43 protein-coding genes and 2 riboswitches (1 of these 45 cut by a window edge) are annotated in these 57,671 nt (G+C 31.8%); of the genes, 7 read left to right on the top strand and 36 right to left on the bottom strand.

What is annotated here, in order from left to right; genetic code table 11:
* The first annotated feature begins 137 nt into the window (after window positions 1-137).
* Window positions 138-1,346 carry a diaminopimelate decarboxylase gene (lysA, locus tag ABNT14_RS05165; protein WP_101902034.1) on the top strand — a complete coding sequence of 403 codons (1,209 nt, stop codon included), beginning with the start codon at window positions 138-140 and terminating at the stop codon, window positions 1,344-1,346.
* Between the two features lie 475 nt (window positions 1,347-1,821).
* Here the strand turns inward: lysA and rplI are convergent, their stop codons facing one another.
* From rplI to ABNT14_RS05145, 4 genes are all read right to left on the bottom strand, one after another.
* Entirely contained in the window at window positions 1,822-2,271 is a 450-nt protein-coding gene (rplI, locus tag ABNT14_RS05160) for a 50S ribosomal protein L9 (protein ID WP_101902033.1), read from the bottom strand.
* A gap of 15 nt (window positions 2,272-2,286) precedes the next feature.
* Complete coding sequence (gene rpsR / locus ABNT14_RS05155) at window positions 2,287-2,589, bottom strand: 30S ribosomal protein S18 (protein ID WP_058884950.1); 303 nt, start codon at window positions 2,587-2,589, stop codon at window positions 2,287-2,289.
* A gap of 3 nt (window positions 2,590-2,592) precedes the next feature.
* Window positions 2,593-2,934, bottom strand: coding sequence for a 30S ribosomal protein S6 (gene rpsF, locus ABNT14_RS05150; protein ID WP_101902032.1), 342 nt, complete (start codon window positions 2,932-2,934; stop codon window positions 2,593-2,595).
* 79 nt (window positions 2,935-3,013) lie between these two features.
* Window positions 3,014-4,432 carry a hypothetical protein gene (locus tag ABNT14_RS05145; RefSeq protein WP_101902031.1) on the bottom strand — a complete coding sequence of 473 codons (1,419 nt, stop codon included), beginning with the start codon at window positions 4,430-4,432 and terminating at the stop codon, window positions 3,014-3,016.
* Between the two features lie 146 nt (window positions 4,433-4,578).
* Between ABNT14_RS05145 and ABNT14_RS05140 the strand changes: the two genes are divergently transcribed.
* The 3 genes from ABNT14_RS05140 (at window position 4,579) to ABNT14_RS05130 (ending at window position 8,620) form a co-directional block, all read left to right on the top strand.
* Window positions 4,579-6,795, top strand: coding sequence for a RelA/SpoT family protein (locus ABNT14_RS05140; protein WP_101902030.1), 2,217 nt, complete (start codon window positions 4,579-4,581; stop codon window positions 6,793-6,795).
* Window positions 6,796-6,869: 74 nt separating this feature from the next.
* Entirely contained in the window at window positions 6,870-7,319 is a 450-nt protein-coding gene (locus ABNT14_RS05135; protein ID WP_058884947.1) for a Fur family transcriptional regulator, read from the top strand.
* 29 nt (window positions 7,320-7,348) lie between these two features.
* Window positions 7,349-8,620: an adenylosuccinate synthase gene (locus ABNT14_RS05130; RefSeq protein ID WP_101902029.1), complete on the top strand. Its 1,272-nt coding sequence runs from the start codon at window positions 7,349-7,351 to the stop codon at window positions 8,618-8,620.
* 70 nt (window positions 8,621-8,690) lie between these two features.
* Here ABNT14_RS05130 and ABNT14_RS05125 read toward each other — a convergent pair whose 3' ends face one another.
* Window positions 8,691-10,121: a pyridoxal phosphate-dependent decarboxylase family protein gene (locus ABNT14_RS05125; RefSeq protein ID WP_101902028.1), complete on the bottom strand. Its 1,431-nt coding sequence runs from the start codon at window positions 10,119-10,121 to the stop codon at window positions 8,691-8,693.
* 139 nt (window positions 10,122-10,260) lie between these two features.
* On the opposite strand from ABNT14_RS05125, the gene ABNT14_RS05120 reads away from it, so the two are divergent.
* Together ABNT14_RS05120 and ABNT14_RS05115 are read left to right on the top strand one after the other, a co-directional pair.
* Window positions 10,261-11,901, top strand: coding sequence for an OstA-like protein (locus ABNT14_RS05120; protein ID WP_234984973.1), 1,641 nt, complete (start codon window positions 10,261-10,263; stop codon window positions 11,899-11,901).
* Window positions 11,902-11,911: 10 nt separating this feature from the next.
* Window positions 11,912-13,090, top strand: coding sequence for an aspartate aminotransferase family protein (locus ABNT14_RS05115; RefSeq protein ID WP_101902027.1), 1,179 nt, complete (start codon window positions 11,912-11,914; stop codon window positions 13,088-13,090).
* A gap of 256 nt (window positions 13,091-13,346) precedes the next feature.
* Here the strand turns inward: ABNT14_RS05115 and ilvA are convergent, their stop codons facing one another.
* The 10 genes from ilvA to ABNT14_RS05065 form a co-directional block, all read right to left on the bottom strand.
* The gene (gene ilvA, locus ABNT14_RS05110; protein ID WP_101902026.1) at window positions 13,347-14,609 is read right to left on the bottom strand and encodes a threonine ammonia-lyase IlvA; all 1,263 of its coding nucleotides are present in this window, start codon (window positions 14,607-14,609) and stop codon (window positions 13,347-13,349) included.
* 4 nt (window positions 14,610-14,613) lie between these two features.
* Window positions 14,614-16,131: a ketol-acid reductoisomerase gene (ilvC, locus tag ABNT14_RS05105; RefSeq protein ID WP_101902025.1), complete on the bottom strand. Its 1,518-nt coding sequence runs from the start codon at window positions 16,129-16,131 to the stop codon at window positions 14,614-14,616.
* A gap of 31 nt (window positions 16,132-16,162) precedes the next feature.
* Complete coding sequence (gene ilvN, locus ABNT14_RS05100; RefSeq protein ID WP_101902024.1) at window positions 16,163-16,684, bottom strand: acetolactate synthase small subunit; 522 nt, start codon at window positions 16,682-16,684, stop codon at window positions 16,163-16,165.
* Between the two features lie 11 nt (window positions 16,685-16,695).
* Window positions 16,696-18,429, bottom strand: coding sequence for a biosynthetic-type acetolactate synthase large subunit (ilvB, locus tag ABNT14_RS05095; RefSeq protein ID WP_101902023.1), 1,734 nt, complete (start codon window positions 18,427-18,429; stop codon window positions 16,696-16,698).
* Window positions 18,430-18,440: 11 nt separating this feature from the next.
* Entirely contained in the window at window positions 18,441-20,120 is a 1,680-nt protein-coding gene (gene ilvD, locus ABNT14_RS05090) for a dihydroxy-acid dehydratase (protein WP_101902022.1), read from the bottom strand.
* Window positions 20,121-20,751: 631 nt separating this feature from the next.
* Complete coding sequence (locus tag ABNT14_RS05085) at window positions 20,752-21,471, bottom strand: hypothetical protein (RefSeq protein ID WP_101902021.1); 720 nt, start codon at window positions 21,469-21,471, stop codon at window positions 20,752-20,754.
* A 234-nt stretch (window positions 21,472-21,705) separates the two neighbouring features.
* On the bottom strand, window positions 21,706-22,821 hold the full coding sequence (gene leuB / locus ABNT14_RS05080; RefSeq protein ID WP_101902020.1) for a 3-isopropylmalate dehydrogenase: 1,116 nt from the start codon (window positions 22,819-22,821) through the stop codon (window positions 21,706-21,708).
* A 10-nt stretch (window positions 22,822-22,831) separates the two neighbouring features.
* Window positions 22,832-23,410: a 3-isopropylmalate dehydratase small subunit gene (gene leuD, locus ABNT14_RS05075; protein ID WP_101902019.1), complete on the bottom strand. Its 579-nt coding sequence runs from the start codon at window positions 23,408-23,410 to the stop codon at window positions 22,832-22,834.
* A gap of 18 nt (window positions 23,411-23,428) precedes the next feature.
* The gene (leuC, locus tag ABNT14_RS05070) at window positions 23,429-24,814 is read right to left on the bottom strand and encodes a 3-isopropylmalate dehydratase large subunit (RefSeq protein ID WP_101902018.1); all 1,386 of its coding nucleotides are present in this window, start codon (window positions 24,812-24,814) and stop codon (window positions 23,429-23,431) included.
* Window positions 24,815-24,846: 32 nt separating this feature from the next.
* Window positions 24,847-26,022: a 2-isopropylmalate synthase gene (locus ABNT14_RS05065; RefSeq protein WP_101902017.1), complete on the bottom strand. Its 1,176-nt coding sequence runs from the start codon at window positions 26,020-26,022 to the stop codon at window positions 24,847-24,849.
* A gap of 130 nt (window positions 26,023-26,152) precedes the next feature.
* On the opposite strand from ABNT14_RS05065, the gene ABNT14_RS05060 reads away from it, so the two are divergent.
* Window positions 26,153-27,712, top strand: coding sequence for a hypothetical protein (locus ABNT14_RS05060; RefSeq protein WP_101902016.1), 1,560 nt, complete (start codon window positions 26,153-26,155; stop codon window positions 27,710-27,712).
* A gap of 4 nt (window positions 27,713-27,716) precedes the next feature.
* On the opposite strand, the gene metF is transcribed toward ABNT14_RS05060, so the two are convergent.
* The 21 genes from metF to ABNT14_RS04955 form a co-directional block, all read right to left on the bottom strand.
* Window positions 27,717-28,673 carry a methylenetetrahydrofolate reductase [NAD(P)H] gene (gene metF / locus ABNT14_RS05055; protein WP_214983874.1) on the bottom strand — a complete coding sequence of 319 codons (957 nt, stop codon included), beginning with the start codon at window positions 28,671-28,673 and terminating at the stop codon, window positions 27,717-27,719.
* 308 nt (window positions 28,674-28,981) lie between these two features.
* Window positions 28,982-31,660, bottom strand: a complete 2,679-nt coding sequence (gene metH / locus ABNT14_RS05050; protein ID WP_101902015.1) for a methionine synthase — start codon at window positions 31,658-31,660, stop codon at window positions 28,982-28,984.
* Window positions 31,651-32,643: a homocysteine S-methyltransferase family protein gene (locus tag ABNT14_RS05045; protein ID WP_101902014.1), complete on the bottom strand. Its 993-nt coding sequence runs from the start codon at window positions 32,641-32,643 to the stop codon at window positions 31,651-31,653. The genes metH and ABNT14_RS05045 overlap by 10 nt, the downstream gene beginning before the upstream one ends.
* Window positions 32,644-32,694: 51 nt before the next feature.
* Window positions 32,695-32,852: riboswitch (SAM riboswitch) on the bottom strand.
* 85 nt (window positions 32,853-32,937) lie between these two features.
* Window positions 32,938-33,828, bottom strand: a complete 891-nt coding sequence (cysM, locus tag ABNT14_RS05040; protein WP_101902013.1) for a cysteine synthase CysM — start codon at window positions 33,826-33,828, stop codon at window positions 32,938-32,940.
* 4 nt (window positions 33,829-33,832) lie between these two features.
* Entirely contained in the window at window positions 33,833-34,588 is a 756-nt protein-coding gene (gene epsC / locus ABNT14_RS05035) for a serine O-acetyltransferase EpsC (RefSeq protein WP_101902012.1), read from the bottom strand.
* A gap of 82 nt (window positions 34,589-34,670) precedes the next feature.
* Window positions 34,671-35,738, bottom strand: coding sequence for an NAD(P)/FAD-dependent oxidoreductase (locus tag ABNT14_RS05030; protein WP_101908239.1), 1,068 nt, complete (start codon window positions 35,736-35,738; stop codon window positions 34,671-34,673).
* A 92-nt stretch (window positions 35,739-35,830) separates the two neighbouring features.
* Window positions 35,831-36,409, bottom strand: a complete 579-nt coding sequence (locus tag ABNT14_RS05025) for a precorrin-2 dehydrogenase/sirohydrochlorin ferrochelatase family protein (protein WP_101902011.1) — start codon at window positions 36,407-36,409, stop codon at window positions 35,831-35,833.
* A gap of 2 nt (window positions 36,410-36,411) precedes the next feature.
* Complete coding sequence (gene cobA, locus ABNT14_RS05020) at window positions 36,412-37,194, bottom strand: uroporphyrinogen-III C-methyltransferase (RefSeq protein WP_101902010.1); 783 nt, start codon at window positions 37,192-37,194, stop codon at window positions 36,412-36,414.
* An 11-nt stretch (window positions 37,195-37,205) separates the two neighbouring features.
* Window positions 37,206-39,326 (bottom strand): nitrite/sulfite reductase, encoded by a 2,121-nt coding sequence (locus ABNT14_RS05015; protein WP_101902009.1) that lies wholly within the window; start codon window positions 39,324-39,326, stop codon window positions 37,206-37,208.
* 54 nt (window positions 39,327-39,380) lie between these two features.
* A complete protein-coding gene (locus ABNT14_RS05010; RefSeq protein WP_101902006.1) occupies window positions 39,381-40,628 on the bottom strand; it encodes a sulfate adenylyltransferase subunit 1 in 1,248 nt (415 codons plus the stop codon).
* A gap of 111 nt (window positions 40,629-40,739) precedes the next feature.
* Entirely contained in the window at window positions 40,740-41,723 is a 984-nt protein-coding gene (gene cysD, locus ABNT14_RS05005) for a sulfate adenylyltransferase subunit CysD (RefSeq protein WP_232152378.1), read from the bottom strand.
* 16 nt (window positions 41,724-41,739) lie between these two features.
* Window positions 41,740-42,366 (bottom strand): phosphoadenosine phosphosulfate reductase family protein, encoded by a 627-nt coding sequence (locus ABNT14_RS05000; protein WP_101902070.1) that lies wholly within the window; start codon window positions 42,364-42,366, stop codon window positions 41,740-41,742.
* A complete protein-coding gene (locus ABNT14_RS04995) occupies window positions 42,366-42,617 on the bottom strand; it encodes a DUF2061 domain-containing protein (RefSeq protein ID WP_101902004.1) in 252 nt (83 codons plus the stop codon). The genes ABNT14_RS05000 and ABNT14_RS04995 overlap by 1 nt, the downstream gene beginning before the upstream one ends.
* Window positions 42,618-42,736: 119 nt before the next feature.
* The gene (locus ABNT14_RS04990) at window positions 42,737-43,144 is read right to left on the bottom strand and encodes an RrF2 family transcriptional regulator (protein WP_101902002.1); all 408 of its coding nucleotides are present in this window, start codon (window positions 43,142-43,144) and stop codon (window positions 42,737-42,739) included.
* Window positions 43,145-43,184: 40 nt separating this feature from the next.
* Window positions 43,185-44,351, bottom strand: a complete 1,167-nt coding sequence (locus ABNT14_RS04985; RefSeq protein WP_101902000.1) for a trans-sulfuration enzyme family protein — start codon at window positions 44,349-44,351, stop codon at window positions 43,185-43,187.
* A gap of 19 nt (window positions 44,352-44,370) precedes the next feature.
* Window positions 44,371-47,772 (bottom strand): bifunctional aspartate kinase/homoserine dehydrogenase I, encoded by a 3,402-nt coding sequence (thrA, locus tag ABNT14_RS04980; protein WP_101901998.1) that lies wholly within the window; start codon window positions 47,770-47,772, stop codon window positions 44,371-44,373.
* Window position 47,773: 1 nt separating this feature from the next.
* On the bottom strand, window positions 47,774-49,048 hold the full coding sequence (locus ABNT14_RS04975) for an O-acetylhomoserine aminocarboxypropyltransferase/cysteine synthase family protein (RefSeq protein ID WP_101908246.1): 1,275 nt from the start codon (window positions 49,046-49,048) through the stop codon (window positions 47,774-47,776).
* Window positions 49,049-49,169: 121 nt separating this feature from the next.
* A riboswitch (SAM riboswitch) is annotated at window positions 49,170-49,294 on the bottom strand.
* Between the two features lie 816 nt (window positions 49,295-50,110).
* Window positions 50,111-51,568, bottom strand: a complete 1,458-nt coding sequence (locus ABNT14_RS04970; RefSeq protein WP_101901996.1) for an FAD-dependent oxidoreductase — start codon at window positions 51,566-51,568, stop codon at window positions 50,111-50,113.
* An 854-nt stretch (window positions 51,569-52,422) separates the two neighbouring features.
* A complete protein-coding gene (locus tag ABNT14_RS04965) occupies window positions 52,423-53,232 on the bottom strand; it encodes a BT1926 family outer membrane beta-barrel protein (RefSeq protein WP_101901994.1) in 810 nt (269 codons plus the stop codon).
* Between the two features lie 83 nt (window positions 53,233-53,315).
* On the bottom strand, window positions 53,316-55,418 hold the full coding sequence (locus ABNT14_RS04960; protein ID WP_101901992.1) for a hypothetical protein: 2,103 nt from the start codon (window positions 55,416-55,418) through the stop codon (window positions 53,316-53,318).
* A 450-nt stretch (window positions 55,419-55,868) separates the two neighbouring features.
* Window positions 55,869-57,671, bottom strand: the 3' portion of a protein-coding gene (locus ABNT14_RS04955) for an alpha-2-macroglobulin family protein (RefSeq protein WP_348719400.1). It continues 3,687 nt past the right edge of the window; the window shows 1,803 of its 5,490 coding nt (coding positions 3,688-5,490); its start codon lies beyond the right edge, outside the window — the gene reads right to left on this strand; its stop codon occupies window positions 55,869-55,871.

The following is a 57,671-nucleotide window of genomic DNA, read 5'->3' as shown; positions in this document are numbered from 1 at the left end:
TAAACAAATTAACGCATAAACTATTTTTTTTCACAAAAAAAACTCGATTTGTCTATTTTTTACAATTAATTTTTTGAAGAAAATTCCTTTTCTACATTTGTCGGGTATAAAAACATTCATAAAATAATACAAGTACAATGAATAGAGAAGCATTATTAAATTTAGCAAACAAATACGGTTCGCCGCTTTATGTATATGATACTGAAAAAATAATAAATCAATATAAAAATATTACCACTGCTTTCTCTAAGGTTAAAAATTTAAAAATAAACTATGCCGTAAAAGCACTTTCTAACATCAATATTTTAAAGGTTTTTAAAACCTTAAATAGTGGTTTAGATACTGTTTCTATTCAAGAAGTAAAACTAGGTTTACTTGCAGGGTTTTCTCCTAAAGATATTATTTATACACCAAATGGTGTTTCATTACAAGAAATTGAAGAAGTTTCAAAATTAGGAATTCAAATTAATATTGATAACTTATCTATATTAGAATTATTTGGGCAGAAACACCCGAAAACTCCTGTTTGTATTCGTATAAATCCGCACATAATGGCGGGTGGAAATAGTAATATTTCTGTTGGGCATATTGATTCTAAATTCGGGATTTCAATTCATCAAGTACCGCATATAAAAAGAGTTGTTGAAAATACAGGAATGCGCATTAACGGTATTCACATGCACACAGGTTCTGATATTTTAGATATTGACACTTTTATTAGAGCTTCAGATATTTTATTTGATGTTGCCCATCAATTTAATAATATTGATTTTATTGATTTCGGAAGTGGATTTAAAGTTCCTTACAAATCTGATGATATTTCTACTGATATTGTTGAATTAGGTAAAAAATTATCTGAAAGATTTAATCAATTCTGCAAAAACTACGGTAAAAATGTAACTTTAATGTTTGAACCTGGTAAGTTTTTAGTTAGCGAATCAGGAAAGTTTTTAGCAAAAGTTAATGTAATTAAGCAAACTACATCAACTGTTTTTGCAGGAATTGATAGCGGAATGAATCATTTAATTCGTCCGATGCTTTATAATTCGTACCATACTATTGAAAACTTATCGAACCCTAAAGGAAGAGAACGTTTTTATAGTATTGTTGGATATATTTGTGAAACAGATACTTTTGGTTCTAACAGACGTATTAATGAAATATCTGAAGAAGATGTTTTATGTTTCAGTAATGCTGGAGCTTATTGTTACTCAATGGCATCGAACTATAACTCAAGATTTAAGCCTGCCGAAGTAATGATTTACAAAGGAAAAGACTACTTAATTAGAAAAAGAGAAACAATGGATGATATTCTTAGAAATCAAGAGAATATTAAAATTGATTAATAAGAATTAAAAATACTTAAAACCTGAGCAATATTGTTCAGGTTTTTTTATGTTTTGTATTTAAAACCTGTTTAAATTTCTTCTGAAAAAAATTATAATAGAAAAATAAGTAATCAAATCCGTCAACCTGAATTTAGTTCAGGTTCACATCCTGATTTGTATCTTATTTGATGAATTTTGATTGACTTTGAAGATAAAAAAGTTCTCGATACAATTTTTTTGAAGGAAAAAAATCACTCGAACTGACACTTTCTTTAATTTTTAAACAAACTCATTAAATAAATACAAATTATAAAAAGAAACTAAAACCCCTAGCCCCGATTGAAGCGTTTGTTTGAGCTCTTTTTTTGATTTTTCTTCAAAAAAAAGCGAGTGCGGAAAGCGGGAAATTGCTTCAAAAAATAAAAATTTCAACTAAAAAAAATCCTACTCAAATAAATGAATAGGATTTTTATATAGTTTTAATTTAAAATTCTTACTTTTCAGCAACAACCTCAAATACGATATCAGCAACAACAGCTCTGTGTAAACGTACAGCAGCGTTATATTTACCTAATCTTTTTACACTACCTCCAGTAACTTTGATAAATTTCTTATCAATAACAGTACCAGCTTTAGCTAAAGCTTCAGCAACATTAATGTTGTTTACTGAACCAAATAACTTATCACCAGAACCTACTTTAGAAGTAATTTTGATTTCATATCCTTTAACAGTTTCAGCTACAGCAGTAGCTTCTTCTACTAATTTAGCTTCTTTAAAAGCACGTTGCTTTAAGTTTTCAGCTAATACTTTTTTAGCTGAAGAAGTAGCTAATATTGCATATCCTTTAGGAATTAGGCTATTACGACCATAACCATTCTTAACAGTTACAACATCGTCTTTAAAACCTAAATTTTCTACGTCTTGTTTTAGTATCAATTCCATGTTTCTACTTCTTTATTATTTTAATAAATCACCAACGTATGGCATTAAAGCTAAGTGACGAGATCTTTTGATAGCCTGAGCCACTTTACGTTGATACTTTAATGATGTTCCTGTTAAACGTCTTGGTAAAATTTTACCTTGTTCGTTTACTAAATACATTAAGAAGTCAGCATCTTTATAATCGATGTATTTAAAACCGTTCTTTTTAAAACGACAGTATTTTGCTTCTTTTTTTGTTTCAATATCAAGCGGAGTTAAGTAACGTACTTCACCTTGCTTACTTCCTTTTGCTTGTTGATCTATAGTTGTTGACGCCATTTCTTACTTTTTTGCAGATTTAACACGTTCTCTTCTCTTTTCAGCCCACGCTTCAGCATGCTTGTCTAACTTTACAGTTAAATAACGCATAACGCTATCATCTCTTCTAAATTCTAATTCAAAAGGAGCAATAGCATCTCCAGCTACTTTGTAGTCTAATAAGTGGTAAAATCCACTTTTTTTCTTTTCAATTGGGTACGCTAATTTTTTTAAGCCCCAATCTTCTTTAGAAATCATTTCTGCACCTTTAGAAAGTAAATAGTCCTCAAACTTTTTTACTGTCTCCTTTACCTGAGTTTCAGATAAAACGGGATTCAAAATGAAAACAGTTTCGTAATGATTCATAATTGAATTGTTTAAATTTTTATAAGTCTGCAAATTTACTGTTTTTTAATTACTTTGACAAACTCTTATTCATAAAAACTTAAGATTTAAATTTTCTAAATGAAACTATAATTTCATAAATACCTATTGATAAAAATATTTTACCCAAAATAAAAGGCAACCAAGACCAACCTATTACAAACGTTTTATCTATTAAAGGATTGTAAATATTTGTAGGAATTAAAAATTTTGTAAACCCATTCATAAAAAAACATAGCTCAGAAAAATCAAAATTCCCAAACCCGAAATCACCAACACTTGCCCAAAAGAAAAGAGCGTAAAAAATAAAGCTACCTAATAATGATACTAGTAAAGCTCTAAACCAATTTGTTCCATTCTTAGAAAACCAATATCCAACATCAAGAATAAAAACATCTATATTGTTATAACAATATTTTTTATCTTTTTTAAGTTCTTTTCTATAAGCATTAATTTCAGATGCTTTAAATTTATCTAAATCGATTTTATTATTACTCCGTTGAAGTTCATGTTTAATATTTCTTAATGTTTTTCTATCACAATTTTCGATATCTGAAATTAAAATATCATCAAAATAGGCCGTTTTATCGAAACTTGTTCTATCAATAATAACATTATAAAACTCTGTGTCTTGAAAAGAACAGATATCATTAAAAGTTGTTTCTTCTAACTTTAAAGATTTAAAACTTGAATTATTAAATCTTGTAGATTTTTTAAAATCACAATTTTGAATAATTAAATCAGTATTCAAAGCTTTCCAATTTGATAAGTAACTTTTTCCTTTAAAAGTATTATCTAAAAATTTCATTTGACAGTTTTCTTCTTCCTCTGAAAATTTATTTTCATAAAAATTAAATTTTTGGAAAGTAACATTTGTAATATCTAAATTATTTTTTATTTCATTTTTATTAAAATTAAAAACATTAGAACATGTTAAATTTGAAATACTAGCACTATTAAAAGTTGAATCTAAAATTTCTACTTTACCTTTAAAATCGGTATTATTAATTGATAATTTTTTAATACTATTTTTATTGATAGTGAATTTTTTAATAATTTCAGATCTATGAATATTTAAAGTTTCAATTTTACACTTTTTTTCAAAGTATAGAAGATATAAATTACAACCATCAAAGCTTAAATAATTTTTAATATTAGTTTCTCCCATAAAACAAACAGAGTCACGTTTCTCGCAACAAATAAATTCTAATGAATCATTATTAAAAGTACAATCAGTAAAAACTATTCTAGAAGCTTCATCATTTTTTGACTTAAAAAACACAAAATGAATACTTGAACCAAAAAAATGACAATTATTAAAACCAATTGTATTAAAATCTGAATATCTAATATCAGAAGAACCGTCAAGATTTATTCTTTTATCTGAAATTATACCGTTATTTTTAATTCGATCTTTATCTTCAATTAAATATATATTTTCAATTAACTCTTTCAGTCTAGAACCATCAATAGTTTCCATATTTTTAAATTTCTTTAGCTTTTTATTGTAAAAATAGCCTTTTTTTTCATTTTTAAATTGATGCTAAACATTTACCTTAAAAACTTGCTCAATAAAATTCTTTATACTATTTTTATTATGAAACAGAGAACAAAAGATTTAAACGTATGAGTTATAATGCAACGATAGAAGAAGAAAACAAAGAAATAGCCCACAGGTATAAAAATTTATTACAAGGAACGTATCAAACATTATCTGAAAACGATAAAAAATTAATTCGTAAAGCTTTTGATATTGCTGTTGAAGCACACTCAAAACAACGTAGAAAAACAGGTGAACCATATATTTACCATCCAATAGCGGTGGCTAAAATTGTTGCTGATGAAATTGGTTTAGGTGCTACTTCAATTGCTGCCGCACTTCTTCATGATGTTGTAGAAGATACCCATTATACCATTGACGATATGGAACGTTTGTTTGGCGAAAATATCGCCCGTATTGTTAGCGGACTTACCAAAATATCTAATTTAAAAAAGGAACAAGATTATTCTATACAGGCAGAAAATTTCAGAAAAATGCTCCTTACTTTGCACGATGATGTACGTGTAATTTTAATCAAAATTGCCGACCGCCTGCACAATATGCAAACCATGGATGCAATGCCTGGTTATAAACAGGTTAAAATTGCTTCGGAAACATTATATATTTATGCCCCTTTAGCACATCGTTTAGGGTTGTATAATATTAAAACCGAACTAGAAGATTTAGGTTTAAAATATACTGAACCTGAAGTTTACAACAGTATTTTACTTAAAATTAAAGACAGTAAAGAAGAGCAACAAAAATATATTGATACTTTTACAGGAACCTTAAAAGAGTCATTAAATAAAGAAGGTTTTAACTACACAATTAAAGGACGTTTTAAATCTATTTATTCTATCCGAAGAAAAATGCGAAAGCAAAATGTAACCTTCGAAGAAGTATATGATAAATTTGCTATTCGTATTATTTATGAACCTACTTCTACGGATGAAAAATTTGATGCTTGGAAAATATATTCTATTGCAACTGATTTCTTTAAACCTAACCCCGCTCGTTTACGTGATTGGATTTCACAACCAAAATCAACAGGTTACGAAGCCCTTCATATTACCGTTATGGGACCGCAAGCTAGATGGGTAGAGGTGCAAATTCGTTCTCAAAGAATGGATGAAATTGCCGAAAAAGGATATGCAGCACATTTTAAATACAAGCAAGGTGCTGCAAAAGAAAATGGACTTGACGGATGGTTAAATCGTTTAAAAGAAACACTAGAAAATCAAAGTATTAACGCAGTCGATTTTGTAGAAGACTTTAAACTAAACTTATACGCTAAAGAAATATATGTTTTTACCCCAAAAGGTGATTTAAAATCACTACCAAAAAAAGCATCAGCATTAGATTTTGCCTTTGCCGTACATACCGATGTTGGTTTAAAATGCCGTGGCGCAAAAGTAAACGGAAAATTAGTTCCTTTAAGTCACATTCTTAAAAGTGGTGACCAGGTAGAGGTTCAAACCGCTACCAATAATAAACCCAATGTGCGCTGGTTAGATTTTGTAATTACCGCCAGAGCACGTACTAAAATTAAATCGGCATTAAAAGCAGAAGAAAAAATTATTGCCGAAGAAGGAAAAGCTATTTTATTTAGAAAATTACGTCATTTAAAACTAGGGTCTGGCGAAAAAATAATTAACGAACTTGCTAATTATTTCGAATTAAAAACAAGTTTCGACTTATTTTTTAGAGTAGGTAACGGAGCTATTGATAACGCAAAATTAAAAGAATTTGTTGCGCAAAGAAGTGGGCTTATTATGGGCTTTATTAAAAATACTTTTCGTCGTACTCCTACTAAAGATATTTCTGAAAAAGAAGAAGTTAACCATAAATATGATGCACTTGTATTTGGTAAAGATGAACAAACTCTTGATTATACCTTAGCTAAATGTTGCACCCCTATTGCTGGAGATAAAGTTTTTGCCTTTACAACAATAAATGAAGGACTTAAAATTCATAAAAACAACTGCCCAAATGCAATTTCTTTACAATCAAATTACGCATACCGAATTATGTCAGCAAAATGGATTGATTCAACTAAAGAAGAATTTACCGCTATTTTGCACCTGTCAGGAATTGATAATAAAGGAATAATAAACGATATAACCCGTATTATTTCTAATAGTATGGATGTTTTTATACATAGCATTAATTTTACTGGATCTGAAGGTGTTTTTGACGGGAAAATTTCGTTAAGTATCAAGAATAAAGTACAGTTAAATAAAATAATTGACGCGATGAAAAAAATAGAAGGGATACAAAAAGTAGCACGTGTTAACACATTATAATATCATTTTTAAGATACTGCTTTTTTTATCAATAAATAACTGTAAATTTGTCCGTCCGTAAATTTTAAAAAAAAATGAGTAGTTCAATCGAAAATCAAGAAGTTGTAAAAAAAGTTTTCACTACTTTTTTAGAAGAAAACAAGCATCGTAAAACACCAGAGCGTTACGCTATTTTACAAGAAATATATGTTGCGGAAGAACATTTTGATATAGAGTCACTTTATATCAAAATGAAAAATAAAAATTATCGTGTAAGTAGGGCTACGCTTTACAACACGATAGATTTACTTTTAGACTGTGGATTGGTTCGTAAACATCAGTTTGATGGGCAATCAATGGCACGTTATGAAAAAAGTTACTTCGATAAAAATCACGATCATTTAATTATGACAGATTCTGGCGAAGTAAAAGAATTTTGTGACCCTAGAATTCAAATTATCAAAAAAACAATAGAAGAAGTTTTTGATATTGATATTCACAACCACTCTCTTTATTTCTACGGAACAAAAAGAAAAAAACAATAACAACACAAATACACTTAATAACACACTAAATGGCAGTAGATTTATTACTCGGATTACAATGGGGAGACGAGGGAAAAGGTAAAATCGTAGATGTTTTAACAAGAGATTACGATATTATTGCAAGATTTCAAGGAGGACCAAATGCAGGACATACCTTAATCTTTGATGGTAACAAACATGTTTTACACACAATTCCTTCAGGGATTTTTCATAAAACCGCTTTAAATGTAGTAGGTAACGGTGTTGTAATTGACCCTGTTATCTTTAAAAAAGAATTAGAAAATTTAGACGTACATAACATCGATTATACCTCTAAATTATTAATTTCTAGAAAAGCTCACTTAATTTTACCTACCCACAGATTATTAGACGCAGCGTCTGAAACATCTAAAGGAAAAGCGAAAATTGGTTCTACTTTAAAAGGAATTGGTCCTACTTACATGGACAAAACCGGTAGAAACGGAATGCGTGTTGGTGATTTAGAGTTAGATAACTGGAAAGATAAGTACAGAGCTTTAACCAAAAAGCATTTAAGTATGCTTAGCTTTTTTGATGTTCAAGTAGAGTATGATTTAGACGAATTAGAAGCTGAATTTGACTTAGGTATTGAAAAATTAAGAACATTACAGTTTATTGATTCTGAAGAGTATTTAAACAGTGCAATTAAAGCTGGAAAAACAATTTTAGCTGAAGGAGCGCAAGGTTCTTTATTAGATATTGACTTTGGAACCTATCCGTTTGTAACCTCTTCTAATACAACTGCCGCTGGTGCTTGTACTGGTTTAGGAATTGCTCCTAACAGAATTGGAGATGTATTCGGAATATTCAAAGCCTACACTACTCGTGTTGGTTCAGGTCCTTTCCCTACTGAATTATTCGATGAAGATGGTGCTGAAATGGCTAAAGTTGGGCATGAATTTGGAGCTACAACTGGTCGTGCAAGACGCTGCGGATGGTTAGATTTAGTTGCCTTAAAATATGCTGTTGATGTAAACGGAGTTACTAAGTTAATGATGATGAAAGGAGATGTTCTTTCAGGATTTGACACTTTAAAAATCTGTACTTCATATAATTATAAAGGCGAAGAAATTACACATTTGCCTTATAATATTGAACCTGAAAATGTAACTGTAAACTATACAGAATTCAAAGGATGGGAAGATGATTTAACAAAAATGACAACGGCTGACCAGTTACCTAAAAACTTATTAGACTATGTTGCTTTTATTGAAAAAGAAACAGGTGTTTCAATAACAATTGTATCTGTAGGTCCAGACAGAATGCAAACAATTAATAGATAAATTTATTTCTATTTTACATAAAAAGCCTTCATCAAAAAAGATGAAGGCTTTTTTTTATATGTATTAAAAATTATTTTTTAGATAAAATTTCTTGCCCAAATTGATGACACAATGCTAATGTTTCTTCTACATCATCAATGGTAGTTTTTGGGTTGATTAAACACATTCTTAAAACAACCTGCTTATTTAAAATAGTCGTTACTAAGAATGCTTCTTTAGATTCCATTACCTTTTTAGAAATTTCATTATTTAATGCATCAATTTCTTTTTCTGATAAATTAGCTCCAATCGGATGGTATCTAAAATTAATAATCGCTAAGGTTGCTGGCGAAACAATTTCCCAATTCCTACTTTTACGCAACACTTTTTCAACTCTGTCTGCTAAATCAATATTATAAGTTACCGCTTTTTTGAACGTATCTAATCCGTATGTTTTTATCGACATATAAAATTTTAATGCTCTAAAACGACGGGTTAATTGAATTCCATAATCATAAAAATTAATTTCAGATTCATTCCCCTCAATATCACGTAAATACTCTGGTTTTTCACTAAAAGTTCCACTTAACCAAGATGCATCTTTTACCAATAAACAGCCTATTTCATAAGGTTGATAAAACCATTTATGTGGGTCTACGGTTAAAGAATCAGCTCTTTCAATACCTCTTAATGCTTTTACGCCTTTTTCAGATAAAATAGCAGCGCCACCGTAGGCTCCATCAATATGAAACCATAAATTTTCAGCTTCACAAATATCAGCAATATCATCTAAAGGATCAACCGTTCCTGTGTTTGTTGTTCCTGCCGATGCAATAAAACAAAAAGGTTGTAACCCCTCTAAACGATCTTTAGCAATGGCATTTTTTAATTTATTAATGCTTATTCTAAATTCAATATCGGTAGGTAAAATACGAATTTGTTCTTTTTTAAAACCTAAAACTCGAATTGCTTTAATATTAGAAGAATGCGCTTGGTCAGACAGATAAATAACAGCTTTCGAAAAATCATCGCCACATTTTATACGTCGAGCCGTTGCTAATGCCGTTAAGTTTGCCATAGAACCACCGCTTGTAAAAATACCGCCACCTTTTTCAACAGGAAAATCGTACATTTTTAATAACCAGTTCATCGTTACAATTTCTAATTCTGCCGCAGCAGGAGAAACTACCCAACCTCCTGAAAAAATATTAAAACCAGTAGCCAAACTATCTGCCATGGTGCTAATAAAATTACTTGGTCCTGGCACAAATGAATAGGCTTTAGGATGCGAAATAACCGTACTATTCGGTATTACATTATCAATTACAAAATCTAGAACTTCTGTTGGATTCGTACCTTTTTCAGGAACTTCCTCTAAAAACAAATCGTCCATTTCTTGACGTGTTGCCGAGGTTACAGGTTTTTTATTCTCTAAAGTATCCCAATGTTCAGCAATTAGATCTACTATTTTATAACCATAAGATTTCATTTCTTCTAAGGATAAATCAAAATGGGCGCTCATAAATGTATCTTTTTTATTATTTCCGCAAAATTAACCTTTAAATAGAAGCTTGCTGAGTTTTTTTTTGAATAATTTTATTGATTTATTAAGAAATATAGCGCCTTCTTTTCATTATTTTTGCTATCTAAAATCGTTTCATTTGAAAAAGTTATTTCTTTTCAGTTTTTTAATTATATCAATAGCTAGTTTTTCTCAAGCAAAAAAAATCAAGATACTTTCTACACAGCTAAGTACCACCGATCAAGAAAAATATCCTGATGCCACCATTCTTATAGGTAATGTAAAAATGGCACACGAAGGAGCTACACTCGAATGTAAAAGAGCCTTACTTTATCAAAAAGAAAACATTTTTAAAGCCTTAGGAGAAGTTATTATTGAACAAGGCGATAGTATTATTCAATACAGTGATTTTGTACTTTATAACGGAAACACTAAAAAAGCAACCTCTTGGGGAAATGTTGAAATTAACGATAAAGAAATGAAGCTAAGTACCGATACACTTCATTTTGACAGAAAAAATCAACTTTTATATTATCCTAACCGAGGTACAATTCGCGACAAAAAAAACGTACTAAAAAGCATCCGAGGAACGTATTTTTTAAAAGAAAAAAAGTTTACCGCCAAATCAAAAGTTAGCGTTGTAAACCCTCAAAATAAGCTAGAATCTGACCATTTAGACTATTATACCAACTCAAATTTAGCCTATTTATACGGTGCAAGCACCATTACAAATTTAAAAGATAGTACCAAGGTATATTGTGAACGTGGTTTTTATAACACCAATACTGATGTGGCTTATTTTGTGAAAAATGCCAAGCTATTTTTAAAAGAACGCACCATTTCTGCCGATAGTTTATACTATGATAAACGCCAAGGTTTTGCCTCGGCAACCAATAACATCAAGGTAATTGACACAGTTCAAAAAATGGTAACCAAAGGTAATTATGCCGAATTATATGAAAAGAAAGATTCGCTTTTCATTATTGATAAAGCCGTGGCTATTAACGCTATTGATAAAGATTCAATGTATGTTGCTGGTGATAAAATTTTATTAACAGGTAAAACTAATAATAGAATTATTCGAATTTTTAACAATGTCAAAATTTTCAAATCAGACTTGCAAGGAAAATGTGATTCTATTCATACAAGCCAAGTTTCAGGGCTTACCAGAATGTTTAAAAATCCTATTTTATGGTCTGGAAAAAATCAAATTACAGGCGATAGTATTCAGTTAAAAAACAATACTGTTACCAATAAATTAGACTCTTTGAAAGTTTTAAAAAATGCTTTTATGATTCAAAAAGACTCGTTATCTAAAGATGATTTTAATCAGATAAAAGGACGAAATATTTACGGTAAATTTGAAAAAAGCAAGTTAAAAACCATGCTTGTAAAAGGAAATGCCGAATCGTTGTATTATAACAGAAACGAAAACACCAAAAAATTAGAAACCGTTACCAAAGAAATTGCCAGCGATATTGAATTTACCTTTGCTGAAAATGAAATTATAGAAACGAAATATTTTAAATTATCCGAAGGAAAAACATTTCCTCCCTCTGAGTTTCCATCCGAAGAAAAAAAATTCAGAGGCTTTATTTGGCGTAGCGATGAGCAACCTTTAAGCGTTGATGATCTTTTCAAAAAAGATAAAAAACCCTTGACTTCTATAAAAAAAATCATCAAAAATGATACCGCTGTAAAAAAGGTAAAAAAACAGTATTTAAAAGCACAATTCAAAAAAAGTGCGCCTAGAAAACAACTTTTAAGAAAAATTAAATAGCCGTATAAAGATGAAAAACGATTTTTTAAAATACCAAGGACAAACAACACCACATCCTTTAGCTATTGAAATTTCTCACGCAAAAGGAAGCTATATTTACGATGAAAAAGGTAAAAAAATGCTCGATTTCGTAGCTGGAGTTTCGGCAAATAGCCTCGGGCATAATCATCCTAAAGTTACCCAAGCGATTAAAAAACAGCTCGATTCTTATACCCATGTTATGGTTTATGGCGAGTTTATTCAGCAACCACAATTAGATTTATGCAAGGCTTTGGCAAAAACATTACCTGAAAATTTATCGTCGGTTTACTTGGTAAATTCAGGAACAGAAGCAACCGAAGGCGCTTTGAAATTAGTAAAACGCTTTACAGCAAGGACTGAAATTATTGCCGCTAAAAACGGATATCACGGAAATACCCAAGGAGCAATGAGCGTTTGTGGAGCCGAAGCTCAAAATAGAGCCTTTCGCCCTTTAATTCCTGGTGTAAAGTTTATCGAATTTAATAATGAAATCGACTTAGAAAAAATTACCACAAAAACAGCAGGCGTTATTTTAGAAACCATCCAAGGTGGAGCTGGTTTTATCGAACCTAAAAATGATTATTTATCAAAAGTAAAAAAACGCTGTGAAGAGGTTGGTGCATTGCTTATTTTAGATGAAATTCAAACAGGCGTTGGACGTACAGGAAAATTTTGGGGATTTGAAAATTACAATGTTATTCCTGATATTATTATTACAGGAAAAGGCTTAGGTGGCGGTATGCCAATTGGTGCGTTTATTGCTTCTTTTGATGTAATGAATTGCTTGAAAGAAAATCCTAAATTAGGACATATTACTACTTTTGGTGGGCATCCTGTAATTGCCAGTGCTGCTTTGGCAACTGTTGACGAAATTACATCGTCAAATCTTATTAAAGAATCCCTACGAAAAGAAGCGATTATTAGGGATAAATTTAAAAACCATAAAGCTATTAAAGAAATTCGAGGAAGAGGTTTAATGCTTGCTTTAATAGTAGAATCGCCTGAAATTGCCTCAAAAATAATTTTGAATTGCTTAGATAAAGGCCTGATTTTATTCTGGCTACTTTTTGAAGGAAGCGCTATAAGAATCACTCCTCCATTAACTATTTCAGATGATGAAATTAAAGAAGGATGTGATTTAATTTTAAATGAACTTAATAATATTTAAGTTGAAAAAAATCGCAATTTCTTTTATTCTTCATTGGTTTCACTCTAAAAAAGATAAAAAAAATTGCGATTTATAATTAAGAGCCTGTTTAAATTTCATCGCGTCGGTAAACCTGAATTTATTTCAGGTTCGCATCCTCATTTACCGTAGTTCTCTTGTTGATGTGATACTGAAATAAATTCAGTATGACGTTTATCTCTTTAAAAAAACACTTTCTTTAAAATTTAAACGACTCTAATAATTTTAAATAGCTTAATTAAACCAAAAATTCAAATAAATTAGGTTTATCATTTAAATATTCTCCATAGAAATTAAGCGCTTTCATTCTTGCAATTAAAGGCGCTAAATCTTCTTTTTTTACCAATTCAATTCCAACCACGGCTGGTGCATTTTCTTTACTCGATTTTTTAGAATATTCGAAAAAAGTAATGTCGTCATTTTTACCTAAAACATCCATTAAAAAATCTTTTAACGCACCTGCTCTTTGCGGAAATCGAATGATAAAATAATGTTTTAATTCACTATATAATAAGGCACGTTCTTTAATTTCGGCAGTTCTAGCAATATCGTTATTACTTCCGCTAACTACACAAACAACATTTTTACCTTTAATCTCTTCGGCAAAAAAATCTAAAGCTGTTATAGTTAACGCTCCTGCAGGTTCTACCACAATGGCTTCTCTGTTGTATAAATCTAAAATTGTTTGACATACTTTTCCTTCAGGAACGGTAATCATATCGTGTAAATTTTCTTTACAAATATCGAAGGTTAAATTCCCTACTTGTTGTACTGCCGCACCATCAATAAATTTATCAATTTTAGCTAATTTTATATTTTTATTTGCCTCAATCGAAGTTTTCATAGACGCTGCTCCTGCTGGTTCTACGCCGATAACTTTAGTTGTTGGTGACAATAATTTAAAAATACTCGACACCCCAGATGCCAAGCCTCCACCGCCTACGGGAACAAATACGTAATCAATAATTTCTTTAGATTGCTCGATAATTTCTAAACCAACGGTTGCCTGTCCTTCAATAATTTTTTGATCATCAAAAGGATGCACAAATGTTTTTTCTAAAGTATCGCAAATATTTTTTGCATATTTATAAGCATCATCAAACGTATCGCCCGATAATTGAATATCAACATAATCGCCACCAAACATTTTTACCTGCGCTACTTTTTGCTTTGGCGTAGGTGCTGGCATTACAATTGTACCGTGAATTTGAAGTTTTTTACACGCAAAAGCAACTCCCTGCGCATGGTTTCCAGCACTTGCACAAACAATTCCGTTTGCTCGTTGTACTTGTGTTACCGAGTTCATTTTATTATAAGCGCCTCTAATTTTGTACGATCTTACCTGTTGTAAATCTTCTCTTTTTAAGAAAATATTTGCGTTATATTTTTCAGAATAAATATAATTATTTAATAGCGGAGTTTCTATAGCCACACCTTTTAGTGTAGCTACAGCCTCCCTTACCGCTTTTATTGTTGGTGAATATATGGTTTGTGTTTGCATATTTTTAATGAAAAACTACGGCTTCTTTTTCTTGTTCTTGAGTTATTGTTTTCATTGCCGTCATTGATGCTCTTAGTGTTTTACCAATTGCTTCAATCGGATGATTTTGAATTTCCGTATTTACAGCGATTAACGCTAAATTATCGACTTCGTTCGAATTTGTCACTGAATTTTTAAACGCTTTACCGATAAGATTGGTATCAACAGTTTTCATAAAATCAACTAATAATGGTTTTGCGGCGTGGTCAAATAAATAACAGCCATATTCAGCAGTATCAGAAATAATACGGTTCATTTCGTATAATTTTTTTCTAGCAACCGTGTTTGCAATTAAAGGCAATTCGTGTAACGATTCGTAATAAGCCGATTCTGCTTTAATTCCTGACGCTACCATGTTGTCGTAAGCTAACTCTACTCCTGCTCTTACAAAGGCAACCATTAAAGTTCCGTGGTCAAAAAATTCTTGATCGCTAATTTCTGCAGATGTAGCTGCTGTTTTTTCAAAAGATGTTTTACCTGTTTCGGCTCTCCAAGACAATAAATTTACGTCGTCATTTGCCCAGTCTTCCATCATTGTTTTAGAAAAATGCCCCGACATAATATCGTCCATATGCTTTACAAACAACGGCGCCATAATTGTTTTTAACTCTTCTGAAATTTCAAAAGCTTTAATTTTTGCAGGGTTTGATAAACGATCCATCATGTTGGTAATTCCTCCATGTTTTAGAGCTTCGGTAATCACCTCCCAACCGTATTGAATTAATTTAGATGCGTAACTAGGCTCAATTCCTTTTTCAATCATGCTATCAAAAGATAAAATTGAAGCCGTTTGTAAAACACCACATAAAATAGTTTGTTCACCCATTAAATCTGACTTTACCTCAGCCACAAATGACGATTCTAAAACTCCTGCTTTGTGTCCTCCTGTTGCCACTGCGTATGCTTTTGCTTGAGCCCAGCCTTTATTTTCAGGGTCATTTTCTGGGTGAACTGCAATTAAAGTTGGCACACCGAAACCTCTTTTATATTCCTCTCTTACTTCTGTTCCAGGGCATTTTGGAGCTACCATAATTACAGTTAAATCTTCACGGATTTGCATTCCTTCTTCCACAATATTAAAACCATGCGAATACGATAAAGTAGCACCTTTTTTCATTAAAGGCATTACCGTATTTACAACTCTTGTGTGCTGTTTATCTGGCGTTAAATTTAAGACTAAATCGGCAGTAGGAATTAAGGCTTCAAAAGTATCAACATTAAAATTATTTTCAGAAGCATTTTTAAAAGAGGCTCTTTTTTCTTGAATTGCTGCGCTACGTAACGCGTAAGAAACATCTAAACCTGAATCTCTCATGTTTAAACCTTGATTTAAACCTTGTGCTCCACAACCGATAATAACTACTTTTTTTCCTTCTAATGCTTTTACACCTTCAGAAAATTCTGAAGCTTCCATAAATCTGCATTTTGCTAATTGTTCTAATTTGCCTGCTAACGATAATGTATTGAAATAATTTGTTGCCATTTTTATAGTATTTTTTTAATATTTTATCTAATTAGTTCACTGATAATAAGTTTGAAATCCTCATTTCATCTTTGGTAATTGCAATACGCCCTGAACGCACAAACTGCATAATTCCATGTTTATCTAAAGTATGATATAAAGCTTCAATTTCTTCTTTTGTTCCTGATTTTTCAAGCACAAAAAAATCTTTATTGATATTGATAACTCTCGATTTACTACTGTTTATAATTGTTTGAATTTCATCATTTTCAAGCAACGACTTTGAACTTAATTTAAACAAACAAGATTCTTGATAAATCGTATTTTCATCGGTATGATAATACGATTTAATCACCTCAACTTGTTTTTCAATTTGCCTGATGATTTTTTTAATTTGTTCTTCGGATACTTTTACAAGCAATGTAATTCTTGAAACGCTTTTTATTTCTGATTTAGAAATATTCATGCTTTCAATATTGATATTTCGTCTTAAAAAGATTCCTGAAATTCTATTCAACAATCCTACATTATTTTCTGTATAAACAGAAACGGTATATGTTTGTTTATTTTCCATGTTTTCTATAATTACGATAATCTTATATCTGAAACTGATGCTCCTGTTTCTATCATCGGAAACACATTATTTTCTTTTTCTACGCAAACCTCTAAAAAGTAAGCATCTTTTGATGCCATCATTTCTTTAACGCTACTTGCTAAATCTTCTCTTTTGGTAACTCTTTTCGCATCAATGCTATATCCTTTTGCGATTGCCACAAAATCAGGATTTGTCATTTCTGTTGATGCATATCTTTTATCAAAAAATAGTTGTTGCCATTGACGAACCATCCCTAAAAATTCGTTGTTAAGCACCACAATTTTCACCGCTGTTTTATTTTGTAAGATAGTTCCTAATTCTTGAATGGTCATTTGAAAACCACCATCACCAGCAATCATTACAACTTCTCTTTCTGGCGCTCCCATTTTCGCCCCAATTGCGGCAGGCAATGCAAATCCCATGGTTCCTAATCCACCAGAGGTAATATTACTTTTTGTTTTGTTAAATTTGGCATAACGACAGGTGAACATCTGGTGTTGCCCAACATCAGAAACAATAATGGCATCACCTCCAGAAGCGATATTTATTTCCTTTAAAACCTCCGCCATAGTTAAACCATCTTTTGATGGAAATAAATCTTCTTTTTTTACTTTATCATATTCAATCGCTTCTAATTTTGTAAATTCTTCCAGCCATTTATCATGCTTATTTTGGTTGATTAGCGGTAAAATTTCGGCTAAACTTTCTTTAACATCGCCTAAAACAGGCACATCAGCTTTTACATTTTTATCGATTTCGGCTGGGTCTATTTCAAAATGAATAACCTTTGCTTGTTTTGCATATCTATTTAAATCGCCAGTAACACGGTCATCAAAACGCATTCCTATGGCAATTAAAACATCGCATTCATTGGTTAATTTATTGGGTGCATAATTTCCGTGCATTCCAACCATTCCAACATTTAACGGGTGTTCTGTTGGCAATGCTGATAACCCTAAAATTGTCCAAGCCGATGGAATATTTGCTTTTTCAATAAAATCTTTAAATTCTTGTTCTGCTTGTCCTAAAATAACGCCTTGTCCGAAAACAATTAATGGTTTTTTAGCCGAATTTATTAATTTAGCTGCCTCTTGAACTTGCGTTATTTCAACCGCTGGTTTTGCTTTATAACTACGTACAGAAGTACATTTTTTATATTCAAAATCGAAGGTTTCAAACTGAGCATCTTTAGTAATATCAATTAAAACAGGTCCTGGTCGTCCTGATTTTGCGATGTAAAAAGCCTTTGCAAAAACTTCAGGAATTTCAGAAGCTTTTGTAATTTGATAATTCCACTTGGTTACAGGCGTTGAAATACCAACAATATCAGTTTCCTGAAAAGCATCAGACCCTAATAAATGTGATGCTACTTGCCCTGTTACGCAAACCATTGGCGTAGAATCTATTTGTGCATCAGCAATTCCTGTAATTAAATTGGTCGCTCCAGGTCCTGAAGTTGCTAGTGCTACTCCTACTTTTCCTGTTGCTCTTGCAAAACCTTGCGCAGCGTGTGTTGCTCCTTGTTCATGTCGAGTTAAAACATGATTTATTTTGTCTTCATATTTATACAGTTCATCATAAACAGGCATAATTGCACCGCCAGGATACCCGTAAATTACATCTGCTCCTTCTTCAAGTAAGCATTTTACAACGGCTTCTGCTCCTGAAATATGTACTTTTTCTGTTGATACTGTTTTAGGCTGTGTTTGTGTTTTTGTATTCATAATTTCAGGGATTAAAAAGCATCGGTAACACATCCTTTTGATGCTGATGCTACTGATTTTGCGTATTTATATAGAATTCCTTTTTTGTGTTTTAATTCTGGTGCAACCCATTTTTTTCTTCTATCTGCTAATTCTTGTTCAGAAAGTAAAACATTTATTGAGTTATCTTCGGCACTAATTTTAATTTTATCACCTGTTTTTAAAAGTGCGATATTTCCTCCTGATTGTGCTTCAGGTGTTATGTGTCCTACCACAAAACCGTGTGTTCCTCCAGAGAAACGACCATCGGTAATTAATGCGACCGATTTTCCTAAACCTGCACCCATAATTAATGATGTTGGTTTTAACATTTCAGGCATTCCTGGTCCTCCTTTTGGGCCAACATATCGAATAACAACAACATCACCTTTTTCAACTTCTCCGTTTGATATTCCTGTATTTGCTTCTTGCTCGCTATTATATACGACAGCTTTTCCTTCAAAAAGTAATCCTTCATTCCCTGAAATTTTAGCGACAGCTCCTTCCACAGCTAAATTCCCATAAATTATTTGAATATTTCCTGATGTTTTTAACGCTTTATCTTTCGGATGAATTACATCTTGTGCTTCAAATTCCATTGGTGTAACATCGGCTAAATTTTCTGCTAATGTTTTTCCTGTAACTGTTAAACAATCGCCATGTAAATAGCCATTATCTAACAAATATTTCATAATTGCAGGGGTTCCTCCAACCGAATGTACATCTTCCATTAAGTATTTTCCTGAAGGTTTTAAATCGGCAATTAATGGAGTTCTATCACTTACTTTTTGAAAATCATCTAAGGTAAAATCAATATCAGCAGCGTGAGCAATTGCTAAAAAGTGCAATACCGCATTGGTCGAACCTCCCAAAGCATTTACAAGTGCAATGGCATTTTCTATGGATTTTTTAGAGATAATATCCAACGGTTTTAAATCTAATTCTAATAAATTTTTAATTGCCAAAGCGGTTCTTTCAGCTTCGGATAATTTATTCGGATTTTCCGCAGGAATTGACGAATTATACGGTAATGAAAACCCCATACATTCAATTGCCGAAGCCATAGTATTTGCGGTGTACATTCCGCCACAAGCTCCTGCCCCAGGAATAGCTCTTTTGATAATTTCTTTATATTCGTCTTCGTCAATTTCACCTGCAACTTTTTGTCCTAAAGCTTCAAATGCCGATACAATATTTAATTTTTTTCCTTTATAATTCCCTGAAGCGATTGTTCCGCCGTACATCATAATTGACGGACGATTTAAACGCAACATGGCAATAACAGCACCAGGCATATTTTTATCGCAACCAACTACGGAAACTAGTGCATCGTAACTCTGTGCGTTCATGACTATTTCAATAGAATCGGCAATAACATCTCTTGACGCTAATGAATAATTCATTCCTGAAGTTCCCATAGAAATTCCATCAGAAACACCAATTGTATTAAAACCCAAACCGACTAAACCTGCAATTTTTGTTTCAATTTTAACTTCTGATGCCAAATTATTCAAGTGCATATTACACGGATTTCCGTCATATCCTGTACTTGCAATTCCGACTTGAGCTTTACTCATATCTTCTTCGGTTAAACCCACGGCATAAAGCATTGCTTGAGAAGCTGGTTGCGATTCGTCTTGTGTTAACCTGCTACTGTGTTTGTTTAATTTCATTTTATTTCTTTTTAATCTCTTTTAATCTAAATCGTACTGCTTATACTTTTTAAAGCAATTATTACTATTGTTAAAGTGGATAATCAAAATTATTTTATTGTATTTTAATAACTATCTTTTTTCTGATTATTTAATGATACTCAACAGCTTAATCAAAAACACAACCAGCTAAAAAACAACTAATTACCAATTAAATTATATACTATTCAATACTTTAAATTCCTGCTATAAAAACAGTAATTAACAAATACATAGCTTTTTATTTAAAAACTCATATATTATATGGCTAACAAAAAAAGCTTCCTAAAATAGGAAGCTTTTTAATTTATAAAAAATAAAATACACTTCCTTATCCTTGTGAAATAATCACAACGACAATAATAGAAATAATATTTAAAATTTGTTTTTTCATTTAATATCGCAAAGATGCGTGTTTTTTATTAAATTATCCTAAATAAAAATCAATATTTTAGATAAAACACATATTTTACGAAATTCTTAATTTAAGCAATAATTTTAACTTTTTTTTCTTGTAAATTAACCAAATGTGACTAATTACAAAGTATATTATAATTTATAATAGTTTTTTTTTAGATATAAAATAAAGTAGCGACTAAAAAACAGGTGTTTTTTATTGATTTAAGTAATATTTTCTTAATTTAAACAGCGCATGTTCATATTTTGATTGGCAACTTTCAATATTTCCTTCAAAGCGTATTTCTTTTTTTACTCCAAAACAAAAAAGACCTTTACCTTTCGCCATTCGTCCTAATTTACGTGCTGCTTTAGCTGATAACTTTTCATAAAGAGGTGTTACAATTTCACATTGTTCTATTTTCGTGTTTTTAACATCCCATTGTTTTGCTTGTTCTCCTTTTAGTATTTTTTCAGAAAAAAGAATATTTTTAAGGAGTGGAAAATAATATTTCAACACATTTTTAGAGCCTTGATTTGCAAACCAAATAATTTCTTTATTTCTGATAATAATTTTCCGAATAAAATAATTATCAATTTTAGAAAACTGCGTTGCCACGATAGCCATTATTCCTACGGAAATTATTTCGTGTCCGTTCTTTTTTCGAGCCTTATCAAACCATCGATAAAAATCACGAATTTGACTTATTTTTTGATATTTTAAATAACCGTCATTTATAGAAAGATTATAGGTATTAGCTTTTTCCCAGATTTTTGTATTTCTTTTTCTGTCTTTTTTAAGCCAACAGCCTTTACAAAGGATATTTTTATTGGTTACTTTTTTGTAGCTTCTTAAATTTTTCCATTCTTGAGAAAAGCCATTATAAGCATTTAAAATAAGTAAAAAAAATACGGCGCTAAATAGCTTTTTATTCATTTAATAATTATAAAATTTTTAGCTTCAAAATTAAGTAAATTTATTTAAGAGCCTGTTTAAATTAGATTTAAAATATTTTATCCCTAAAAAATCAAAGCCATCAAATTCCGTTTTACACCCTGATTTACTATAGTTTTACTGTTGATGTAATGCTGAAAAAAATCCCGCACCAAAAAGCACGGGATTTCATTATATTTTTCAAAAAATCAAATTATTCATTAACCAAAAACCACTTTATATAATAGTACTTTGCCCCATGTGAATATTTTTAAAATTGATATTGCTATCCTCTTTATTATAAATATAATCAGCAATAAAATCACCAACCTTACTTGTTCCAAAATTCTTGTCAGAAGCAATATCTTGAGTCGTTATTCCTAACTCTAACGATTTATCAACAGCCGCTTCTACAACAAACGACTCTTCATGTAAACCTAAATGTTTCAACAACATCGCTGCCGATAAAATAGCCGCTAACGGATTAGCAATATCTTTTCCTTTTGCCTGTGGAAATGAACCGTGAATTGGCTCAAAAAGTGCATTTTCTTTTCCGATAGATGAAGAAGCCAATAAACCGATAGAACCACCAATTACACTTGCTTCATCCGATAAAATATCGCCAAATAAATTTTCAGTTAAAAGAACATCGAACTGCTTCGGGTTTAAAATTAATTGCATCGCTGCATTATCAACAAAAATAAAATCAAGTGCTACATCAGGATATTGTTTTGCTAAAGCAGTAACTGTTTTACGCCACAATCTTGAAGTTTCCAGCACGTTTGCCTTATCGACTAACGTTAATTTTTTACGTCTGTTTTGTGCTGCTTTAAAAGCCAAATGCGCAATGCGTTCAATTTCGAATACAGAATAAGAACAGCTATCAGAAGCCGTTTGTTTATCGTCACTTAATTCTTTTGTTCCGAAGTAAATTCCGCCCGTTAATTCTCTATAAATAGTAATATCAGTCCCTTGGATAATTTCTCTTTTTAAGGGAGAATTATCAATTAATTGACTGTATGCTTTTACAGGACGCTCGTTACAAAAAAGCCCTAATTCCTTTCTTAATTTTAACAAACCTTGCTCTGGGCGCACCGTTGCAGTAGGATCGTTATCATATTTAGGATCACCAATAGCACCAAATAAAATGGCATCACTTTTTTTACATAAATCAATCGTTTCTTCTGGCAACGGATTTCCCGTTTTATCAATAGCGCAAGCACCCATTAAAGCCTCTTTAAACATAAAGGTATGATCATACACATTTGCCACAGCTTTTAACACTTTTTGTGCCTGAGCAGTTACTTCTGGACCAATACCATCTCCTGGAATTACAGCGATATTAAATTTCATCTTTTATATTTTATAATGAAGCCTCAAAAGCTTCTATTTTATCTTTTTTACTTACTAAAAAATCAATATCATCATAGCCATTAATCATACATACTTTTTTATATGGATTAATTTCAAAACTACGCGTACCAACAGCTGTTTTAATCTCTTGATTTTCTAAGTCAATAATAACACTTGTCGTTGGATTTTCAGTGATTTTTTTCAATAATTTTTTTAAATACTCTTCGGATACCTGCACAGGTAAAATTCCGTTATTCAAAGCGTTCCCTTTAAATATATCGGCAAAAAAGCTACTAACCACTACTTTAAAACCGTAGCCAAACAACGCCCAAGCCGCGTGTTCTCTACTCGAACCACAGCCAAAATTATCACCAGCAATTAAAATACTTCCTTTATAATTTTTATTATTTAAGATAAATTCTTCGTTTACGCTTCCATCTTTATGAAAACGCCAATCTCTAAAAACATTATCGCCAAAACCTTTTTTATCAGTCGCTTTTAAAAAACGAGCAGGAATAATTTGATCGGTATCTACATTTTCGGTTGTTAGTGGAACTGCGGTATCGGTTAATTTTATAAATTTTTCCATTTTACTTACCCTGTTAATTTAATAATTGAATGATTTTGTAATATCGATAATTTTCCCTGCTACGGCGGCGGCGGCGGCCATTAACGGACTTGCTAAAATGGTTCTTGAACCTTGTCCTTGTCTTCCTTCAAAATTTCTATTTGATGTTGAAACACAATATTCACCTTCGGGGATTTTATCATCATTCATTGCCAAACAAGCCGAGCATCCAGGCTGACGCATTTGAAAACCAGCGGTTTCAAAAATAGTTTTTAAGCCTTCAGATTCAATTTGTTTTGCCACTTTTTGCGACCCAGGAACTAACCAAGCATTTACATTTTGAGCCTTTTGCTTTCCTTTTACGTAATTTGCAACTTCTCTAAAATCTTCAATTCGAGAATTTGTACAACTTCCGATAAACACGTAATTTATTTTTTTATCAATTAAACTTTCGCCTTTTTGAAAGTTCATGTAAGATAATGATTTTTCAAAAGAAGCATCATTTTCCTGCGGAATATTTTCAGTTATTTTAATTCCCATTCCTGGGTTTGTTCCGAAGGTTAGCATCGGCTCAATATCTTCAGCGTTTAACGTATATTCCTTATCAAAAGTAGCATTTGTATCGGTTTTTAAGGTTTTCCAATAAGCTACTTTTGTATCAAAATCTTCGCCTTTTGGAGCAAATTCTTTTCCTTTTACGTAGTCAAAAGTAGTTTTATCAGGAGCAATCATTCCGCCTCTTGCACCCATTTCGATACTCATATTACAAACCGTCATTCTGCCTTCCATCGACATTTCTTCAAAGACATTTCCTGCGTATTCGCAAAAATACCCTGTCCCTGAATTGGTTCCTAATTGAGCGATAATATATAAAATAACATCTTTAGGTAAAACGCCTTTTTTCAATTTTCCGTTTACGGTAACTCGCAAACTTTTCGGTTTTTGAAGCAACAAACATTGACTTGCAAAAACTTGTGCTACTTGACTTGTTCCAATTCCGAAGGCAATGGTTCCAAAAGCTCCATGCGTAGAAGTATGAGAATCTCCACAAACCATGGTCATTCCAGGTTGTGTAATTCCTAATTCAGGTGCGATAACGTGAACAATTCCGTTATTTTCGTGTCCTAATTCGTATAAAGTAATATTATTTTCCTTACAATTTTTAGTTAATTCTGCTAATTGATTTCTCGATAAATCATCCTCAATAGGCAAATGCTGATTTACCGTTGGCGTATTATGGTCAGCGGTGGCAACAATTTTATCGGGTCTTGCAACTGGAATATTTCGTTCTTTCAACTCATTAAAAGCCTGAGGGCTGGTAACTTCGTGAATTAAATGCTTGTCTATATATAAAACCTGTGGACCGTTTTCAATGGTATCTACCACGTGAGCGTCCCAAACTTTATCAAATAATGTTTTTCCCATTATCATTTATGCTATTATTTATTTGTGCTAATTTATGCTACTATTATTTTTGATATTTTATTGACTTCCTTCATAATTTCATGAATATCATCATCAATTACTTCTTTTTGTTTATCAGCTAACTTTAAAAATATTTTATATGCCGAATCTAACTGTATTTTTGTCAATTCGTAGCCTATATTTTTAGAACGATATGCCAATGCCGCTCTTCCGCTTCGGGCAGTTAAAACGATGGCACTTTCTGTTACACCAACATCTAACGGATTCATAATTTCGTAGGTTTCACGGTTTTTAATAACGCCATCTTGATGAATCCCAGAACTATGTGCAAAGGCATTTGCTCCTACAATTGCCTTATTTGGTTGCACAGGCATTCCCATACTTTCACGCACCATTATACTCGTATCGTACAATAATTTGGTATTAATATCGGTTTGCAAATTCAAATACGGATGTTGTTTTAATACCATTACGACTTCTTCTAAAGCCGTATTTCCTGCACGTTCGCCAATTCCGTTGATGGTACATTCTATTTGTCTTGCTCCGTTAATAACTCCAGCAATTGAATTTGCGGTTGCCAAGCCTAAATCGTTATGACAATGACAAGATAAGATTACATTTTCAATTCCTTTTACATTCTCTCTTAAATACTTAATTTTCGCACCATATTCTTCTGGTAAACAATATCCTGTGGTATCAGGAATGTTTAAAACCGTTGCACCTGATTGTATCATTTCTTCGCAGACTTTGGCTAAAAAAGAATTTTCTGTTCTTCCTGCATCTTCGGCATAAAATTCTACATCATCTACAAAGTTTTTAGCATAAGAAACTGCTTCTTTTCCTCTTCGGATAACCTCACTTTGTGAAGAATTAAATTTATATTTTATATGAGAATCACTTGTTCCGATTCCTGTATGAATTCTTGGTTTCACCGCATTTTTTAACGCTGCGGCTGCCACTTCAATATCTTTTTTAACCGCACGTGTTAATCCACAAACAGTAGCATTTTTAACAATTTTTGAAATTTCTTGTACCGAAGCAAAATCTCCAGGGCTAGACACAGGAAAACCAGCTTCAATAACATCGACTCCTAAAAAATCAAGCCTTTCGGCGATAATTAATTTTTGGGTTGTGTCTAACTTACAACCAGGCACTTGCTCGCCATCACGAAGTGTTGTATCAAAAATTTGTACTTTATCGTTTTGCATCTATCTTAATTTATTTACCTTTAATTAATCAAATATAGCTGTTGATGTCTTTAATTTATTTTTTTTTAAGTATAACGTACGATATTTAACTTTTCAAAAAAAAACTTAAAACATTAAAAAACAAGAGTTTATGACAAATTATACTACACCATCCAATCAACAAAACGATACGTTATTTATACTAATAAAATCTTTATCAAAATCTGAAAAACGTCAGTTTAATCTTTACGTTGGTCGTTTAGAAGGAAATAATAATGCAAAATTTTTTACGCTTTTTAAATTTTTAGATAAACAAAAAAAATATGATGAAAAAATCATTATTAAAAATAATATTGTAAGCAAACAGCAACTTTCTAATTTAAAAGCACATTTATACAAACAAATTTTAATTAGTCTGCGGATGAATCCCGCACATAAAAATATCCGAATTCAAATACGAGAACTATTAGATTTCGCAACTATTTTATATCAAAAAGGATTGTACAAACAAAGTTTAAAATTACTCGATAAAGCCAAAAATATGGCAATTGATAGCGAAGAAAAAAACATTGCTTATGAAATTGTAGAATTTGAGAAAATAATTGAAAGCCAATACATTACACGAAGTATCAGTACTCGTTCTGATGAATTATCAATTCAAGCAAAAGAACTAAGTCAGCAAAATGTAATTGCTAGTAAATTATCTAATTTATCGCTACAATTATATGGAGCTCTATTAAAAAATGGCTATGTAAAAAACGATATAGAACTTCAAAAAGTAAACTCTTATTTTAATTCTAAATTACCTAATTATGATTATAATAATTTAGGTTTCAGAGAAAAATTATGGCTTTACAAAGCCAATTTATGGCGTAGTTTTTTAACGCAAGATTTTCTTCAAAGCTATAAATATGCACATAAGTGGGTTTATTTATTTAAAAACGATACTCGAAACATTGCTATTAATCCGGTTTTTTACCTAAAAGGAACCAATTACTTATTAGAAAGTTTATTTTTTATCAAACATTTTAAAAAATTTAAAGAAGAACTCGCTTGTTTTGAACAAGAAATTGAAACTAATTTAATTCCAATAAATAGCAATACCGAAATTTTAATTTTCCAATATTACTATGCAAATAAATTACATTTACATTTTTTAGAAGGAACTTTTGAACAAGGTGAATATTTGGTAGAAACTATCAATAAAAAGATTGAAATTTATAGAAATAAACTAGACAACCATCATATTGTTGTTTTATATTACAAAATAGCCAGTTTGTATTTTGGAATGGGAAAAAACAAAGAATGTATCTTTTATTTGAATAAAATTATTTCTTCTAAAAAAATTCATGTTGCCGAAGATTTACAATGTTTTGCCCGAATTTTAAGCTTAATAGCTCATTACGAATGCGGTTTAGACTATGATTTTGAACGACAATTTAAAGACACCTATCGCTTTTTATTAAAAATGGAAAATCTTCAAGAAGTTCAAAAAGAACTTATATCTTCAATAAAAGCGTTAGGTGATGTTTTTCCGCATGAAATAAAAAAAGAATTTAAAAAAATATATAATCGTTTAAAAGTATATGAAAATCATCCGTATGAAAAAAGAGCCTTCTTATATTTAGATATTCTTTCATGGCTGGCTTCTAAAATAGAAAATAAAACCGTTGCCGAAATCATCAAAAACAAATATCTTCAAAAATCATAAAAAATTAAAATAATGCCTTGGCAATAGCTTTAATATTATCACTTTTTCCCATAGAATAATAATGTAAAACAGGCACACCCGCTTTTAATAATTCTTGCGATTGTGCAATTGCCCATGCAATTCCAAGCTCTCGAATCTGCTGATTATTTTTACACAATTCTATTTCGGTGATTAAATTTTGTGGCAAATCAATTTTAAAAACCTGTGGCAATAATTGCAAATGACGTTTTATAGCAATAGGTTTTATTCCAGGAATAATCGGTACGGTAATGCCCATTTTTCTTGCCTGTTTTACAAACTCAAAATACTTTTGATTGTCGAAAAACATTTGCGTAACCACATAATCTGCTCCTGCCTCGACTTTTTCTTTTAGCCGTTTTAAATCGGTTTGTAACGATGGAGCTTCTAAATGTTTTTCAGGATACCCCGCAACGCCAATACAAAAATCAGCCTTATGATTTGCTTCAATTACATCGTGTAAATATTTTCCATTATTTAAATTTTGAATTTGCCCCACTAATTCCGTTGCATATTGATGCCCATCTTTATTAGCTTCAAAATACCGCTGATGACTCATGGCATCGCCCCGCAATGCCATTACATTTTCGATACCTAAATAATGGCAATCGACCAATAAATATTCGGTTTCTTCTTTACTAAAACCGCCACAAAGCACGTGTGGCACGGTATCTACATCGTATTTATGTTTTATCGCCGCACAAATCCCAACCGTTCCAGGTCGCATTCTAGTAATTTTTCTATCTAATAAACCGTTGCCTTTATCGATATATAAATGTTCTTCTCTCGAAGTTGTAACATCTATAAAAGGTGGATTAAATTCCATTAACGGCTCAATATTATTATATAAATCTTGGATATTATTTCCTTTTTTCGGCGGAATAATTTCAAACGAAAACAATGTTTTTCCCTTTGATTTTTTTATGTGTTCTGTTACTTTCATAAAATTTATTTTTAATTATTTAAAGCCTGTTTAAATTTTATTTAAACAGGTTTTATAGCTGAAAAATCGAATCCGTCAAACTGAATTTATTTCAGTTTCGCATCCTGATTTACCGTAGTTCTTTACTTTTTTTGATGATTCTTGTCAATTCGAGTGATTTTAATGACTAAAAGGAATTAAAATAGTATCGAGAATTTGAATTATTTCATGTTGATTAACTTTAATATTAAAAAAGTTCTCGATACAATTTTTTGAAGAAAAAAAATCACTCGAACTGACAGTTTATTATTTAATTTTTAAACAGGCTCTTATACATCGGCAATCGCAGGATGTAACCATTTTCTAGCTTTTTCTAGCGTGATATTTTTTCTATCTGCAAAATCACGCACTTGGTCATCGGTAATTTTTCCTAATCCGAAGTATTTTGCTTCTTTATTTGCAAAATAATATCCTGAAACTGCGGCGGCTGGCAACATCGCTAAACTTTCGGTAAGGGTTACGCCTATTTTTTCTTCGACATTTAAAAGTGCCCAAATTGTTTCTTTTTCTAAATGGTCAGGACAAGCAGGATACCCCGGTGCAGGACGGATTCCTTTATAAGTTTCCTTTATTAATTCTTCATTTGATAAATTTTCATCAACCGCATATCCCCAATGTTTTGTTCGTATTCTGTGATGTAAATATTCGGCAAAAGCTTCTGCAAAACGGTCGGCAATTGCCTGTACCATAATTGCATTATAATCATCTTCTTTATCTTTATATTTTTTTGCTAATTCATCTGCACCAAAAATTGCTGTACAAAAAGCGCCCATATAATCTTGTTTCTCTGATGTTTTTGGCGCGATAAAATCGGCTAAAGCAATACTTGGTTTTCCATCTCGTTTTTTTAATTGCTGACGCAGGGTTCTAAAAACAGCAATTTCTTTTGAATTTTTCTGAATAGAAATATCATCATCATTTATTGAATTTGCTTCAAATAAGCCAAAAATTCCTTTTGGTTTTAATAATTGCTTAGTAATGATTTCATTTAAAATATTTTTTGAATCCTTGAATAATTGTGTTGCTTGTTCACCGACAATTTCATCTGTTAAAATATCTGGATATTTTCCGTGTAAATCCCAACTTCTAAAAAACGGACTCCAATCAATAAATGGCAATAATTCTTTTAAACTGATTTGTTCTAAAGTTTGAATTCCTAATTCTTTTGGTTTTACAATTGATGACGTTTCCCAATCAATTTTAAATTTACGTTTTCTCGCTTCTTCAATAGAAATATATGCCTTTGCTTTTCCTCGTTTTAAAAATTTTTCACGAAATTCATCGTAATCTTGTTTTAACTTAGCAACATAGGCATTACTTGTTTCTTTATTTAATAAATCACTGACAACCGTTACCGCTCTTGAGGCATCATTTACATGGACAACTGCATTTTTATATTGTGTATCTATTTTTACTGCCGTATGTGCTTTTGAAGTTGTTGCACCGCCAATTAGCAACGGAACTGTAAAATTTTGACGTTCCATTTCCTTTGCCAAATACACCATTTCATCTAAAGAAGGCGTTATTAACCCTGATAAACCAATAATATCAACCTGTTCTTTTTTGGCGGTTTCGATAATTTTTTCAGGCGCTACCATTACGCCTAAATCGACAATTTCATAATTATTACAGCCCAAAACAACGCTTACAATATTTTTACCAATATCATGAACATCGCCTTTTACAGTTGCCATTAAAACTTTTCCTAAAGCTTGTTGTTTTTCGCCTTTTTCGGCTTCAATAAAGGGGTTTAAATATGCCACCGCTTTTTTCATCACCCGAGCCGATTTTACTACTTGAGGCAGAAACATTTTTCCTGCTCCAAATAAATCGCCAACCACGTTCATTCCAATCATTAAATTTCCTTCAATAACTTGAATTGGTTTTGCTGATTCTTTCCTTGCTAATTCTACATCTTCTAAAATAAATTCATCAATTCCCTTTACTAATGAATGCGTGATTCGGTCTTGCAATGGCAAACTTCGCCACGCTAATATTTTTGTTTCATCTTGTTTTTTAACGCCTTTTACAGTTTCTGCAAAATCTAATAAACGTTCTGTTGCGTCTTCTCTTTTATCTAAAATTACATCTTCAATATGTGCTAATAAATCCTTTGGAATATCATCATAAACTTCCAACATCGCAGGATTTACAATTCCGATATTCATTCCAGCTTGAATCGCATAATACAGAAAAACCGAGTGCATTGCTTCTCTGACAGTATTATTTCCTCGGAAAGAAAATGACACATTACTAACGCCACCACTTACGCTTACGTTGGGCAAATTTTGACGCACCCAACGAGTTGCTTCAATAAAATCGATAGCATTTTTTCGGTGTTCTTCCATTCCTGTGGCGACAGGGAAAATATTCAAATCGAAAATAATATCTTCGGATGCAAAACCTACTTTATCGACCAAAACACGATACGAACGTTCAGCAATTTCAATTCTTCTTTGATAAGTATCAGCTTGCCCAACCTCATCAAAAGCCATTACGATTACCGCCGCTCCGTATCTTTTAATTTGCGTTGCTTCCCAAATAAATTTTTCTTCGCCTTCTTTTAACGAAATAGAATTTACCACACTTTTTCCTTGCACAACTTGTAAACCTGCTTCAATAATTTCCCATTTCGAGCTATCAATCATCAGTGGAACTCTACAAATATCAGGCTCAGAAGCAATCAAGTTTAAAAACCGAACCATGGCTTGTTTTCCATCAATCAAACCATCATCCATATTAATATCTATAATTTGTGCTCCTCCTTCTACTTGATGTCTTGCAATGGCTAAAGCTTCTTCAAATTTTTCTTCTTTTATCAATCGTAAAAACTTACGAGAACCAGCTACATTGGTACGTTCTCCAACATTTATAAAGTTGCTGTTTTCATTTAAAATCAATGGTTCTAAACCTGATAATTTTAAATATTTTTCTTGTTTTATTTGCATTTTCTTGGAGGATATTTAATTGCTAATTCCGAAATTGTTGCAATATGTTCTGGCGTTGTACCACAGCATCCACCGATAATATTTATCAAATTTTTCTTAAAATATTCTTCAATTTGATTTCCCATTTCTTGGGCAGTTTCGTCGTATTCGCCAAAAGCATTTGGAAGTCCAGCATTTGGATGAGCCGAAATTGCAAAGTTGGTTTTCGAAGCGATTGCCTCTAAATGAGGTTGTAATAAATTAGCTCCTAAAGCACAATTGAACCCTACGGATAATAGCGGAATATGGGAAATAGAAATTAAAAAAGCTTCGGCAGTTTGCCCCGACAACGTTCGACCGCTGGCATCAGTAATTGTCCCGCTTAACATTACAGGAATTTCAATTTTACGTTCATCTTTTACTTCTTCAATAGCAAATAATGCTGCTTTTGCGTTTAGGGTATCAAAAACAGTTTCTACTAATAACATATCGCAACCGCCGTCTAAAAGTGCTTCCACTTGTTGCCTGTAAGCGATGCGTAATTCATTAAAAGTAACGGCTCTATAACCTGGATCGTTTACGTCTGGCGACATACTTGCAGTACGATTTGTAGGACCTATCGAACCTGCAACAAATCGTGGTTTATGCGGTTCTTTTTGGGTAAATTCATCGGCAACTTCTTTCGCTATTTTTGCTGATTGATAATTTAATTCATAGACTAAATTTTCCATTTGATAATCAGCCATGGCAATTGTTGTGCCTGAAAAAGTGTTGGTTTCTATAATATCAGCTCCAGCTTCAAAATATTTTGCATGAATTTCTTTTATAGCTTGGGGTTGTGTAATAGAAAGTAAATCGTTGTTTCCTTGTAGCGATGTTGGGTAATTTTTAAAGCGTTTTCCTCGGAAATCTTCTTCGGTAAATTTATATGCCTGAAGCATGGTTCCCATTGCTCCATCGAGCAGCAGAATACGTTTTTGTATTTCTTGATAAATGTTTGACATTCCTGATTTTATAGTAGAAGCTATCAGGAAAAGAGGAAAAAAAGTTCTTTGCCGTTATCTCTCTTAAAAAGCTGTATTTTTTAATGAAACAGTTTTTAAGTAGAATTTAGCACCTTCTTTATTTGGAAATTTAAAAAGTTTTAAAATTTCCAAATAAAGGGTTGCTAAGGTTTCTTAGGGTCTAATCCCTCCACCTTTCTTGATAACATTCTTATTAAATTAATGAACTAATAAAGTGCAAATTAACGAACTTTTTTTTTGTTTTAATAATTTTGAAGCTATAATTATTAAAATTTAATAATTATATAAGTTTGATGATAAATATCTATCGCCAATATCACAGATAATTGCCACAATAATTCCTTGGTCAATTTCCTCGGCAACTTGTAAAGCGGCATGCACTGCTCCACCACTACTCATACCTCCAAAAACACCTTCTTGACTGGCTAATTTTCGGGTCATATTACGGGCTTGATTTTCACTAATTTCGATTACTTGGTCAACTTTAGAGCGGTCAAATATTTTTGGTAAATATTCTTTTGACCATTTCCTAATACCCGGAATACTAGTATCATCAGTTGGTTGTACACCAACAATTTGAATGTTTGAATTTTGCTCTTTTAAATAGGTAGAAACTCCCATAATAGTTCCTGTAGTTCCCATTGCCGATACAAAATGAGTTACCTCACCTTCGGTATCTTTCCAGATTTCAGGACCTGTGGTTTTGTAATGAGCCTTCCAATTATCGTTATTTTCAAATTGATTTAGCATAAAATAGCCTTTTTTATAGCGTAATTTTTGAGCTAAATCTCTCGAACCTTCTATCCCTTCTTCTTTTGGCGTTAATAAGACTTCTGCTCCGTAAGCTTTCATAGTTTTCACACGTTCTACCGTTGAATTTTCAGGCATTACAAGAGTCATTTTTAAGCCCAATACATTTGCGATAAAAGCCAATGCAATTCCTGTATTTCCGCTGGTTGCTTCGACTAAATGGTCTCCTTTTTTAATGTTTCTTCGGTTTAAAGCCTCTAAAATCATATTGTAAGCAGCCCTATCTTTTACGCTTCCACCAGGGTTATTTCCTTCTAATTTTAAAAAAAGACGCACGCCTTTTTTATCAAGAATATTGCTAACTTCTACTAGCGGGGTATTTCCAACAAAGTCTGTTATTTTTTTTGCTTTCATAATTTTAAACTTTATTTAATGAAATAATTTTATTTTCTGATTGATATATCACTAACGATTTTGGCGGTACAGATGCTGTAACGCACACATTTGCACCAATTACGCTATTTTCACCTATAATAACATCGCCTCCTAAAATAGTGGCATTAGCATACACAGTTACATTATTTTCAATAGTTGGATGTCTTTTTGTTTCGGCTAAACTTTTTTTAACTTGAATTCCACCGAGTGTAACACCTTGATAAATTTTCACATTATTTTGAATAATTGTTGTTTCACCAATTACAATTCCTGTTGCATGGTCAATAAAAAACGAATCGCCAATCGTTGCTCCTGGATGAATATCGGTACCTGTTAATCCGTGTGCATATTCGCTCATCATTCTAGGAATTGTAGGTACTTTTAAATCATTTAGTTCGTGGCTTAAACGATATATTGCAATAGCATGAAACCCTGGATACGCCAAATAAATTTCCTCTAAACTTTTCGCTGCTGGGTCTGTTTTTTCAAAAGCGATGGCATCTAAATCTAGTTTTCGTCTTATTTTTGGTAATTTATCTTGAAATGACACCCAAATTTTATCCGCATTTTGTATTTTTAAACGTCTTGTTATTTCAAAGAAATTTTCAGTAATACTTTCTTTATTCTTTGCTTTAAATTCTTGGTCAAACAAGGCATAAAATATTTTTTTGGTAAAAATCTCAACAGTATCTTTTAAACAGATATTATAATTTTTCAGTGGTTTTTCTATTGTATTCATTAAATCTCAATTACGAATATAAAATTCTATATAAACTCGTAAAACTATGCTTTTATTTTGAGATTTAATCAAATCGATGAAATTAATTTATGGCTTTTACCACTGCTTTTGGGGCTTCTTTTCGAGTGCCATCGAAACCATCAATACCGCCTACTGTGGTGTATTTCATTACGTATTTTTTATCAGGATAAATAATTTTAAAAGCACTTTGACACATTAAAGTTGCTTCGTGAAAACCGCATAAAATCAATTTTAATTTCCCAGGATAGGTATTTACATCGCCAATGGCATAAATTCCTGGAATATTTGTTTGATAATCTAAGGCATTATTTACTTTGATGGCATTTTTTTCAATTTCTAAGCCCCAATTTCCGATAGGTCCTAATTTAGGTGACAAGCCAAAAAGAGGAATAAAATGGTCGCATTTTAGCGTATATTCTTCTTCGTTTTTCTCTTGATTTTTTTGAGAAACTACCACGCCTTCTACATGATTTTGCCCAACAATTCCTTTAATTTCTGCAGGTGTTATTAGGTTGATTTTTCCTGCATTTTTCAATTCTTGTACTTTTTCTACGGAATCTAAAGCGCCACGAAATTCATTTCTTCGGTGTACTAAGGTTACTGATTTTGCAATATCGGTTAAAAAAATTGACCAATCTAAAGCGGAGTCTCCACCACCAGCAATTACCACGTTTTTATTGCGATATACTTCTGGTTCTTTAATCATGTATTCCACGCCTTTATCTTCAAAATCGGCGATGTTTGGAATGGGTGGTTTTCGTGGTTCAAAACTTCCTAAACCTCCAGCAATTGCGACTACGGGTGCTTGGTGTTTTGTGCCTTTATTGGTGGTTACAATAAAACTTCCGTCTTCTTGTTTTTCGATAGTTTCAGCACGTTCTCCTAAGGTAAATCCTGGTTCAAATTGCTTGATTTGTTCCATTAATTTATGAGTTAAATCGCCCGCTAAAATCTCTGGATATGCAGGAATATCATAAATCGGTTTCTTTGGATAAATCTCTGAACACTGCCCGCCTTGTTGTGGCAATGCGTCAATTAAATGACAGCGTAATTTTAACAATCCTGCTTCAAAAACAGTAAATAGTCCTGTTGGACCTGCTCCTATTATTAAGATATCTGTTGTAATCATTTTTTAAGTTTTTTACCACTTTAAAACACGATGTATTCAAACAAATACACGGGTTTAAAAATTGGAGGTTTTTTAATAATTTTTTCTGATATTTACTCTACTAAACTTCTTGTAAACAAATTTAGTGTTCTTACTTTGTGTTCAAAATCGCCTTTCAGCGTTTTTCTATATTTGTTTAAATTTTGTACCAAATCGTCAATATTATCAGGAATTACTTCTTCAAAAAACTGACGTAATCTTTTAGCAGTTGTCGGTGATTTTCCGTTGGTCGAAATTGCAATTTTCACGTTTCCTTTGGTTACGATTCCACCCATATAAAAATCACAATACGGCGGATTATCAGCCACATTTACCAATATATTTTTAGCTTTACAATCTTTATATACTTGAATATTTACAGCAACTTTATCGGTCGTTGCGATGACCATATTTTTATCTACCAAGTAATTTTTATGATACACAGCTGTTATCATTTTAACCGAAAACTTATTTGCTAAAGCCATCGTTTCTTCTCTAAAAAATGGTGCGAGTAGTACCACTTTTGAATTTGGGCTTGATTTTAACAAAAAGGATAATTTTTCAAGTGCTACAAATCCACCACCAACAATTAGGGTTTCTAGTTGATTTGTTTTTAAAAATATTGGATATAAATTATTTCGTTGTTCCGCCATTGTTATGCTATTCTTTTCACCTTTTTTGTAGTATTCTGATTTTTGATTTTCAATAATTCTTCACGATGTTTTACCACTTCTCCTAACACGATAATTGCAGGGTTTTCCAATTGATTTTCAAGCACAATTTGTTCGATAGTGTCTACCGTTCCTATGCCTATTTTTTCTTCGGATGTGGTTCCGTTTTGAATAATTGCGATGGGTAAATCGTGCTTATTTTCTTGTTTAAAAAGATTTACAATTTCTGATAATTTACCCATTCCCATTAAAATAACTACTGTTGCATTTGATTTTGATGCCAAAGCAATATCGCTCGACAATTTATGTTCTTTGGTTGTTCCTGTAATGACCCAAAAACTTTCAGCATATCCACGTTTTGTAAGCGGGATATTTTGAGAAGCTGCTACGGCTAATGATGATGAAACCCCTGGAATAACCGCAACTGTTACGCCAAATTTCGCTGCATATTCCATTTCTTCAGCTCCTCGTCCAAAAATAAACGGATCGCCACCTTTTAAGCGTACCACATGCCCCTGCGATTTTGCTCTAGCCACAATTAATTCATTAATTTGCTCTTGCTGATATTTATAACAACCTCGGCGTTTTCCTACAAAAATAACCTCAGCTTTTGGGTTTATATAACTTAATAATTCATCATTTACCAAAGCATCGTATAAAACAACGTCGGCTGTTTTTAATACCTTAATAGCTTTTAAAGTGATTAAATCTACATCGCCAGGCCCTGCTCCGATTACGGTTAATTTTGGTAAATTTCTCATCATCATTATTATTTTTATTAATTTTCTAAGGCTAATTTCCTATAAGAATCTACCGATTTATAAAACACTTTTGTATCGTTTAAATATTTATTTGCAAATGCTTCTGTTGGTTCATTTTCTTTTATTTGATACACAAAATCAGCAAAAGAAGTTTTTGTTGGCAACGTAATTTTATTTGTATCAATAAAAACCTTATCAAAATTAGTTATAATTCCTGCCTGTGTATTTGTTTTTTCACCTTCGGCAGTTAATAAAGCTTTTGCAGTATTTATAATTGCTGAATACGAATGATAAATGCTATCCGACCATTGTTTTTGGTTAAAAGCTTGACTAGCATTTTCAATTTTCTCTTCACTTTCAAATAAAAGTGTTGCAATTAAATCGATAACAACCCCAGCACATTCACCAACTCCGATGGCTTTCACATAGTTTTTATCGTGTCCCCAATCCATAAAATCATCTTCGGATAAATTAGAGGTATCCGACAAATGCTTTAACAAATCATAGAAATACGTTTTTCCTTTTCTATCATAATATGTTAAAAAATCTTCATTTTCGAGTTTATTTTGAATTTTATTATCTTCAAAATCATTTAATAAAATACGCAACGATTCTGGTCCTCTTTTACTCGGTATTTTTACTAATTTATCAGAAAAACGCCCTTGCCCATCACCAATTACACCACCACCAACTAAAACTTGTAAGGCAGGTGCTAATAAATTACCAACTTTTACAGACATTCCTTGAAAACCGATATGTGCCATATTGTGCTGTCCACAGGCATTCATACAACCGCTAATTTTAATCGCCAAGTCTTTGTTGTTTACATACGCAGGATATTCCGTTTTTAAAACACGTTCCAATTCTGAGGCAATTCCTGTACTGCTCGAAATCCCTAAATTACAGGTGTCTGTTCCAGGGCAAGCCGTGATGTCGTTAAAGCTATTATATCCCGCTTCGGTAAAGCCTAATTTTTCTAATTCGATATAAAAAAAAGGCAAAGCTTCTTCACGAATATGACGAATTAAAATGTTTTGACGCAAGGTAAAACGCAATTCATTTGCCCCATATTTTTTAATTAAATCGGCTAATAAACGAGCTTTATCGGTATAAAAATCACCTAAATGAACTTTTATTCCAATTGCAAATAAACCTGATTGCTTTTGTTTGATAACATTTGACTGTTTCCATTTATTATAACTTTCTTTATCTTTGATTTTTACCAAAGGAATTTCAGCAGTTTCAAATTTTATTTCCTGCTCAAAATCAGTTGTATCAATTGGATAATTTGTGTATGAAAATGCTTTTTGTTCTTCTTTAACTAAATCTAAAAAAGCAGGAACACCTATATCTTTTATTAAAAATTTCAAACGAGCTTTTGCTCTTTTTGCACGTTCACCGTATCTGTCAAAAACACGTAAAACGCCTTCAATAGTAGGAATTAATAAATTTACAGGTAAAAATTCATAAATAATATCGGCATGTCGAGGTTGTGACCCCAATCCTCCGCCTAATAAAACTTTGAATCCTTTTGCTGATTTTCCGTCTATTATTTTTGATTTGGCGATAAAACCTAAATCGTGCATAAAACTTAACGCTGTGTCTTCATCCGTAGCTGAAAATGACATTTTAAATTTTCGTCCCATTTCTTGACAAATTGGATTTCTTAAGAAAAATTTAAACGTAGCATCGGCATAGGGCGACACATCAAAAGGTTCATTTACATCAATTCCTGCGGTTTCCGATGCGGTTATATTTCGAACGGCATTTCCACAAGCTTCTCGTAAAGTAATATCATCTTTTTCTAATTGTGCCCATAATTCTGGCGTTCTATCTAAACTCACATGATGAATTTGAATATCCTGACGCGTTGTAATATGCAAACGCCCACGAGAATACTCGTCAGAAACATCGGCAATTCGGTGTAATTGTTCGCTAGAAACTCTTCCGTAAGGCAATTTTATACGAATCATTTGCACGCCCAATTGACGTTGCCCATAAACTCCTCGTGCTAATCGTAAGCTACGAAAACGCTCTTCATCAATTTTACCTTCTTTAAAAAGTTCAATTTTTCGTGCTAATTCTAGAATATCTTTTTCTACAATTGGGTTCTCTATTTCGGTTCTAAAACTTTGCATAATTTTATTAGGTATCCGCTTTTTTACAAGCGTTTTATTTTGATATAATTTTGATTACTCAATAAAGCCAACTCCTGCGGTGTTATTGGTTTTTGGGTCGATTAAAATAAACGAACCTGTTGCTTTATTTTTACTATAACTATCAAAAAACAGCGGTTTATTTACTTTTAAAGAAACTTCGCCAATCGCATTTAAAATCAATTGTGATGGATTTTCTTCTTTCCCCGAAAAATCGGTTTTTATAATTGATGTTAAAGTCGTTATTTTTGCCTGCACTTCATTTACACCGTGTTTTATAATGTATTTTGAAGATGCTTGTAAAGGTGTTTTATCCATCCAACAAATAGTGGCATTTAATTGTTTTGCAACGGTTGGTTCTTCATTTTCTTTGACCAACATATCGCCTCGGCTGATATTAATATTATCATCTAAAGTGATGGTTATTGAACTTCCTTGAGTTGCTTTTTGATATTCTTTATCAAAAAAATGAATGCTTTTTATTTTCGATTTTGTTTCAGAAGGTAATACCATTATGGTATCGCCAACGGCTAAATCGCCACCATAAATTTTACCTGCGTATCCTCTAAAATCGTGATATTGTTCGGTTTTAGGTCTGATAACCGTTTGCACAGGAAAACGTGTTTGCGAAGCTTGAGAAACATCTTCAAATTCTAAGGTTTCTAAATGATTTAACAAGGTTTCTCCTTTATACCAAGGCATTTTTGTTGATGATTTAACTACATTATCGCCTTTTAATGCCGAAATAGGAATAAAGGTTATTTGTTGATTTTCATAGCCACTTTTACTTGCTAAATCTTGGATTTCTTTTTTAATTTCATTGAATTTTTCTTCTGAAAAATCAACCAAATCCATTTTATTAACCGCAATTACCACATCTTTTACACGTAATAAGGTATTGATAAAAAAATGACGATACGTTTGTTCAACTACGCCATTTCGAGCATCAATTAAAACGATAGAAGCTTGAGAATTAGATGCTCCCGTAACCATATTTCGAGTATATTCAATATGCCCAGGCGTATCGGCAATAATAAAACTCGTTGTTGGTGTTGAAAAATAAATATGTGCAACATCAATAGTAATTCCTTGCTCACGTTCGGCAACTAAACCATCGGTTGCTAATGAAAAATCTAAATAATCAAAACCTCTTTGTTTACTTTTTGCTTCAATTGCCTCCAATTTATCGTCTGTTAATGATTTTGTATCATATAAAATACGACCAATTAAAGTACTTTTACCATCATCGACACTTCCTGCTGTTGCTATTTTTAATACGTTCATTTTTGTATGCTATTGGTTTTTACTGATTTCAATTCAAAACTTGAAAACAATTAAAGACCGATTTTTTTTATTAAATTATTTTTAATTTTTTCAGATAAATTTTAAATCTTCTTAAAAATAACCTTGTTGTTTACGTTTTTCCATGGCTGCTTCCGAGCGTTTATCATCAATTCTAGCCCCTCTTTCTGAAATGGTTGATTCTTTAATTTCGGCAACCACTTTATCAATACTTACAGCATCCGACAACACAGCGGCGGTACAACTCATATCGCCAACAGTACGAAAACGCACCATTCGCTCTTGAACAACCTCATCTTCTTCACGATAAACAACGGCATCTTCAGCCGACCAAATCATTCCATCACGAACAAAGGTTTTTCTTTTATGTGCAAAATAAATTGAAGGAATTTCAATCGCTTCTTTTTGAATATAGCTCCAAACATCTAACTCTGTCCAATTTGAAATAGGAAAAACACGTACATTCTGCCCTAAATCAATTCTTCCGTTTAAAATATCAAATAACTCAGGACGCTGATTTTTTTCGTCCCATTGCCCAAAATCATCTCTTACCGAAAAAATACGTTCTTTGGCTCTTGCTTTTTCTTCATCTCTACGAGCACCACCGATACAGGCATCAAAACCGAACTCTTCAATGGCATCTAATAGCGTTTCAGTTTGCAACATATTTCTACTTGCATATTTACCCGTTTCTTCTTTAACTTTACCATTATCAATATTATCTTGAACATTTCTAACGATTAATTCCACGCCTAATTCTTTGGCTAAACGGTCTCTAAATTCGATAGTTTCAGGAAAATTATGCCCTGTATCAATGTGCATTAAAGGAAACGGTATTTTCGCTGGATAAAATGCTTTTTGTGCCAATCGAACTAAGGTAATACTGTCTTTTCCCCCTGAAAATAATAATACAGGTTTTTCAAACTGTGCGACAACTTCTCTGAAAATATAAATAGCTTCGCTTTCTAAAGCACCTACTTTTATGGTGTTTTCTAAAGTTTTTGAGGCTATTTTTGATACTTTTTTTGATGTTGTTTTTGATGTTATGTCTGTTTTTTCTATTGCTATAATGTCCATAATGATACTCTTATTTTTAAATATGTAAACCGCATTCTCTGTTACTTTCTACCTTTGTTGGGTCAAAATATTTGAACTCATTTGGTAATTTATGGGTTTTTAAATACCCGTCTAAATCTTCATCTGTCCAATGATAAAAAGGGCTTACTTTTAAGATGCCATCTTTACTAAAAGATAAAACACCGATACCATCTCTAAAAGCCGTTTGTCCTTTTCGAAGATTGGTAAACCATATTTCAGGCTGATGAATTTTCATAGCTCTTTTAAAGGGTTCTAATTTTACTTGTTCAGTAAATTTCGCATGATTTTTATCATCAACCGAAGGAAGCCCCATAATAACAGTACGATGTGCTACGGTTTGTTTCGGCACATATAAATCAACATTTAAGTGTAATGTTTCAATGAGTTCTTGGGCGTGTTTATAGGTTTGGGGGGTGTTGTAACCTGTATCGCACCAAACAACTTTTATATTGGGGCTTTCTTGGGATGTTAGGTGTAAAATAGCTACTTCATAAGGTCGAAAGTTTGTGGTAATAATGGTTTTTTGATCTAAATTAAAAACCCATTGCACAATTTCTTTTGGGCTTAGTTTTGCTAATTCTTTATTTAAAATTTCTAAATTTAATTCGTTTTTTAAGCTCATTATTTTCCCCATTTTATTTTATTCCAAATTCTTTCGTGAAAAAAGTATAATACCATTTTTGTAATTAATTCGATGCTTCCTATTGAAAATGCTAAGGCTAATTCTCCTGTAATTAACCACGATATTAAAACCGTATCTATTGTTCCAATTATCCGCCAACTTACCGATTTAGCAAGGCTTCGCAAGGTGTTTTCATCTCCTTTGCCTGGCGTGTTATTTTTATTTTCTTTTATTAATTGTTCTAAAATCATTTCAAAATACTATTTCCCTATCGGGTAACTAGGTTTTAAGATTGCAAATGTATCAATTCAAATTAGATAACAAAAAAATTAAGGCTAAATTTTACAAAAACACTACTTAAAAGGACTTTTTATACTAAATCGGCAAGGGTTGTATTTTTCAATACTTCTAAGGTACTATCTCTAACTTGTATCATCAATTTACGTACACCACAAGCCTGTTCATCAGGGCAATCAATACATTTTTCATAATAGTTTAAACTCACGCAAGGAAGCATCGCTATTGGTCCTTCGAGAGTTCTAATAACGTCGGTCATTTGTATTTCTGATGCTTCTTTTAGCAGATAATATCCGCCACCTTTTCCTTTTTTCGCACCTAAAAAACCTGCTTTTCGCAATGTGAGTAAAATACTTTCTAGAAATTTATGTGAAATATTTTCACATTCGGAAATAGTGGCTATTTGCATTTTTATTCCGTGTTCTTGCCTAGCGATAAATGTTAGGGCTTTAATTCCGTATTTTGTTTTTTTAGATAGCATACCCCAAAAGTACACTTTTTATTTAATTTTTTATTATTTGTTATTTTTCTAAAGCCTGTTTTAAGTCGTTTATAATATCTATTACATTTTCTAAACCGACAGAACATCGAACTAAACTATCGGTAATTCCTACTTCTATTCTATCATTTATATTTAATTTACTATGTGTTGTTGATGCTGGATGCGTTACAATACTTCTAGTATCGCCTAAATTTGCCGATAAAGAACACATTTTGATGGCATTTAAAAACTTCCGCCCTGCATTAATGCCTCCTTTTATTTCGAAAGCTACAATATTTCCACCGAATCGCATTTGTTTTTTGGCGATTTCATACTTTGGATGCGATTTTAAAAATGGATATTTCACTAAATTTACCTTCGGATGATTTTCTAAAAATTCCGCTATTTTTAAGGCATTTTCACAATGTTTTTCAACACGGATGCTTAATGTTTCTAAACTTTTTGATAAAATCCACGCATTAAAAGGCGACATTGCAGGACCTGTATTTCTTGAAAATAAATAAATTTCTCGAATTAAATTAGCTTTTCCAACAGTAACTCCGCCTAAAACTCTTCCTTGTCCGTCAATTAATTTAGTTGCCGAATGAATGACTAAATCGGCACCAAAATCAATAGGATTTTGCAAATAAGGCGTCGCAAAACAATTGTCAATTATCAATAATAAATTATGTTTTTTAGCAATTTTACCAAGCAATTCTAAATCAATAATATCAACCGCTGGGTTTGTTGGCGTTTCGGCATATAAAATTTTAGTGTTTGGCTGAATTAAACTTTCTATTTTTTCAACTTCAGATATTTTAAAATAACTAGTTTCAATATTCCATTTCGGAAAATATTTAGTAAACAAACTATGTGTTGAACCAAATACAGATTTACAAGAAACAATATGCTCGCCAGCACTCAATAAAGCTCCGAAAGTCGAAAAAACAGCCGACATACCAGTTGCAAAAGCATATCCTGCTTCCGCTTTTTCCATCGCCACAATTTTATCTACAAATTCCGTGGTATTAGGATTTGAAAATCGGCTATATAAATTTTTATCTTTTTCTTCAGCAAAACAAGCACGCATATCTTCTGCATCTTCAAACACAAAACTAGATGTTAGATATAACGGCGTAGAATGTTCCGAAAATTGTGAACGTTCGGTTTGATTTCTTATCGCTTGGGTTTCAAACTGATGACTCATATTTGTTGTTTTTTATCTTTTAATTATTTTTTGCCAAGCGTAAAATATCACCAAAAACACCTCTTGCGGTTACCTTTGCCCCCGCTCCTGCTCCTTGAATAACAATGGGTTTTTCGCCATAAGATTCCGTGTAAATTTCAAAAAGAACATCCGAACCTTTTAAACTTCCCAAAACAGAATTTGTTGGCACAGAAACTAATTTCACCGTTAAATTTCCTTTTTCTTTTGATAAATCGCCTGATAAATCACCTATATAACGCAATACATGATTGGGTTTTTGTGCGTTTTTTTTCTGCTGAAAAACAGTATTTAAAGCTTTTAAATTCGATAAAAAATCAGCCGAAGAACTTTCTCTAAAATCTATTGGAATTAAATTTTCAATGGCAATATCTTCCAATTCATTTTTTAAATCTAACTCTCGTGCTAAAATCAATAATTTTCTAGCCACATCGTTTCCGCATAAATCTTCTCTTGGGTCTGGCTCGGTAAATCCCTTGTCAATTGCTTTTTGAAGTATTTCAGAAAAGGCTACATCATCCGAAGATAAAGTGTTAAATAAATAACTTAACGACCCCGAAAAAACGCCTCTAATTTTGGTGATATTTTCTCCTGAATCATGTAATAATTTAATCGTATCAATTAACGGTAAACCTGCACCAACATTGGTTTCATACAAATATGATTTATTATTTTTAGCTAAAGTATCTCTTAATTTTTTATAAAAATTATGCGATACGGTATTGGCTATTTTATTAGAAGAAACCAAATCGAAACCAGCTTCAATTAACGATGTATAATTTTCAATAAATTGATGACTAGCCGTATTATCAACAGCAATTAAATTTTCTAAATGATGTTGTTTTGCAAAATTAATAATGGTATTTACCGAAGAAACCTCTTGACTATTTTCGATTTTATTTTGCCAATTTTCATCAATTCCTTTCTGATTTAACAGCAATTTTTTAGAACCTGAAATGGCAAAAATATTCAATTGAATTTTATTTCTTTCAAGTACTGATTTTGTGTTTTCTATAATTTGATTAATTAAAGTTCCACCCACTAAACCTTTTCCAAAAACGGCAATATTTATTTTTTTAGCAACGCCAAAAACTTGCCCGTGAATAACGTTTAAAGCTTTATGTAATTGCTGTTTTTTAACAACCAAACTCACATTTTTACCTGAAATTGTGTTATTAAATAGCAACGGAACAATTTGATTTTTAATCAAGGCATTATACGAATGATGAAATTCACTTAAATCTTGCCCAATAATTGAAATCACCGAAACATCGGCTACAATTGAAATTTGATGTACATCTTTGGTATAAAAATCACTTTCAAATTCTTGCTCTAATGCCTTTATAGCTTCTTCGGATTTACTTTTATCAATCACCAAACCGATGCCTCTTTCCGAAGAACCTTGCGACACAATACTCACACTTATTTCTTTATTACTTAACGCTTTAAAAATACGCGCATCTACGCCAACTTTTCCTAATAAACCTCTTCCTTCAAAATTTAATAGAGCAACATTATCTAAAACAGCAATCGATTTTATGCCTTTTGAAGTTGTTTTCGATGTAATTAAAGTACCTGAATCGTTGGGTTTAAACGTATTTAAAATCCGAAGATTGATATTTTTTTCCAATAACGGACTGATTGTTTTTCCATGTAAAATAGTCGCTCCAAAATTGGCTAATTCATTTGCTTCAGAAAAAGAAAGCGTTTCTATTTTTTGAGCATCGGCAACCAAATCGGGGTTTGCGGTAAAAATTCCATCAACATGCGTGTAATTTTGCAATTCATCAGCATTTAAAAAATTCGCCAATAACGATGCTGTATAATTACTTCCATTTCGTCCTAAAGTAGTAGTTTCTCCTTTTAAATTAGAGGCTATAAAACCTGTTACAATAGTTACTGTATTGTTATTTTTCTTAAAATATTTTTGTACATTTTCTTTTGATATTTTTATAATTGGCTGTGCATTTCCAAAATTTTCAGCTGTTTTTAATAGCTTTCTGGCATCGGTAATTTTTGCTGATATTCCTTTTTGCGTTAAAAGTTCAGTAACTGTTTTTGCTGATAAAATTTCTCCTTGTGCTAGAATTTCATCTTTTATTTTTGGGCTAAAATCACCTAATAAACGAACTCCTTCGAAAAGTTTTTCTAAATGTGTAAATTCTGATGAAAAATCAAGCAGTGGCGTTAATTTTGATTGCTCAAATTTAAAAGCTTCAAACTGCTGTTTATAATTTTCATTTTTAGCAGATTTTTCTAAAATTTCTTCTAGTTGATTTGTGGCATTTCCTCTTGCCGAAACAACTACTGCTATTTTTTCTTGATTATTTATTTTTTCTTCAATAATAGAAATTACATTGCTAATTCCGTTATTTGACAACGATTTTCCTCCAAATTTGATTATTTTTATGTTCTTATTTTTTAATTTTGGATTAAAAATTGGGCTGATAATTTTATCCAATTGCTCATATTCCATTAAAAAAGCATCGTGTCCGTGTACCGAATTTATTTCATTATACGTAACATTATCATGTACTGAAGCGAGTTCTTTTTGCGTTTCTCTATTTTCTTCGGCGGTAAAAAATAAATCAGAATCAACGCCAATAATATGAATATCGGCTTGAATTTTTTCTAAAACAGCTACTTTATTTTCATTGCTATTTTTGGTTACATCAATGGTTTTTAACAACTGATTCATTAATTTATAGGATGCCAATTGATAGCGTTCTTGTAATTTTTCGCCATGATGTAATAACCAACTTTCAACATTAAATATTTCAGAATTATCTTTTTTAGAGCGATGAAAACGTTCTTTAAAAGATTTTGGCGTTCGATAACAAAGCATTGCGTGCATGCGGGCATCATGCACAGGATTTTTTGAATTTACTAAAAATTGTTCTTGAATTTGACAATTGGCAATTAACCAATCCGTAGCTTTCCAATCGGTGGCAATTGGGATAAATTTTTGTGTTATTTCAGGATTTAAAACTGCCATTTCCCACGCAATTCCTCCGCCTAAAGAACCGCCAATTAAGGCAAATAATTTTGTGATTTTTAGTTTTTCTAAGCCTTTTAAAAACAGCTTTGCAATATCTCTAGCCATAAAATTCTTATAATTTTCAATTAAAAAACCATCGTAGCCATTTCCTGGAATATTGAAACATAAAACTGTATAATTTGCCGTATTTATGGCTTTATTTTTTCCGATTAAATCTTTCCACCAGCCATTTTTTTGGTTTGCAACATTGCTATTTCCTGTTAATGCGTGATTGATTAAAACCACGGGTGCTGTGCCTAACTCTTTGCCAAAAACTTCATAACTTAAAGGAGTTTTTTCGAAAAAAAGTCCATTTTCTGTGGTAAAGTTGATAATATTTATCTGTAAAAGTTGCTGTATTAACATATTATAATTTTAAAAAAGACGTTTTTAAATCATTTTTTAAATCATCAATATTTTCTAATCCTACGGATAAACGAATTAAATCGTTAGTAACGCCTGCGCTTATCTGTGCCTTTTCGCTTAACTGTTGATGCGTGGTACTTGCAGGATGAATAATTAAAGATTTCGTATCGCCAATATTGGCTAATAATGAAAATAATTTTGTAGTATCCGCTACTTTTTTAGCCGATTCATAGCCTCCTTTTACGCCAAAAGTTACGATACCGCTTTGTCCTTTTGGTAAATATTTATCTGCTAATTTTTTATATTTGCTACTTTCCAATCCTGGGTAATTTACCCAAGCAACTTCTTCTTGGTTTTCTAACCATTTCGCTAATTCTAGGGCGTTTTCACTATGTTTTTTTATTCTGATTTCTAAGGTTTCCAATCCTTGGATAATATTAAACGCATTTGTAGGACTCAACGCTCCTCCAAAATCACGTAATCCTTCTAAAATTAATTTAAAAGTATAAGAAGATGCCCCTAAAACATCATTGTAAACCAGCCCATGATAGCCTGCGGAAGGTTCTGTAAATTCTGGAAATTTACCATTTGCCCAATTAAAAGTTCCTGCATCAATAATTGCTCCTCCTAAAGAAGTTCCGTGTCCGCCGATATATTTTGTTAACGAGTGAATTACGATATTTGCGCCGTGCTTAATTGGGTTTAACAAGGCTGGAGTTGCTACGGTATTATCGACAATAAAAGGAACTTCGGCGGTTTTTGCGTGGTTTGATATTGCTTTTAAATCTAACACATCTAACTTTGGGTTTCCTAAAGATTCTACAAAAAAAGCACGGGTATTTTCTTGTACTGCTTTGCCGAAATTATCAGGATTTGAAGCATCAACAAAAGTGGTTGTAATTCCTAATCGTGGTAGGGTAACGCTTAATAAATTGTACGTTCCGCCGTACAAACTGCTCGATGCTACAATATGGTCGCCTGCTTTTAACAAGGTTAATAATCCTGTTGAAATTGCCGATGTTCCTGACGCGAAAACTACCGCACCAATTCCGCCTTCTAAACTCGCTAAACGGTCTTGTAAAATTTGATTTGTTGGGTTGTTTAATCGGGTGTAAATAAAGCCCAATTCTTTTAATGAAAATAGATTTCCTGCATGCTCAGAATCGTTAAAAACATACGATGTTGTTTGGTAAATTGGTACGGCTCGTGTCCCTGCGGTTTGTGTTGCGTCGTGACCTGCGTGTAATGCGTTTGTTGCGAATTTTTGGGTACTCATTTTTCTTGTTTTTTGAAATAATTAAAATTAAAACAAAAGTTACCTGCACCTATTATTTTGATGCGCTTACTCGAAAAATGTTATGAAGAAATAGAACAATTACAGCGCTGTAATTGCTTTTTAGTTATCTATCCAATTTTAGATAAATGAATCTAAAATTAAGTAGAATTTAGCACCTTCTTTGACTTAAACAAAGGGTTGCTAAGGCTTCATAGGGTCTAATCCCTCCGCCTTTCTTGATAACATTGTCAATAAGTTATTGAACTTTGTGAGCACAAATATTCAATTATTATATTTTAATATCCAAATTTATTTTACTTTTTATTTTTAAAATAAATTATTTCAGTTACAAAATTTCACTAAAATAGGCTTGTTATTTTAACGTAAAATCAAGCGTTTTTTTATCAAAAATAAAGCAAAAATAAAGAAGAATTATTTGAAGCATTTTCCCGCTTTCCGCACTCGCTTCTGGCTAAAAAAAGCCAGAGAGCTCAAACAATTGCTACAATCGGGGCTAGGCATTTTGCACTATTTTTAAAGCAGTACATAACAGCATATATTTGCTAGATAAAAAAATTAAAAACCTCTTCAAAAACCAAATAAAAACAAGCCAAAAACAAAGAGAATTTCGTTCAAAATAACCTGCTTATTTTTAGTTGTTTTAGTTTATTTTTTCATAAATCTAACTACTTTTAATCGAAAAAATTTTTAAAAAAAAAGAAAAAATCACTAAAAAATCGTTTTTTCACGTTTTATAAGAACCTGTTTAAATTTCATCTAAAAAAATATAACAGAAAACAATAAATGAAATTCCCTTCAATTTCGCATCCTTATTTGCTGTAATTTTTAGTTTTTTTTGATGATTATTGTCAATTCGAGTAATTTTAATGACTAAAAGGAATTAAAATTATATCGAGAATTTGAGTTCTTTTATATTGATGAATTTTAATTGTCTTTACTATTAAATCAGTTCTCAAGACTATTTTTTTGAAGAAAAAAAATCACTCGAACTGACAGATTATTTAATTTTAAACAGGTTTTTATATTTATCAAAGTTTTATACTAACGGTTCAAATCGCGTCCTCTTGGTTCATTTCCTTCTTGAAGCACCACATCGGAATGTAAAAATTTCACAGCAACTGCCGAACCTTTTACTTTAGAGGCGCTTCGTGCTAACATTTCGGCTTCAAAATTGGTTAATACCCGTTTTCTAATTCCTTGTGTTCGCCAATTAGATAAAGCACCACACTCTTTTTTTATAGTTCGGGCTAACGATAAAGCGTCTAATAATGCCTGATTTGCGCCCTGCCCTTTAAAGGGGCTCATTGGATGTGCGGCATCGCCGATTAATGTTGTTTTTTCTGATTTCTCTAATACTTCTGAACGTAGCAATTCTCGGTCGTACACTGGGTATCCTGATATTTTATCAGCGAGTGTAGCGGCTAAAATTTGAGGAATCGGCTCATGCCAAGCTGTTCGGCGGCAGGCTTCTTCTTTTAGGGCTTCTGCACCTTTTTTAGATAAAATTTTAGCATCTTGCTCTGGCATAGGAAAACTTAATTGCCACATTACCGAATCGGCTGTATAAGGCATCATATAAATGCGCTCGTTACCATTTGCGGTTTGAAATACTGTTGCCGAATCTAACAACGGATTTTCTAATTCTTTTAAAGCGTCTAAAGGACAAATCCCTAAAATAACAATACACCCCAAATAGCGTAAAGGTAGGTTTTTATCACCTAATAATAGGGTTCTTACCGAACTACGAATCCCATCTGCGCCTACAACAATATCTGCTTCGGATGTTTTTATTTTTCCATTTACTTGAAAGGTTAATTGAACTTTTTCGGTTGTTGTTTTTTTATTTTCTTTAAAATCAATTAATTGATGCCCCCATTTCACTTGATTTTTATTTGTTAATTGTTCTAAAAGTTCAAAGCGTAAAGATTGCCTTGGAATATGAATATTTGTTCGTTTTGAAGGTTTATTCTTGGCAATATTTTCGGCAGAATCCAACCATTTTCTCATGCCCCATTCGCCAATTATTTTACCTTCCGTTGTGTGAATAATATGTTTTGTAGAAACTACGCCTTCTTTTAATTTTAAAATACCCAGCGCTTGAATTGCTTTGCTTGCTTGTTGCAGGGTTAAGCCATAGCCTTGAGCTCGAGCATCGAAACTACTATCTCGTTCGTAAAGTGTAAAAGGTATTTGTCGATGTAAACAGGCTACTGCTAATGCCACGCCGCCAATACCACCGCCAATAATAGCTATATGCGGGTAATTTTCAAGTGGTTTTTTAGGTGGATTTGTTGTTTTTACCAATCCTGAACCACTACAATTTATACATTTAGCATAGCTTACTTTTGGAGCAATTGGCGCAATTAATGTAGGTTCAGTGACTGATTTAGCCAATGCTGTTTTATATTGAAATTTTGTTTTTTTACTGATTTTTCGACGTTTTTTTCCTTCGCCTTTGCATTGCGTACAAATAGTCCAATTAGTGGGGGAATTTTTCATATTTTAATACCTTATTTCGGGGGGGGTTAGCAATTATTGAATACGTAAAATTACATTTTTTACTTTTTAAAACCGAAAAATATTCGTTTTATCTGTCGTTTTTAATATAGTATTTTTTAAGTGATTTTTTTTAATTTTCGACTGAAAAAGTTTTGTAACATAAAAATAAGAAATCGAATCCGTCAAACTGAATTTAGTTCAGTTTCGCATCCTGATTTGCCGTATTTATTCCCTTTTTTTTGATGATTTTTGTCAATTCGAGTGATTTTAATGACTAAAAGGAATTAAAATTGTATCGAGAATTTGAATTATTTTATTTTTGATGCTAAAAAAGTTCTCGATACAATTTTTTTGAAGGAAAAAAATCACTCGAACTGACAGTTTATTTAATTTTTAAACAGGCTCTAAGGGTTTATTTTATTTTTTTAGATGCTTTTTAAGTGATTTTTTTTAATTTCATCTGAAAAAATTTTATCGTAGAAATAGAATTTGAAATTAGAACTTCTTTGACGGCATAAGCAAGATGCTTGCGCTAGCGGGAGATTTACCGTAGTTCTCTTGTTGATGTGATGCTGAAATAAATTCAGCATGACGAGAATCTGGTCTTACTTTTAAAATAATTACAAACAAAATAATCGAATATCTTAAAAATTAGTACAAAACCCTAGCCCTGATTGAACGGTTTGTTTGAGCTCTTTTTTGTTTTTTCTTTTAAAAAATAAAAAAAGCGAGTAGTGAAAGCAGGTAACTGCTTCAAAAAAATAATAACATATTAGCACAAAAAAAATCGCCTAAAAATATATTTAGGCGATTTATATAAAATAAAATTTCAATAGGTATTTTTATAAAAAATATTAATTTAATTTAAATCCTATCTTGAAAAAATACTGTCCGAAGAATGAAAATGTTGAATTCGATGCCTTACGACCTAGCGTTCCTGCATTCTTCTTTTTAGTGTTTGTTAAATAATTATAGCTTAAAGGTTTTACGTCGAAACCAATAAACATTTCTTTGGTTAAATAATAGTCTAAACCTGCAACTGCTTGCACGCCTACACCTAATAACTCAACATGACTTAACCCTAAATTAGAAATACTTGATGTATTACTTAAATCAATAGTAGGATCAAAACTAGAGGTTCTGGTATAGTCTATTGGTAATGAAAAACCTACATAAGGCACCAATTTTGGGCTTTTAAGTTTTAAATACCATTGCAAACCTAAAGCGGCATGTAAACTGTACTTGTCTTCACCTATAATAGACTGATACGCAGGAACAACTACAGCGTTATTATCGTCTAAAATTGCTGGAATATTAACCGATGAAGGAGTGGTTCTAAAAGTGAAACCTCCATTTAATGAAAGTGCCATTTTATCGGAAATGAAGTATTTACCTTCAACTCCTGCCATATTCATTAAGCTATTATCATTGCTATTAATGGTATTGGCATAAGGAGCTTGACCGCTTACCTGATGCGAATTACCAACATAAGTTCCGCCTTGTTCTATGTAAGAACCTCGTCCCATTAATAAGGAAACGGTATAGCTTCCTTTTTGGGGTTTATAAGCATCTGTTTGGCTGCTAACAACCATCTCTTTATCGTTTTGAGACATCGCTGCAAAACCTGATAAAGATAATAATGTTATCAATATATATTTTTTCATAATTAAATTCTTTAAGAAATTTTTTGAGTTAAAAGTACCCAAGGTAAAACTTGGGTACTATTGTGTTTACCTTAAAGAAAATATTATGCTGATAATGCTGATTCCATTAAAGCCTTATACATTTCTGCAGATTTTTTAAGTTTTTCAATTTTAACTTCTAAAACAGCAATCCCTTCTTCTAAATCAGCAATTTCTTCTGCTCTTTGATCAGTAAGATCTGTTTTACCATCTTTAATTTGCTCAATTTCACGTTTAGCCGTTGCGATAGCATTGGTTACCTCTAAAACCTCTGCTTTTTGAGTTTTAATTTGCTCGGTAATTTGCTTCATACGATCGTCATAATCATCACCTGAATATTCGTTTGCCTCTAATTCTAGCTCTAACCCATTGAAATAAACGATATCTCCTTGAAGATTGTCCATTTTTTCTTTGTTAACTGTAACCTCTAATTCTAAAGCGGTTACCTTGTCTTTTAAAGCTTGGTATTCTGCTAATTTAGTGGTGTCAATTAACCCTTCTAAACGTGTAATTTCAGTGTTACACTTTACAACATTTTGCTGTGCTTGTGTTAATTGATTTTCTGCGCTTAAAATATTATTTTCTAAAGATATTACAGCTTCTAAAGAAGTTACAACATCCCTAGCTGTATAATAATCTTTTTTTGCTTTATCATAAGCTGTTCTAGCAGTTGCTAAATTACCACTTAATGCAGTAGTATCATACTCTGCTAATTCTAATTCATACTCAGCTACTTCTGATTCAGCAGTAGTTAACCATGATTCATTATTGCTCAAATTTGTTTCAGCACCTGCTAAAGCTTGTTGTGCTTCATTAAATACTTCTGTATTTGTTTTTGTTTGGTCATCTCTTTCAACATTAAAAAACTCACCAACAGTAGGGTCGTTATAATAATCAGTAACAACACCGCCATTATTTACAACATCTTGATATGATGTATATGCTGTTGTTCCGAAAACAACCTCGTTATTATCGTTGCTGATAACTTTATAATAGGTAGCTGATGAACCATCATTTGCAATACCTGCTTTATCATCATAACCGTTACTGGTAATTATAACATCAGAAGGGTTTGCATCAAACTTTAATTTAGCTGCTTTGTATTCTGCTTCTAAAGAAGTTATAGAATTCTTTAAAGACTCAATGGTCGTTTTATAAGAAGCTATATTACTTTTTTTATTTGCAATATTATTGATAAGATCGCTATAGTTTGAAGAAAAACCTTGTGCTTCATTATACGCTTCTCTTGTTTGATCATAAAGAGCCTTTGCTGCTGTTTTATTGCTTAAAGCAACCTCATAGCTTACTGCTGTTCCTCCTGTTAACTCGGTTAATTCTTCTTGAGTTTCCGTTAAACTTTCTTTAGCAGTTGCTATATTTACATTAGCAGCTTCTATTTGTCTTTTATAAGAATTTAATAAATATTTTTCATTTTGATAATCATTTAAGTTTTCACTATAATCACCAAATACTGATAATTCAGTAGTTTCAATCTCGGTAATTCTAGCTTCTTTTTCTTTATTAGTTGCTTTTAAAGCATCTATTGCTTTTTGAATTTCAAGAACTTGAGCTCCAACAGTTGTAGGGTCAGATAAAACAGCTTCTAATAAAGCTAACTTATCAGTTTCTTTTAATAAACCGCTTTCTAATTCTAAAACCTCTAATTCGTAGCCTTTAATTGCGTTATCTTGATTAAAAACATCAACAACGTCAGCTTTTAACTTTACTAATTGACGATTTTTCTTCGCTAAATCAGCTTCTGCGCTAATAATTTGTCCTTTTTCAGCAAAAAATTTCCCTAAATAATCTCTAACAGCTTCCGATTTAACGTCTTCTATTTGTGTTTTTAAAGTTGCTAAAGCAGTAATGTGTTTTTGGTTTGCTAATTCAAGATCGTTTTGTGCAGCTGCAATTGCTAATTCATTTTGCGCTAATTCAGCAGCATTTGAATTTTCTTTACTTTTTACTTCTAGTAACACCAAAGCTAACTTTGCTTTTGCCATTTCTAATTCCGCTGTTTTTAAGGTTTTTCTAGCAGCAAGTAATTCCGCATGACCTTTGTAAATAGCTTCTACCTCACTAGACATTTCCTCTTTAACACAAGATGTTGTTAATCCTAAGGTACCTGCTAATAATACGGCAAGCGTAAATTTTCCAAAATTTTTCATTCTTTCTTTTTCTTTTTATTATTTATTTGTAATTATTTATACACATTTTTTTAAGTGAAAAACAACAGAATAACCCCCAAGTTTTGAAGATTTTTTTAAAAACCTTCCCTTAGATAAATGGCAATAATATTGTAACAAATTGAAAAATAAATTTTTTAGCAATTTTTTATTTTTTCACTGTTTTAGAAAGCAATTTCTGGTTCAAATGTATGTAAATATTCCTGATTACAAGCTTTTTAATATAAAATTATTAAAATTTTAACATAATTTTAACTAACTTATTTCATTTAATAAAGATAAAAAAGAGCTGTACCCCCTTATAACAAAGAGGAAACCATCTTACATATTGATTTAAAGCGAACTATACTAAATAAGAATAAACAAAAAACAGCGCTATCAATAGTGATAACGCTGTTTTTAATAAATAATATGAATTAAACAATGCTTTTTTTACTTAATAACTTTAATCCAGTTTCCTTTTGTTCTGGCTATATAATCATTATCATACATTGCTTCTACTTGTACACCTGGTAAATAATAAGTTCCTAAATACGATGCATTTAACAACACCGTAAATGTTTTTTTCTGATGTTCTTTTAGCGTAAAATAATTACTAATACTAGCATCACGAATATCTGTAAAATCTACTTCTGAAGATGTTGTATTATTTCCAAATTCAGTAAAACGAGTATTTACAATCTCCCATCCTGACGGAATATATTGTGTTAAAGCTACATTTTCAACCTTATCATTTGTCATATTTTTTACAGTAACCTCAGCTACAAAATTTGTTCCTTGCGATAAATTATCTATAGATATCGTAGTACCTTCTTTTGTTTTATAAGAAACAGTTGTTTCTATATTTTTCTGAATTACTTTTTCTTTACCTACAGGTAAAACCCCTTTATTAAATACTCTTACATATAAAACACCTTTACTATTATTAGAAACAGTAATTGTATTTTCTTTGTTAACATCATTTAAATCATCAGTAAATAAAGCTTTAGAAGTATTAACATTTTCTGATTTTTTATTTAAACTATAAGTTGCATTAATACCTGAATTTTCGCCATTTTGCAAAGCATATTTACTCATTGATAATAAACTATATGCTGTTGTTTGTGTACTCATCCATTTATCACCAGATAAAATTTCAGAAATTTGTTTAGCTAATTTTACTCCTTTTATTTCATCATTTAATAAAATATAAGTTTCTAATGCCATGGCTTTATTGCGGGTTTCAGAACCATAATTTGAATAACGTTTTTTACTATAATCATTTACGCTTAATTTACTTAAAATACCTTTTGCAATTGATTTTTTACCAATTAATGCATATGCACTTGCTAATCTCATTTTTGCTTCATTAGAAGTACCACTTGTTTCACGCAAACGATTCATAGAGGCAATATCAGCACTATTTGCCAAACTCAATGTGTATAATCGGTACGCTTGTGATAAAGAATTGTTTCCGTAATAAGAATTATTTCGCCAATTACGTGCTTGTTGTTTTTGATAACTAATCCATTTAGATTTAAAACCGATAGGTAACGCATATCCTTTTTTAGATGCTTCTATCATAAAATGACCTGCATAAGATGTTCCCCAACTATTTGCCGTGCTATTTCCTTGCCAATAAGACAAACCTCCATTTGATAATTGAAAATCTGATAATCGTTGAATAGTAGCTTTTATATTTCTCTCAATTTCTTGTTGTTTTTCTTCGGATAATTCAAATATTTCAGCCAAAAATAACTGAGGAAAAGCACTTGAAGTAGTTTGTTCTACACAACCATGCGGATATTGAATTAAATATTCCATGCGTTTGGTAAAATTCATTGGAGGTAATGTAGATAATTCTACACTTGCAGTATTAGTGCCAGCACTACCAAATGTGGTAAAATTAAGCGCACTTTTTTCATTTGATTTTAATACTAAATCTTTTACTTCTGTACTTATAGGATTCGGATTTAAAACATCTATTTCTACTTCGTAGGATGCTTTTTCACTTCCTGAAACTGCATCTATTTGTACTTTTCCAATTCCTTTAAAATCATTTACTTTCAAGGTAAAATAAACCATTTTTTCATCAGGTTGATTAAAAGATAACACTTGTGTTTTATCACCTAAAATAGTAAATGATTCATTTGGCTGTACTGTAACCTTAACCTTTTTTATAGAAGGTAACATTGCAAATACGTTAACAGGTAATGTTACAGTTTCTTGAGGCGTTATTTTACGAGGCAGTGATGC

Source organism: Tenacibaculum dicentrarchi (assembly GCF_964036635.1).
In the GTDB taxonomy this organism is placed as follows: Bacteria; Bacteroidota; Bacteroidia; order Flavobacteriales; family Flavobacteriaceae; genus Polaribacter; species Polaribacter dicentrarchi.
The sequence above is the reverse complement of the archived record's forward strand: the minus strand, read 5'-3'. Positions and strand labels throughout refer to the sequence as shown.

Coding starts and splice junctions, on each gene's coding strand:
- rpsF (WP_101902032.1), bottom strand. CDS start 2,934: ATGAATCATTACGAAACTGTTTTCATTTTGAATCCCGTTTTATCTGAA.
- ABNT14_RS04960 (WP_101901992.1), bottom strand. CDS start 55,418: ATGAAAAATTTTGGAAAATTTACGCTTGCCGTATTATTAGCAGGTACC.
- ABNT14_RS05135 (WP_058884947.1), top strand. CDS start 6,870: ATGAGTAGTTCAATCGAAAATCAAGAAGTTGTAAAAAAAGTTTTCACT.
- ABNT14_RS05045 (WP_101902014.1), bottom strand. CDS start 32,643: ATGTCAAACATTTATCAAGAAATACAAAAACGTATTCTGCTGCTCGAT.
- ABNT14_RS05140 (WP_101902030.1), top strand. CDS start 4,579: ATGAGTTATAATGCAACGATAGAAGAAGAAAACAAAGAAATAGCCCAC.
- leuC (WP_101902018.1), bottom strand. CDS start 24,814: ATGGGAAAAACATTATTTGATAAAGTTTGGGACGCTCACGTGGTAGAT.
- ABNT14_RS05030 (WP_101908239.1), bottom strand. CDS start 35,738: ATGATTACAACAGATATCTTAATAATAGGAGCAGGTCCAACAGGACTA.
- rplI (WP_101902033.1), bottom strand. CDS start 2,271: ATGGAATTGATACTAAAACAAGACGTAGAAAATTTAGGTTTTAAAGAC.
- ABNT14_RS04990 (WP_101902002.1), bottom strand. CDS start 43,144: ATGCTATCTAAAAAAACAAAATACGGAATTAAAGCCCTAACATTTATC.
- ABNT14_RS05145 (WP_101902031.1), bottom strand. CDS start 4,432: ATGGAAACTATTGATGGTTCTAGACTGAAAGAGTTAATTGAAAATATA.
- cysD (WP_232152378.1), bottom strand. CDS start 41,723: ATGGACATTATAGCAATAGAAAAAACAGACATAACATCAAAAACAACA.
- leuD (WP_101902019.1), bottom strand. CDS start 23,410: ATGGAAAAATTTATAAAATTAACCGATACCGCAGTTCCACTAACAACC.
- leuB (WP_101902020.1), bottom strand. CDS start 22,821: ATGAAATTTAATATCGCTGTAATTCCAGGAGATGGTATTGGTCCAGAA.
- metH (WP_101902015.1), bottom strand. CDS start 31,660: ATGCAAATAAAACAAGAAAAATATTTAAAATTATCAGGTTTAGAACCA.
- ilvB (WP_101902023.1), bottom strand. CDS start 18,429: ATGAATACAAAAACACAAACACAGCCTAAAACAGTATCAACAGAAAAA.
- rpsR (WP_058884950.1), bottom strand. CDS start 2,589: ATGGCGTCAACAACTATAGATCAACAAGCAAAAGGAAGTAAGCAAGGT.
- metF (WP_214983874.1), bottom strand. CDS start 28,673: ATGAAAGTAACAGAACACATAAAAAAATCAAAGGGAAAAACATTGTTT.
- ABNT14_RS04995 (WP_101902004.1), bottom strand. CDS start 42,617: ATGATTTTAGAACAATTAATAAAAGAAAATAAAAATAACACGCCAGGC.
- ABNT14_RS04970 (WP_101901996.1), bottom strand. CDS start 51,568: ATGAAAAATTCCCCCACTAATTGGACTATTTGTACGCAATGCAAAGGC.
- ABNT14_RS05125 (WP_101902028.1), bottom strand. CDS start 10,121: ATGAGCGCCCATTTTGATTTATCCTTAGAAGAAATGAAATCTTATGGT.
- ABNT14_RS05000 (WP_101902070.1), bottom strand. CDS start 42,366: ATGAGCTTAAAAAACGAATTAAATTTAGAAATTTTAAATAAAGAATTA.
- ABNT14_RS05015 (WP_101902009.1), bottom strand. CDS start 39,326: ATGCAAAGTTTTAGAACCGAAATAGAGAACCCAATTGTAGAAAAAGAT.
- ABNT14_RS05130 (WP_101902029.1), top strand. CDS start 7,349: ATGGCAGTAGATTTATTACTCGGATTACAATGGGGAGACGAGGGAAAA.
- thrA (WP_101901998.1), bottom strand. CDS start 47,772: ATGTTAATACAGCAACTTTTACAGATAAATATTATCAACTTTACCACA.
- ilvA (WP_101902026.1), bottom strand. CDS start 14,609: ATGCAAACACAAACCATATATTCACCAACAATAAAAGCGGTAAGGGAG.
- lysA (WP_101902034.1), top strand. CDS start 138: ATGAATAGAGAAGCATTATTAAATTTAGCAAACAAATACGGTTCGCCG.
- ilvC (WP_101902025.1), bottom strand. CDS start 16,131: ATGGCAACAAATTATTTCAATACATTATCGTTAGCAGGCAAATTAGAA.
- cobA (WP_101902010.1), bottom strand. CDS start 37,194: ATGATGATGAGAAATTTACCAAAATTAACCGTAATCGGAGCAGGGCCT.
- ABNT14_RS05085 (WP_101902021.1), bottom strand. CDS start 21,471: ATGAATAAAAAGCTATTTAGCGCCGTATTTTTTTTACTTATTTTAAAT.
- ABNT14_RS05025 (WP_101902011.1), bottom strand. CDS start 36,409: ATGGCGGAACAACGAAATAATTTATATCCAATATTTTTAAAAACAAAT.
- epsC (WP_101902012.1), bottom strand. CDS start 34,588: ATGAATACAATAGAAAAACCACTGAAAAATTATAATATCTGTTTAAAA.
- ABNT14_RS04975 (WP_101908246.1), bottom strand. CDS start 49,048: ATGAGTACCCAAAAATTCGCAACAAACGCATTACACGCAGGTCACGAC.
- ABNT14_RS05010 (WP_101902006.1), bottom strand. CDS start 40,628: ATGAACGTATTAAAAATAGCAACAGCAGGAAGTGTCGATGATGGTAAA.
- ABNT14_RS05115 (WP_101902027.1), top strand. CDS start 11,912: ATGAAAAACGATTTTTTAAAATACCAAGGACAAACAACACCACATCCT.
- ABNT14_RS05060 (WP_101902016.1), top strand. CDS start 26,153: ATGACAAATTATACTACACCATCCAATCAACAAAACGATACGTTATTT.
- ilvD (WP_101902022.1), bottom strand. CDS start 20,120: ATGAAATTAAACAAACACAGTAGCAGGTTAACACAAGACGAATCGCAA.
- ABNT14_RS04985 (WP_101902000.1), bottom strand. CDS start 44,351: ATGAGTCATCAGTTTGAAACCCAAGCGATAAGAAATCAAACCGAACGT.
- ABNT14_RS04965 (WP_101901994.1), bottom strand. CDS start 53,232: ATGAAAAAATATATATTGATAACATTATTATCTTTATCAGGTTTTGCA.
- ilvN (WP_101902024.1), bottom strand. CDS start 16,684: ATGGAAAATAAACAAACATATACCGTTTCTGTTTATACAGAAAATAAT.
- ABNT14_RS05065 (WP_101902017.1), bottom strand. CDS start 26,022: ATGCAAAACGATAAAGTACAAATTTTTGATACAACACTTCGTGATGGC.
- cysM (WP_101902013.1), bottom strand. CDS start 33,828: ATGAAAGCAAAAAAAATAACAGACTTTGTTGGAAATACCCCGCTAGTA.